A 56,839-nucleotide genomic window follows, 5' to 3' on the forward strand; every position below is an offset into this window, starting at 1 on the left:
GGCGATTGCCGCGCCGCGATGGACGATCTGGCGCAGGAGAACAACTTCGCCCTGCTTGATCTGGAAGGCCCCTACGATTTGCATCTGGCCATGCGCGAAGGGCGTGTCGTGTTTGCCGTTTCGGCAAGCGGGGCCATGCGGGAGTTTCATCTTTCGCTTGGCCCGTTCCGGCAGGTCGTGAAGGATTACTTCCAGATCTGCGACAGCCTGATCGAAGCCAAGAACCGCCTGCCTGCCGACCGCATAGAAGCCATCGACATGGCGCGGCGCGGCATCCACAACGAAGGCGCCCGCATCGTGCAGGAGCGTCTGGCAGGCAAGGCGCAGGTGGATCTGGAAACGGCCCGCCGGCTTTTTACCCTGATTTGCGCGATGCAGAGGTAGCATGGACAAGATGCCCGCCTCCATCCTCTTCTGCTGCGATCACAATGCCGTCCGTTCGCCCATGGCAGAAGGATTGATGAAGCAGCTTTACGGCACGCGCAGCTATGTCCAGTCTGCCGGCGTACGGAACGATCTGGAAATCGACGGCTTTTCCGTTGCCGTCTGCCGCGAGCTTGGGATCGAACTGGAACGCCACCGCACCCGATCCTTCGAGGATATGCGCGACCGGGGAGAGGAGCTTTCCGGCTTCGAACTGATCATCGCCCTGTCTGCCGCCAGCCGCGACATGGCCGAAAAGCTGACCCGCCGCCATCACTTGGCGGTGGAACATTGGCCGATCATCGATCCGGTCGGCACCGGAGAGAATCGTGAGGCGAAGCTTGAAGCCTATCGCCGGACGCGCGACCAGATCCGCGAACGGATGATCGCGCGGTTCGGCCCGCCAGAACGTTAGATCCTTTCAAAGCGCAGAACGCCGATCCGCCCGTTGCTGGACCCGTCGCTGGGATGGTTGACCCCGTCCGAAACCGGCACCTCGGCGAAATCGAACGGGCTTACACCCTGCAGGCAAGCGACGTTCACGCCGTATTCCTCGGGGTTCGAACGGCGCTGGTGGTGGGTATAGATACCGCAGCGCGAACAGAAATAATGCCGCGCCTGACCGGTGTTGAACTGGTAAAGCGTCAGCAGGTCCTGCCCCTGATGGATCGCGATCCCGTCCAGCCGCGCCGAAACCGCCACGGCCCCGCGCATCCGGCAGAACGAACAGTCGCAACGGCGGGCGGTGCTCAGCCCATCGCTCAGCGTCACGCTGAACTTTACGCTGCCGCAGTGACAGGCGCCCTCGTACGTGTCGGTCATTTCATTCCTCCGTCTGCCCGAATCGCTTTTGCACTTGAAAAAAATGATTCTGGGGCGCATCTAACCGCGCAAGCCCCGCTGCATGCGGGGCATTATCCATTCTGGAGACAACATGGCCAAGGAAGACATTCTCGAATTCCCCGGTGTCGTGAAGGAACTCCTGCCCAACGCCACATTCAGGGTCGAACTCGATAATGGCCATGAATTGATCGCGACAATGGCAGGCAAGATGCGCAAAAACCGCATCCGCGTTCTGGCAGGCGACAAGGTGCAGGTGGAAATGACACCCTACGACCTTACCAAGGGTCGCATCAACTACCGCTTCAAGTAAGGCCCATGCGCCTTATCCTTGGCTCGGCCAGTCCCCGGCGGAAAGAACTGCTGGGGCAGCTTGGCATCCAGCCGGATGCCATCACCCCGCCCGATATCGATGAAACGCCGCTGAAGGACGAGCTTCCGCGCCCTTATTGCGCACGCATCGCCCGCGCAAAGGCCGAAGCTGTCGCAAGTGGCCCTGACGATGTGGTGCTGTGCGCCGACACGACCGTTGCCCTTGGGCGGCGGATCATGGGCAAGCCTGCCGACAAGGCGCAAGCTGCGCAATTCCTGATCGCGCTTGGCGGACGCCGCCACCAGATCATCACTGCCGTCGTTGTGCGGCGGGGGGAACGTGTGTTCACGCGCGAAGTCGTCAGTCACGCCAAGATGAAGCGGCTGTCGGACATCGAACTGAACGCTTATCTTGATTCGGGCGATTGGCAGGGCAAAGCCGGCGGCTACGGCATTCAGGGCGCAGCGGGCGCGTTCATTCCCTGGATCTCGGGTTCGTTCACCGGCATTGTCGGCCTGCCTTTGGCCGAAACGGCACAACTTCTGGCCGCCGCTGGCTGGCCCGTCTGGAGGACGGCATGAAAGGTCGCGTGATCCATCTGGACCACCTGAACGGCCGTGAGGCTGCTGCACTGGTCGTCGACGGGCAACTGCATGATCTGCTGATCGCCCCGCAGAATGACCTGCCCCTTCCGGGCGCGATCTTCCGCGGGATAGTCGACCGTCCCGTCAAGGGACAGGGCGGCGTGTTCGTTCGCCTGCCCCACGGATCGGGGTTCCTGCGGCAGGTGTCCGGCCTTGCACCGGGGCAACGCGTTCTGGTGCAGGTGACCGGTACGGCGGAAGCTGGCACAGCCACGCCCGTCAGCCTGCGCCTGTTGTTCAAAAGCCGCTTTTGCATCATCACGCCGGGGGCGCCGGGGCTCAATGTGTCGCGCCGCATCCGCGATGAGGATCTGCGCGAAGAGCTGACTGCGCTTGCAGCGGGCGTAATGCAGGGGTCGGAGCATGGTGTGATCCTGCGTTCGGCCTGCGCGGACGCCCCCGACGACGAGATTGCCGAGGATATCGCCGCCACCCGCGCGCTTGCCGAGGCTGTCTTGTCCGACATGGATGGCGATCCGGAACTGCTGGTGGACGGCCCTGCCCCGCATGAGGCTGCGTGGCGTGACTGGACCGACGTTCCAGCCGACGAGGTAACAGAAGGATCGTTCGAATCCGGCGGTGTGCTGGAGATGATCGATGCGGCGCTGGACAGCGTCGTGCCACTGGCTGCCGGCGCTTCCATGATCATCGAAACGACGCGCGCGCTGGTGGCCATCGACGTGAATACCGGGCCCGATACCTCACCGGCGGCAGGCATGAAGGCCAACGTCGCTGCGGCCCGCGATTTGCCGCGCCAGCTTCGCCTGCGTGGCTTGGGCGGCCAGGTCGTGGTTGATTTCGCGCCGATGTCCAAGAAAGATCGTGCAACCCTGGATCAGGTTCTTCGCGCGGCCTTCAAGGCCGAGGCGGCGGAAACCAGCCTTGTTGGCTGGACGGCGATGGGTCTTTACGAGCTGGTTCGCAAACGTGACCGCATTCCGCTTACGGAGGCGCTGGCATGAGCTGCCCGATCTGCGGCAAGGAGGCGGATGCGAAATACCGCCCCTTCTGCTCCCGCCGCTGCGCGGATGTGGATCTGGCCCGCTGGCTGAACGGCAGTTACGCCCTGCCCGCCACCGAGGATGAGCCGCCCGAAGAAGAAACATTCCCAACTCAGCATTAAGATGACGTTTTTCTGAGAAACCCTCTGGACACCCCCCACGCGCTGCCGTATCAGTGCGCCACCGAAGCGAGGGACCTCGCTGAAAGTGCCCGGATAGCTCAGTTGGTAGAGCAGCGGATTGAAAATCCGCGTGTCGGCGGTTCAAATCCGTCTCCGGGCACCACTTTCAATCAACATCATCACGCTGATAATCATCTGTTCATTCGATGATGGTATCGGCCATTTCCCTCCCCTCGCGCTCCGGTTACGGTGCCTGAAAAACACGAAGGGGCAGGACCGTGCGAAAGTTGATTCAGGCATGCGCCGTTATGCTGCTGGTGGCATCATGCGCAAGCAATGCCACACCACCGCGGAATGCGACAAATGCATGCGCCATTCTGGCTGAAAGGCCTGATTTCGCCCGTGCCATGCGCGCGTCGGAACGCAAGTGGGGCGTTCCGGTACATGTGCAGATGGCGACCATCTATCAGGAATCGAGTTTCAGGGGCGATGCACGTCCCCCGCGCCGCTGGCTGCTTGGTTTCATTCCAAGGGGTCGCGCCAGTTCGTCATATGGCTATGCCCAAGCGCTGGACAGCACGTGGCGAGAGTATCAGGAGAAAGAGGGTGGACGCTGGGCCCGGCGGGACCGCATTCATGACGCAGCGGACTTCATAGGATGGACGATGTCGCAGACCGAACGGTCCATGGGAATCTCGCGCCATGACGCAGCAAACCAGTATCTGGTTTTCCACGAGGGCCGCACAGGCTACAGGCGCGGCACATACCGCAACAAGCCATGGCTGATGAATGTGGCAAGGCGAGTCGAAACCCGCGCCGCAAATTACAAACGACAGCTTGCAAGCTGCAGATAGCCGCTGGCCACGGCTGAATAACGGCATGCGCCAGACAGACGTGCAGAGCCGGCAAGCAAGCGTTCAAAGATCCCGACGAGACGGCAGATAGGCGGGAACCGAACTGCTGCGAGCGTGTTTGCTGGCAGACGGGTGTGGTGCTTGTGTCACGATTTTTCGCTGCACAGTGGTTCAGCGCGTTTTTTTGTAACCCACCCGTCAAATTCAGCCTGCATGATAAGCTGCCCGCGATGCCTATGCGTGTGGGGCGAACTGCAGGCTAAGGCAACAGCAGCCATTATCCGAAGCCAGTTCGCTGGATTTCTGGGAACTTGGGGCTTCTACGGCACTTCACTGCGCATCTTCAGATATGTCCCGGTATGCCATGAAAAGTGCTGGTCGGGGCGATAGATTCGAACCTACGACCTTCGGTGCCCGAATCCATGACAACATCATGTTCTGATTGCTGATTCCTGCAAAACCGCCCCTGAACCGCTGACGTGATAACAATGGGTTACACGACATCCGTAAAAGACTTCGGGCGCTCCGAGTCGGGCCAGACGGCGCGTGACACATCCGAGGTGAACGGCATCAGGCAAGGCGTCGCAAAGTGGGCAACACACGATCTACCACCGGGGGTCGGGCTCTGCTAACACCGCTGCAGGCAGGCCGAGGAGACGCAGCCTCGGTTACGAACATGATCAGTGGGACTTTTGGATGAGCACTAAGAAACCGTCCGGCGTGAACGAAGACGCACTTTTCGACGCAGACTGGTATACGTCTCGCTATCCTGATGTGGCCCTGACCGGCTTGGATCCGCGCGATCATTACAATCGCTATGGTGTGATGTTCCAGCGGCAGCCGTCCCCATCGTTCTCGGCAAGGATCTACGCACACCACCACCAGTTGGCGAAAGATGCCAATCCGATCGAGCATTTCCAAGCATATTTCGCCGATCGTCCCCTCAGGACCGCAAAACCGAGATTTCCCGTCGCGGATCTGCAAACCAAGCTCTGGAGCGGCTTTGCCGGACAGACGGAGAAACTGCTGGTCGCGGCGGTTGCCGACGATGCACGCAGCGATAAAGAGAGAGCCGCCGCCTGCTTCACGCTGGCGCGCTGGAACAGCCTGCGCGGCGACTACGAGCAGAGCCTGAGGTTCCTCAAGATGATCCGGAAGTTCGACGTCAAGCTTTTCCGGTCCCGGCGCGTAAAGCTGATGATCATCGACACGCTCATTGAGAAAGGGGATTTCCCCGCTGCGGAAGAAAAGATCGACTTCGTCCTGCGAAAGGGGCCGGACGGCGATTTCCTTTGCGCCAAGAGCAACCTTCTGCTGGCACGCGATGGCGTTGCCAGCACGGACGCCCGCCTCGAGAGCCTGAACCAGATCTACACCTCGGCGGACCTAGACCCGATTTCCCTCATCGATCCCGAACTGGGCCTGACGTTTGGCAACATTGCCTATGCAAACCGTCCGCCGCATGATCCCGACGCGCCGCTCGTGAGCGTGCTCGTTCCTGTCTATAACGCAGGAACCTTCCTCGAAGTGGCCATCCGGTCCCTGCTGGGTCAAAGCTGGCCCAACCTCGAGATCATTTGCGTCGAGGACCGGAGCACCGACGACAGCTGGGCCCAGCTTCAGCAGCTGGCCGCCGAGGACGACCGTCTGAAGATCTATCAGAACGACGTCAACATGGGTGCCTACCCCACCCGCAACCGCGCCCTGTCGTTGGCGCGGGGACAGTACATCACCGTGCATGACAGCGATGACTGGTCGCACCACCAGATGATCGAGATGCAGATGAAGGCGCTGCTGGAGGCGCCCGAGGCCAAAGCCTCCTGCTCTTTCATGACGCGAGCGATGCCCAGCCTCCGGTTCAACCTGAGGCCGCAGCGCGAAAGGCTCGAATACGTTCACCGGAGCTATCCGTCCCTGCTGATCTCGCGCGCCTCGCTGGAGGAGCTGGGCGAATGGGATGGCGTATTCGCCAATGCCGACGACGAGCTGATCCAGCGGATGTACAGCCTGTGGGGCAAGGACTGCATCATCGATGCCTATCCCAGCATCCCCTTCTCGTTCTTCCTAGTGCACGAAAACTCGCTGACCCAGCAGAAGGGCACCAGCCTCAACAGCCTTACCTTCGGCATCCGGCGCGAGTATGCGCGGCAGGCCGCCTACTGGCGGGCGAAGCGGCTGGAGGAAGGCAACGTCTCTGACATGGCGCTTCAGCGCACGTCGATGAAGTCGCCCTTTCCCATCCCGCAAGGCCTTGCGCCCCGCCACTGGGAGAAGAACTGGAGATACGACGTCATCCTGATCTCGGATCTGAGTCTTCTGGGCGGCACGCGGCGATGCAATGAAGCCTACATCAAGGCCGCCATTGCCGACGGAAAGCGTGTCGGCTTGTTCCACTGGCCACGATACGACCTCAAGATCGTGGACATCGCGAAAGAGTATCTGGAGCTGACGTATCACGACAACGTCGACATCATCGTTCCCGAAGACACCGTCGAGGCGAGCCTGGTCCTGATTCACCACCCGCCGATCCTGAACTACCGCATTGATCGCGTGCCGACCATCAACGCGAAACATGTCGCCGTTTTGGCGAACCAGTCGCCGATGCAGCGGTGGAGCGAGGTCCCGTTCTACTATGACGCATTGGATGTGGAGCAGACCTGCATCGAGCTGTTCGGCCAGCGGCCGGCCTGGATTCCGATCTCGCAGCGCGTGAAGAACATGATGTCCATGATGCCGGGCTTCCACAACGTGCATGGCGAGATCTGGAGCCCCCCTTATGAAGGCGATGTTCCGCTGCAGGCAGAGCTTCCGGTCGACTTCGGCGGGGACCGTCGCGTTCAACTTGGACGACACTCGCGGGATCACTGGACGAAGTGGCCGGCTGCGGCGGAGGATATCCGTCTGGCCTACTGCGCCGACGTGAAGAACGTGGACGTGTCGTTCCTAGGCGGTATCCGCTCGATGCGCGACCGCTTGTCCGGCGTGCCAGACAACTGGACGATCCATGAATTCGATACGAAGCCGGTGAACAGTTACCTCAAGTCCCTCGACTTCTTCGTCCATTATACACACGAAGATTACATTGAGGAGTTTGGACGGAACGTCATGGAGGCGATGGCCGCGTCCCGGGTGGTGATTCTGCCGCCGTCGTTCAAGGACATCTTCGGACGCGCGGCAATCTACGTGCCAGCCTATGACGTGACCCGCATCATCTGGCGCCTGTGGGCCGATCCGGCAGAGTATCTGAAGCAGGCGCAGAGGGGGTTGGACTTCGTGCGCAGCAACTGCAGCGAAGATGTGGTTGCGGCGCGGCTTACCGACTTGATGGAGTACAGCAGCTGATCACTTGCTGTATCCGCAGTGAGACAGAAGATGTTCTTCTGTCTCACTGCGGATAGACCAGCAGGCTTACTTTGATCTGTAGGCGCCGCGAGCGACATCAATGGTTCGACGCACCGGACGGGTGACTTTCCAGAAAAAGCTGTTCATCAGACCGTTGTAGCGTTCTTCCGCCTCGGCCAGTTCCTGTTTCAGCCGATCCCTCTCCGCAGAAAGCTCATTAGCTTCCGACGTCAACTTCAGATTCGCGGCCTTTAAGCGTGCCAGCTCCGACCGGATCTTCGGTTCGTCCGCTAAAAGCTGCTCGTGAGCGGAAGTCAGCATCGCCAGCTCCTCAAAGCGCTCACTCACATCGGCAACCAGCCTCAGCTTTTCATGTTCGGCCGAGACCAGCTTCCCAAGATCTCGAGCAGGCTCGTCGTGATCAGCTATCATTAGATGTTTTCCCGTCTGCATCAACTAATGGAAATCGTAGGTAAATAAGCTTTTGGAACAAACCGATCACAGCTTCAGAGCCGGTCGCTCCCGGAGCTGTCATCTAGCTTAGCAACCGCGTGTCACATCAGGTCAAAACCTCGACAGTATCTTTGCAACCTCGGCTTCATCAACGATTGCGAAGGATGACGCGTGGCGGGTCTGAACCGCCGACTTTCCTTGTAGAACTGAAAGATTGGCCCCGTTGTTTATGACGTAAACAGCTCCCGGGAAGGGAACAGCTTGGATCGGCCTTCCGATCTCCTGAAACGCTTCAGGAATTTTGCCGTGAACGCGCAGAGCCTCGAAACAAGCGGAACGCACATCATCCGATGGGAAATCTTCCGGTGAAAACCAGACAGCAGCGCAACTACCGCAGGATTTATAGAACGGGCGTTTGTTCTCCGGCGACATGAGAGCAAGGTGTCCTTCAGCCTCATTGAGAACATAGCCGCTGGTAAGAAAGTAACCATTCCTGTTATCATCACGACGGATGTATTCGACCATATCCTGATCAATCAGATCATCCGCATCAAGAATGAAGAAATAGAACCCCTCCGGATATTTCTCGGCAGCCCGCCGCACAGCAGCTTTCCGTTTCAGCGTCTTGTCCAGACTGCCGGCATCAGGGCTTTCAGGTTTTGGGAAAGAGACAGACTCCCAGATGATCCGGTCATCAGATTCAAAAGTCGGTTCATCGTGACCGGCGATGATCACGCAGAAGTCCTGATCCTCCTGTCGAAGCAAAGACTGTAGCGTTTTCGAAAGGTTTTTGTTAATGCGGACCCACTCGATGTCGTCGCCCTTTGCCTTGAGGGGTATCCCGAAGACGACAGGAGCGTTTAGCGACTTTCTCGGTTCTAACTCAGAAGCTATCATCATACTACTTCCGTCCTCCTGCTAAACTACCCCGTAGTCCGAGAGCTAATTTCGTGAGGCTACTATGAGCATCGCAATTGCTGAAATCCAAGCTCATCCAGATGATGTGGGTCTCGCTACCTCAAGTATCCATAATCTTTTCTGCCGGACCATGCCCGGACGCACGCCCTCTACCATGGCGCGTGAAGCTGAGGAAGCGCTACTTTGGAACGCGGATCTAATCCGGTATGGCTATGAAACGTCAAGACGCGTCTAGGCATATCTCTGACGTTCGTCGCCGTAGCTGAAACTTGAGGCGACCCTGACAGACCGAAGCAGTATTGGTAATCCTCCCTGTTTCAACGGGGTTTGGCCGTAGAACTCAGGCAGCCATTTTCAGTTTCTGTGCGGGTGTTATGCCGCCGATGCCCATGTTGGGTCGCTCGTTGTTGCAAGTCCATAGCCAGTCGGTTGCGATGCTTTGTGCCTCTGCAATGGTTTCAGGGATGTAGAGGTCCAGCCATTCGTGCCGGACGGTGCGGTTATAGCGTTCCACATAAGCGTTCTGCTGCGGCTTGCCTGGCTGGATGTGGTTCAGCGCAATACCCTGCTTCGCGGCCCAGATCGCCAACAACGTCGAGCTGACGTATCCCGGGCCGTTGTCGACCCTGATCGCGGTGGGTTTGCCGAGCCATTCGATGATCTGGTTGAGCGCCCGCACGACCCGCTCGGCGGGCAGCGATAGGTGGATCTCGATGCCCAGGCCTTCGCGGTTGAAGTTATCCAGGACGTTCAGCAGCCGGAACTGGCGACCATCGGCGGGACGATCGGCCATGAAGTCCATGGACCAGACAAGGTTCGGCGCTTCCGGAACGGTAAGCAGGTCCGGCTTGTCCCGTTTGATCCGCCGCCTTGGCTTGATCCGAAGGTTCAATTCCAGCTCGCAGTAGATCCGACGCACCCGCTTGTGGTTCCAGACATGCCCGCGGACATTACGCAGATACAGGAAGCACAGGCCGAAACCCCAGGTTCGGTGCGCCTTGGTCAGGCCCTCGAGAAGATCCGCGATGATCTCGTTCTCGGCACAGCGCCTCGGGCTGTAGCGAAAGCAGGTCTCGCTGACACCGAACGTTCGGCAGGCCAGCGCAATGCTGACCCCCTTCTTCGCCACCGCCCTCGCGGCCAACTCGCGGCGTTGAGCTGGCCGCGTCACGTTTTTCCAAGAGCTTTCTTGAGCAGATCCGCCTGCATGCTGAGGTCCGCAAACATGCGCTTGAGCCGCCGGTTCTCGTCTTCCAATGCCTTCATCTGGCTCATCATGGAGGCATCCATGCCGCCATACTTCGCGCGCCATTTGTAAAAGCTCGCGCTGCTGATCCCATCCTCGCGACACAGCTCCGGCACAGCGACGACGCCCTCGGCCTGGCGCAGCACCGCCATGATCTGCGGCTCGGTAAATCGGGTCTTCCTCATTCGAATCTCCTCAGCTCACGCTACGAGAAAATTCTACTGCCGCATCTCCTTAACCATTGGGAGGATTACCTATTGACCCAGCTGAATCTGCTCAGGGTACGCTGCTGCTTTGAATGCCTCGGCTGGTGTCTGCATGGCAAGGGCCTGATGCGGGCGGCGCGTGTAGTAGAACTGGACCCAGCCGGCGATGGCGCGGGCGGCGTGCTGAATGCTCACGAAGCGGTGGCGGTGAACGCACTGCTCTTTCAGCGTCCGAAGCGCTCGACTATGCCGTTATCCGGCATGATACGGATGATGCTCTTAGCCCCGGATCATGCATAGTCCTCCCGCTCCACGAGTGCCGCCAGCTTCTTCCGCGCGCGCAGCTCCAGCATGGCTTCGCCATAGGCCTCCTGCAGGACGCGGAGCTGCTTCTCGTATTCCTGCCGGACATCGAGCGGGTTCGCCCGCAGCGCATTTTCCATGCCTCGACGGGCATCATCGACCCAACCCTCGATCTCGCATGGAGAAAGGTCGTAGCTGCGGCTGGCTTCCACCACCGTCGCCTTGCCCTGAATGATCTCGATGATCAGCGCTGATTTGCGCTTGGCCGTCCACCGTTTGACGACGTCTTCCAATGGCCCACTTATCGCTACGTTTTACTTCTTATAGCGTGAGCAGATTTTCACCAGGTCAATACAAAGCAGATGAACTGCCACCTTGAAGTCTCGCGGGAGCTCTGTATCCTGTCCCATCGCGCCCAGTCGCCGAGAGATATTCGAAGTTCATGTAAAATTTTCAGGTACGGGCTAGGATGACATTCTCACTTGCAACAGTAGTTTACAAAGCCGATTTGAAACTTTGGCTACTACAGGCAAAATCTATAGATAAATATGTGCCGGAGGATATTCTAGGCGAGATCCTCGTGATCATCAATGAAAGTTGTGATGAAGCGGCTGCGCATGTTCAATCTTTCATCTCTGACAACCTCGGAAAATTAGGCACTCACGCAAATAAGACCCGCGTAATAGATGGCCGTTCCCTGCTGCTCGATACATGCGACATAGAAGGATGGAGAACCCAGCAGATCCTCAAGTTGCGTAGTTACAAAGCGTTGGCAGGCAAAAACATCGTCATTACTGATTCAAAGAACCATTTTATCCGCCCTATAATGGCAGGAGATTTCTTCTCAATCGAAGACGACAAGCCTAGGACATACACCCGTATCAGACGCGACGGGCAGACGCAGCACAAGTGGTTGCGGGACAGTTTGAGCTGCGTGAATGTCTCTAGAGAATATCTTAAAATGCCTGCGACTCCAACAACCACTCCCTTCCCGATAACTAGAGATGTACTCGAAGATCTTGAAGCTCTGATCTCTACAAAGTTCGGGTCATTTGAACATCTTTTCTCCGACAAAAGCTGCTATGCAACAGAGTTCCTGATGATAAGTAGCTTCGTATACAAAAAGTTCGGAAGTTTGGATACTTACTTCTGTGAGGATTTGGTGCCCCCGATAACGTTGTTCAATAAGGTGCCTGACACTGCGCGGGCTCTTGAACTAATCCAAGATGCCAAAGTCGGGAAGAGTCATACCTTTTCAATACATTCCAAAAGGATAGCCAAAATAAATCCTGAGGAAAGGGATGCGATTATCGACCTTTGGCAAGAGTTAGAACTCGTCTCTGACACAGAGATAGAGATGATCTTTTCAAATTAGGCTCCAGCCATTCACTTCAGAGCCAAACAGAACGGTTGCCAGAGAATCTGGCGGCGGCGGGCACGCACCTAGTTGTTTGATCCCATGGTTTGATGGTGCGATCCTTTCTTTGGAATGGAAGGATGCTCTATGGGACAAATTCGTCACGGCAGCGCCACGACCACGCACGCTGTCCGAGCTGCAATACAACGATCGCAAGCTTCGCTCGCGACGCTGAGCCGGGAGCTCGGCATCAACCCCAAGACGGTCGCGAAGTGGCGCAGGCGAGCTACGGTCGAGGATCTCAAGACGGGGCCGAAGGAGCCACGTTCGACGATCCTGACGGAGGCTGAGGAGGCGGCGATTGTCGCGTTTCGACGGCACACGCTGCTACCGCTTGACGACTGCCTCTACACCCTGCAGCCATCGATCCCACATCTGACACGCTCAGGGCTGCATCGGTGCCTTCAGCGCCATGGCATCTCTCGCTTGCCTGACGTGGAAGGCGACAAGCCGAAGCGGTCGAAATTCAAACGCTACCCCATCGGCTTCTTTCACATCGATATTGCCGAAGTTCAGACCGCTGAGGGCAAGCTATTTCTGTTCGTCGGCATCGACCGCACGAGCAAGTTCGCCGTGACGCACCTCGTCGACAAGGCGGACAGGAAGACAGCTTGGGAGTTCTTGCAGCACATGCTCGAAGCCGTGCCGTATCAGGTCCACACTGTCCTCACAGACAACGGCATCCAGTTCGCAGAGCAACCCCGAAACCGGAACACCATCTACTCCAGGCCCATGCGTTTCGACATGATCTGCGAGGCCAACGGGATTGAACATCGTCTGACAAAGCCCAACCACCCTTGGACGAATGGGCAGGTTGAGCGGATGAATAGAACAATCAAGGACGCGACCGTCAAACGCTTCCATTACGACAGCCATGACCAGCTCCGCGCCCACCTCGCCGACTTCATGGCGGCCTACAACTTCGCGCGCAGGCTCAAGACCCTCAGCGGCCTCACCGATTAGGTCTCCTTGCGGAGCCTAAATTATGCAAAGCGCTCAAAAACAATGGGTCTGGAGCCTAAAGATACGCCGGCATGACGGACAGCCTCGCAGAGAAGCTGGAAGAGGCCGAACGGCGAACAAAGGCTGTAAAAGGAAGTGTAAAACGCCCCCCCAAGGGTGCTAAGCGCTGGTCGGGGCGATAGGATTCGAACCTACGACCTACGGTACCCAAAACCGTCGCGCTACCAGGCTGCGCTACGCCCCGAACCGCCGTGTTCCTAACCCAGCGATGGCGGGAAGGAAAGCAGTTATTCTGCGCAGGGCCAGCTTGCAGTATCTTGGTCCTGCGACGGGTGGCGCATGACGCTGCCTTCGGTGATCCCCAGGCGCGCGGCAAGGCCGCCATTGATCTCCAACACCGTCAGGATATCCTCGCCGCCGGGAATTAATGTATCATCCAATGGCTGTGCATTGGCATGAACGGAACGGACTTCGCCCTGCGCATTCATGAAGATCATGTCCAGCGGAATCAGGGTATTGCGCATCCAGAAGCTTACAGCCTGCGGATAGTCATAGATGAACAGCATTCCGGCCGACCGTGGAAGCGTTTCACGATGCATCAGCCCTTGTGCACGTTCAGCCGCGTCATCTGCAATCTCCACGGCAAAGCGGATGGTCCCTTGCTCGGTGCGAAGCTCGACCTGATCGGCGCGGCAGGCCGCATGTCCCGCGATGGGCAGCGGTCCAAGAACAAGAAGAAGGGCAACAATGCCGGCTTTCATCACGCCCCCCGCACAGCCTCGTCCCAAGCCATAAGCTGGACGGCCATCCGCCCGCGCTTGCCATCCGCAATGCGCAGCACCACCGCCTCTCCCGGCGCGATATCGGCAAGGCCGGCCGCGCGCAGCACCTCCACGTGAACGAAAACGTCGTCCGGCTTGCCGAAGACATTGGCAAAGCCGAAGCCTTTCGCACGATCGAACCACTTGATGCGTGCCGGCTCCATCGGTAGGGCCTCCACTGTCTCGGCATCAAGCGTCAGTTCACCTTCGCCCCGAATGATCGAGGGCAGTTCGGGCTTGGCGATTCCGACAACCTCCACCGCCTGAACGCCGCGATCGGTCTTCTGGACGCGAACGGAGATGCCCGTCCCGTCGGCAACCGTGCTTTGGCCGAAGTTACGCAACACATTGGCATGCAGAAGGATATCCTGCGAAACGACATCGCTTACCACGAAACCAAAACCTCGCAGAGGGTCGAACCACTTCACCCGCCCCTCCACGACGGTCTGTCCCTCCTCCAACTCGCTCAACGTCAGCACAACATACCGCCCCGATGTTTCCGTTATCCGGGGCCTTGTCCGCCCTTCCAAAGGCGGTTGCAAGGGCGGATGACACCCATAGTGTTAATTTCAACCCTGGATTTAGCAAACTAACCGTAGTTCAGGGATTGAGCCGCCTCACGCTCCATTTTTCATCGTCCCGCGTCCAGCAAAAGCGGTCATGCAGTCGGAAGGCACCATCGGCCCAGAACTCGATCTGGGTCGGAATGATCCGGATCCCGCCCCAGAATGGCGGGCGCGGCGGATTGCCTATGAAACGCGCTGTCACCTTCGCAACCTCGGTCATCAGGGCGGCCCGGCTTTCCAGCGGCTGGCTTTGCCTTGATGCCCACGCACCCAGCCGGCTCTGCAACGACCGGGATGCATAATACGCATCCGCCTGCTCCCCCTCCACGCGGCTGGCATGTCCGCGTACGCGGATCTGGCGGCGCAGCGATTTCCAGTGCATCACGAAGGCAACCTTGCCAGTCTGGGCGATCTGCTGCCCTTTGGCACTGTCATAATTGGTATAGAAGACGAACGCGTCGGCCTCGATCTCTTTCAGCAGCACCATCCGCACATCGGGCATCCCGCCGGCATCGACCGAGGCGAGCGCTATGGCATTGGGATCATTCGGCTCCCGCGGCTCCGCCTCAGCCAGCCATGCCCTTGCTATGGCAAACGGGTCCTGCCCCGCGAAGATGCCCGTACGTTCGTCCATGGATATCCCCGACCGTTGCATATCCGTCGAACCGTAGGGGAAGAAGAACAAAACGCAAGGGCAGCGACTTGAAGCGCGACAAAACATCGCCTACACCCGCCAGATAAAGAATAACGTGGCGAGGGAAGCCGGATGAACGGATTGCTGGCTGGAAAACGCGGCCTGATCATGGGCCTTGCAAACGACAAGTCCATCGCTTGGGGCATCGCCAAGGCCTGTGCCGATCAGGGTGCCGAGCTGGCATTCTCCTATCAAGGCGAAGCGCTCAAGAAGCGGGTCGAACCCCTTCTGGCGACCATCGGCAGCGATATCATGGTCGAATGTGACGTGGCCAGCGAAGAGTCGATGGACAACCTTTTCGCCACACTGAAGGAAAAGTGGGGCAAGCTGGACTTCGTCGTCCATGCCATCGGCTTCTCCGACAAGAGCGAACTGCGCGGCCGCTATGTCGACACGTCGCCCGCGAACTTCGCCATGACGATGAACATCTCGGTCTACAGCTTCACGGCCATCTCGCGCCGTGCGGCGGCGATGATGCCCGATGGCGGCAGCCTGCTGACGCTGACGTATTACGGGGCGGAAAAGGTGATGCCGCATTACAACGTGATGGGCATCGCGAAATCGGCGCTGGAAACGTCCGTCAAGTACATCGCCGAAGATCTTGGCAAGGACGCGATCCGCGTCAACGCCATCTCGGCCGGGCCGATCAAGACGCTGGCGGCTTCGGGCATCGGCGATTTCCGCTATATCATGAAGTGGAACGAGCTGAATTCTCCCCTTCGCCGCAACATCACCCAGGAAGAGGTTGGCAAATCCGCCCTTTACCTGCTGTCCGACCTTGCTTCGGGCGTAACGGGCGAATGCCTTCATGTGGATGCCGGATACCACGTTGTCGGCATGAAGGCGGTCGATGCGCCCGATATCGACGCGCCTCATAAGTAAAGGGGCCTATCGCCCCGCATTTGCTATCATCCCCCGCACCTTCGACATCGGAGGTGCGGATTTCATTTCGAGGAAGGCCAAATGTCACCCGAACGTCTGCCGCACGAAAAAGGCTTTCACATCAGTTGGGACCAGATCCACCGCGACTCGCGCGCGCTTGCGTGGCGGCTTGACGGGCGCGGTCCGGATGGGGGCGCATGGCGCGCCGTGGTCGGCATCACGCGCGGCGGCCTTGTTCCCGCGATGATCGTCAGCCGCGAACTGGATGTGCGCGTTGTCGACACGATCAGCGTCAAAAGCTATTCCCACCAGTCGCAGGGTGACGCCGTGATCACCAAGGCACCGCAGGCCGACCTGATGGGCGACGGCGAAGGCATCCTGATCGTCGACGATCTGGTGGACAGCGGCAAGACGCTGGAACTCGTGCGCCGCATGTACCCAAAGGCACATTTCGCCACCGTCTATGCCAAGCCTTCGGGCCGCCCGCAGGTGGATACCTTCATCACCGAGGTCAGCCAGGACACCTGGATCTTCTTCCCCTGGGACATGGCGCTGCAATACGTCCAGCCTTATCGCGGAACCGACTGACGCGCCCCCATGGTCGGCCTTGCCCCGTTGCCCGCAAGCCCTTAGGAAGGGCCGGACCATTTCTGAAGGGGACCGGCATGGCTGAAGGCAAGAAACGCGTCAACAAGGTGATGTCGGTCGCCGTGTGGATGCTGGTGGCGATGCTTATTCTTGGCCTTGGCGGCTTCGGCGTCACCAATTTCAGTACCACCGGCCAGTCCATCGCGACCGTGGGTGACGAGGATGTGGACGCCAACACCTATGCAAATGCCCTGCAGCAGCAGCTTCAGGGCATTTCGCAGCAAACGGGTCAGGCCTTCACGCTGGCGCAGGCCCGCCAGTTCGGTCTGGACGCACAGGTGCGCCAGCAGCTCATTTCCTCGGCCGCCCTTTCCAACGAGGCCAGGCGGATCGGCCTTTCCGTCGGTGACAGCGCCGTTGCGGAAGAACTGCGCCAGAACCAGTCGTTCTTCGGCACCTCCGGCCAGTTCGACCGCGACACCTATGATCTTGTGCTGCGCCAGAATGGCCTGAACCCGGCAACGTATGAGGCGGACCTGCGCGACGGCCTTGCCCGCTCCCTTCTGGTGGGGGCCGTTTCGGGCGGCTTCACGGCTCCGCAGGCCGTAACGGATGCGCTTTACGGCTATATCGCCGAACGGCGCGGCTTCTCGCTTCTGCAAGTAACCGAAGCCGATCTGGAACAACCCCTCCCCGCCCCCAGCGATGAGGATCTGCGCGCATATTACGATGCGCATTCGGCCGATTTCGCCGCGCCCGAAACGCGCCAGATCACCTACGCCGCGCTGCTGCCTGAAACCGTTGCCCCCGCCCTGCCCGTGGATGAAGCGGCGCTGCGCAACCTTTACGACCAGCGCATCGACGAATTCGTGCAGCCCGAACGCCGCTTGGTCGAACGGCTGGTTTTCCCCGATGAAGCCGCTGCCGAGGCTGCGAAGGCACGCATCGATGCAGGTGAAAGCTTCGATGCCATCGTGGCCGAACGTGGCCTGGAACTGGCCGATGCCGATCTGGGCGATGTCGCGATCGAGGATCTGGGCCCTGCCGGCGATGCCGTTTTCGCACTGGAAGAGCCGGGCGTCGTGGGTCCGCTGGACAGCACCCTCGGCCCGGCCCTGTTCCGCATGAACGGCATCCTGTCGGAGCATGAGGTTCCCTTCGAGGAGGTGCGCGACGATCTGGCCACCGAGTTCCAGTTCGACGCCGCACGCCGCGCCATTGCCGATCGCCGTGACACGCTGGACGATGTTCTGGCCGGCGGCGCCACGGTGGAGGATCTGGCAGAGCAGCCCGATGTCACCCTCGGCACGCTTGAATACAGCGAAAACAGCGACGACGTGATCGCCGGATACCCCGCCTTCCGTCAGGCTGCAGAAGATGCGCAGGAAGGCGATTTCCCCGAACTCGTCACGCTGGATGACGGCGGTCTGGTCGCGCTGCGGCTGGACGGCATCAAGCCCGCCGCCCCGGTCCCGTTCGAGGAGGCGCGCGACCGCGTGGCCGAAGCATGGCGCGCCGATGCCCTGAACCGCGCCCTTGCCGAACGCGCCGAACAGATCCGTCAGGCTGTCCAGGATGGCGCCCCGCTGGCCGATTTCGGCAACGTGAACGTGACGGAGCAAATTGCCCGGGACGGCACGATCGCCTCTGCCCCGCCCCAGACCGTGCAAACCGCGTTCAAGATGGAAGAAGGCGCGGCACAGGTCATCGAAACGCCGAACTGGGTGGGCGTGCTGCGTCTGGACAGCATCGAGACCGCAGACCAGGATGGCGAAGGCGCCCAGGCGCTGAAAGCGCAGCTTGCCGCCCAACTGGAAGGCGCGCTGGCCAACGATGCCCGCCAGCTTTACACGCAGGCGATCGCCGACAACGCCGGCGTCAGCATCAACCAGACGGTCATCGACGCCGTCCATGCGCAGATCCCGTAACCATGAAGATCATCCCTTCGTTCCACACGTTTGAGCATGGCTGGGCCGCAGGGCAAAACCAGCTGGTCTATGCCCGCATCGCCGCCGATCTGGACACGCCCGTTTCACTGATGCTGAAACTGGGAGAGGCACGGTCCGACACCTTCATGCTGGAATCCGTCACGGGCGGCGAGGTGCGCGGCCGCTATTCCATCGTTGGCCTCAAGCCGGACCTGATCTGGCGCTGCGAAGGCAGGCAGGTTGCGATCAACCGCGAGGCGCGCTTTGATCGCGACGCCTTCCGCCCGGTCGAAGCCGATCCGCTGGAAAGCCTGCGCGCGCTGATCGCGGAAAGCCGGATCGAGATGCCGGCCGATCTTCCCCCGCTTGCGGCGGGGCTGTTCGGCTATCTCGGCTATGACATGATCCGCCTGGTGGAAGACCTGCCGGACGTAAACCCCGACACCATCGGCGTGCCCGATGCGATCCTGATGCGCCCGTCGGTCGTGGCGGTGCTGGATGGCGTGAAAGGAGAGGTGACGATTGTCGCCCCTGCATGGGCAGGATCAGGCCTGTCGGCGCGCGCCGCCTATGCGCAGGCCGCCGAACGGGTGATGGACGTGCTGCGCGATCTGGACCGGACCCCCGCCGCCGCCCACACCCTGGGCGAGGCGCAGCCCCTGCCCGAGGTGACGTCGAACTTCACGCATGAAGGTTTCAAGGCGGCCGTCGAAAAGGCGAAGGATTACATCCGCGCGGGAGATATCTTCCAGGTCGTCCCCTCGCAGCGGTTCAGCCAGGCTTTCCCGCTTCCCCCGTTCGCGCTGTATCGCAGCCTTCGCCGCACGAACCCGTCGCCGTTCATGTTCTTCTTTAACCATGGCGACTTCCAGATCATCGGGGCCAGCCCCGAAATCCTCGTCCGTCTGCGCGACGGAGAGGTGACGATCCGCCCCGTCGCGGGAACCCGCAAGCGGGGCGCGACCCCGGCCGAGGATCAGGCACTGGCCGAAGATCTTCTGGCCGATCCCAAGGAACTGGCCGAACACCTGATGCTGCTGGATCTGGGCCGCAACGACGTGGGCCGCGTCGCAAAGATCGGCACGGTGAAGCCGACCGAAAAGTTCATCATCGAACGCTACAGCCACGTGATGCACATCGTGTCGAACGTGGTGGGCGAATTGGCGGAAGGCGAGGATGCGCTGTCGGCCCTGCTGGCGGGCCTTCCCGCAGGCACGGTGTCAGGGGCCCCCAAGGTCCGCGCGATGGAGATCATCGACGAGCTGGAGCCGTCGAAACGCGGCGTTTATGGCGGCGGTGTCGGCTATTTCGCCGCGAACGGAGAGATGGATTTCTGCATCGCCCTGCGCACAGCGGTTCTGAAGGACCAGATGCTGCACATCCAGTCGGGGGCCGGCATCGTCTTCGACAGCGACCCTGAAAGCGAGTATCAGGAAACGGTCAACAAGGCGCAGGCGCTGCGCCGCGCGGCCGAGGATGCGGGCCTTTTCTCGGGCAACCGCAACTAGGGCGCTTCAGGCCCGAAAAACGCGCTTGCTGCCGGTTCCGGTGCCGGCAGCGGCGTCATCTGCGACCAGATGGCCAACGCCAGAAGTCCCGCCATCATCCCGGAAAACATGCCCGCTGCCATCATCGCTTTTCCCTGCTGCCCTTGACGCCCGCCCGTTGCAAGGGCCATGTATAGCGCGACCCCTGACATGGTTCACCCCCTAACGACGGCGCCGGCATGCTTCTGCTCATCGATAACTACGACAGTTTCACCTATAACCTTGTCCATTATCTGGGGGAGCTGGGCGCGGAGGTTGTGGTGAAACGCAATGATGCGCTGGATGTGCAGGCCGCGATGGCGCTGAACCCTTCGGCGATCGTGCTGTCGCCGGGCCCGTGCGATCCGGCGCAGGCAGGCATCTGCCTTGCCCTGACCGAAGCCGCTGCCGAAACGCGAACCCCGCTGCTGGGCGTCTGCCTTGGGCATCAGACCATCGGGCAGGCCTTCGGCGGCAGGGTGGTGCGCTGCCACGAGATCGTGCACGGTAAGATGGGCACCATGCACCATTCAGAGAGGGGCATGTTCACAGGCCTGCCGAACCCGTTCCAGGCCACCCGCTATCATTCCCTGGTGGTGGAGCGTGAATCCCTGCCTGACTGCCTTGAAGTGACGGCATGGCTGGAAGACGGCACGATAATGGGCCTGAAGCATCGTGATCTGCCGATCGAAGGGGTGCAGTTCCATCCGGAAAGCATCGCCTCGGAACACGGGCACCGCATGATGCAGACCTTCCTTCAGGGCGCCAAGGTGCCGCTGGCGGCATGAGCGTTCTGAAACCGCTGATCGGCACCGCCGCGACCCGCCCCCTGACCCGTGACGAAGCCGATCAGGCGTTTGCCGCCCTGTTCGAAGGGCAGGCCACGCCCGCGCAGATGGGTGGCTTTCTGATGGCCCTGCGCACGCGCGGTGAAACGGTTGAAGAATATGCCGCCGCAGCCGCCGCGATGCGCGCGAAATGCGTGCCGGTTCGTGCACCCGAAGGGGCCATCGACATTGTCGGCACGGGCGGCGACGGCAAGGGCACGCTGAACATCTCCACCGCGACGGCTTTCGTGGTTGCAGGCGCGGGCGTGCCGGTCGCCAAGCATGGCAACCGTAACCTTTCGTCGAAGTCCGGCGCCTCGGATGCGCTGACATCGCTTGGCCTGAACGTTATGGTCGGCGCCGACGTGGTGGAAGCTTGCCTGCGCGAGATCGGGATCGGCTTCATGATGGCCCCGATGCACCATCCCGCCACGCGCCACGTGATGCCCGTGCGGATTGAACTTGGGACGCGCACGCTGTTCAACATTCTTGGTCCGCTGACCAATCCTGCAGGTGTCACCCGCCAGCTGACCGGCGCCTACACGGCCGAGCTTATCCGCCCGATGGCCGAGGTGCTGAAGCTTCTGGGTTCGCAAAAGGCATGGCTTGTTCATGGCGGCGACGGAACGGACGAACTGGCAATTTCGGCCCCATCCAAGGTTGCCGCGCTGGAAAACGGCACAATCCGCGAATTTGAGGTCGGCGCCGAAGATGCCGGCCTTCCCGCACACCCGTTCGAGGATATCATTGGGGGCGATCCCGACCACAACGCCAAAGCGCTGCGTGCCCTTCTGGACGGCGCGCCGGGCGCGTATCGCGATGCGGTGCTTCTGAACTCTGCCGCGGCACTGGTTGTGGCAGACCGCGCCACGAACCTGCCCGAAGGGGCGGACATGGCGCGCGAAAGCATCGACAGCGGCGCTGCCCGCGCAAAACTGGCGGCCCTGTCCCGCCTGACGAACGAGGTATCGGCATGAGCGTTCTGGACCGCATCAAGGCCTACAAGCTGGATCACATCGCTGCCTGCAAGGCAGCCCGACCCCTGGCCGAGGTAGAGGCAGCCGCAAAGGCCGCACCCGCCCCGCGCGGGTTTTATCGCGCCCTGACGCAGGCCCCCCGCTATGGCCTGATTGCCGAGATCAAGAAGGCCAGCCCTTCCAAAGGCCTGATCCGTCCTGATTTCGATCCGCCCGCATTGGCCCGTGCCTATGAGGCCGGCGGCGCGACCTGCCTTTCCATCCTGACCGATGGGCCCAGTTTTCAAGGCGACGACGCGTTTCTGACGGCGGCGCGGGATGCCGTCGCCTTGCCCTGCCTGCGCAAGGATTTCCTATACGACACCTATCAGGTGGCCGAAGCGCGGGCGTTGAAGGCCGATTGCATCCTGATCATCATGGCCTCGGTGTCGGACGCGCAGGCGGCCGAGCTGGAGGATGCCGCCATGCACTGGGGCATGGATGCGCTGATCGAGGTGCATGACGGTGACGAACTGGATCGTGCCCTGCGGCTGAAATCCCCTATGATCGGGATAAACAACCGCAATCTCAAGACGTTCGAAGTCACTCTTGATACGACGCGTGAACTTGCGCTGCGTGTGCCCGAGGGCCGGATGGTCATCTCGGAAAGCGGCATCTTTACGCCGCATGACATGGCCGAAATGGCAGATGTGGGCGCCCGCGCCTTCCTGATCGGCGAGAGCCTGATGCGGCAGCAGGACGTAACCGCCGCGACCCGCGCCCTGATGGAGGCCTGATGCTGACCCATTTCGACGGCAAGGGCGATGCGCACATGATCGATGTCTCGGACAAGGCTGAAACGGCGCGCGTGGCCACCGCCGAAGGGTTCGTGCGGATGACGGTGCAGACCCTTGCGCTTGTTGAGGCCGGACAGGCGAAGAAGGGCGATGTGCTGGGCGTGGCGCGACTTGCCGGGATCATGGGCGCGAAGAAGACGGCAGACCTGATCCCGCTTTGCCATCCGCTGCCCATCACGAAGGTTGCGATGGATCTGGTGGCCGATCCCGCCCTGCCGGGCGTTCGGATCACCGCCACCGTCCGCACGTCTGGCCGGACCGGCGTGGAGATGGAGGCGCTGACAGCCGTCTCCACCGCCGCCCTTACGATTTACGACATGCTGAAAGCAGCGGAGAAGAGCATGGAGATCGGCGGCATCCGCATTACCCTGAAGGACGGCGGCAAATCGGGACGGTACGAAGCATGATCTCTGTTTCCGAAGCACTGGAACTGGTTCTGGGCCTTGCCTGCCAAATGGACACCGAACGCCTGCCGCTGGCGCAGGCTTCGGGGCGCGTTCTTGCGCGCGAGGTTGCGGCACGGCGGGATCAGCCGCCATTCGATGCTTCGGCGATGGACGGCTATGCCGTGGCGGGGAACCCGCGTGTGGGCGATGTGCTGCGCCTTGTCGGCGAGGCGAAGGCCGGTCACGCCTTTCCGCAGCAGGTGGGGCCGGATCAGGCAGTGCGCATTTCCACCGGCGCGCCGGTGCCCAAGGGCACCGACCGGATCGTCATTCAGGAGAACACCGTTCGTGACGGCGACCGCATTGCCATCACGCAGGCTTCGGATTCGCTCCATATCCGCCGTCGCGGTCAGGATTTCGCCGCAGGTCAGAGTTTCGCACCGCGCCGCCTGCGCCCTGCCGATCTTGGCCTTCTTGCAGCCATGGACGTGCCGGAGGTGGAGGTGTTCCGCCGCCCCGACGTCGCCATCATTTCCACCGGCGACGAACTTGCGATGCCCGGCGCCGCGATGCGGGACGACCAGATCCCCTCCTCCAACGCCTTCGCGCTGAAGGCGCTGATCGAAGAGGAAGGCGGGCGTGGGCGCATTCTTCCCATCGCAAAGGATGACGCGGAAAGCCTGCGCGCAACCTTCGCGCTGGCCGCAGGGGCGAACCTGATCGTTACGATCGGCGGCGCATCGGTCGGTGATCACGATCTGGTCGGTGCCGTCGCAGCAGAACTCGGGATGCAGCAGGCTTTCCACAAGATCGCCATGCGTCCCGGCAAGCCACTGATGGCGGGGCGGCTGGGTGCGGTGCCGATGCTGGGGCTGCCGGGCAATCCCGTTTCTTCCTATGTCTGTGCGCAGCTGTTCCTGCTGCCGATGCTGCGGGCGATGACGGGCCGGGCGGCGCAGGCACCGCGGATGCAGGCGGCGTTGGCCGAACCGGTGCCGGCCAACGGCCCCCGCACGCATTTCATGCGCGGCGTGGTGGAGGGCGGACGCATCACCCCCTTCGCCGAGCAGGATTCGTCGCTTCTGCTGCGGCTGAGCGAGGCGAACGCCCTGCTGATCCGCCCCGAAAACGATGCCGCACGCGCCGAGGGCGACATCGTGAGCTATCTGCCGATCTGACCGTCATACCCGCGTCACCTTCCTGCAATAAGGACCGCGCATGGCCAAGATCGCGCTTTCCGACGTCACCCTCCGCTTCGGCGCAACCGCCGCTGTTGACGGGGTTTCCTTTACCATTCCTTCGGGTGCGTTCTTTGCGCTTCTGGGCCCGTCAGGCTGTGGCAAGACCACGCTGCTGCGCCTGCTTGCGGGGCTGGAAAAACCCGATGCGGGGCGTATTGCCATCGGCGGGCGCACGGTCGTGGATGACACCACTTTTGTTGATCCGGGCGCACGTGGGTTGGGAATGGTCTTCCAGTCCTATGCCCTGTGGCCGCATATGACGGTGGCGGGCAACATCGCGTTCGGGCTGAAGATGCACCGCGTTCCTTCGGCAGATCGTGCCCGCCGCGTGGCCGAGGCGCTGGAGGTTGTCGGCCTGTCGCATCTGGCAAGCCGCAAACCGCACGAGCTTTCGGGCGGGCAACGGCAGCGCGTGGCGCTGGCGCGATCGCTGGCGGTGCGTCCTGCCCTGATCCTGCTGGACGAACCGCTGGCCAACCTTGATGCGCATCTGCGCCAGTCGATGCTGGCCGAATTCCGACGCATCCACGCCGAAACCCGCGCCACCTTTGTTTTTGTGACGCATGACCAGAACGAAGCGATGGCCGTCGCCACGCATGTGGGCGTGATGAATGCTGGTCGGCTGGAACAGATCGACACGCCCGAGGCGCTGTTCGACCGGCCCGCCACACCGATGGTTGCCCGCTTCGTCGGCCATGGCCGAACGCTGCCGGTTCACGTTTCGGATGGCGCTGTTCACCTGCCCCGCGGCACGATCCGCCTGCCGGGGGATGTGTCCGACGGGGCGGCGTGGCTTTGCCTGCGCCCGCGGGATCTTTCGGTTTCGGCCGATGGCCCGCTGACGGGCCGCGTTGTGGACCGCCGGATGGAGAACGGGATGTTCATCCTGTCCGTCCTGCCCGAGGGGTTGGGCGACACGCTTCTGGACGTGCCGCACACAACCTCTGTCCCGTCGGGTACGTTGGTGGGGCTGCAGATACGCTCTGGCTGGCTGCTTCCGCGGGAAGGCGGGGCAGCGGCATCCATGGCCGCGACCGTTTCCGCATGATACCGCTTCTGCAACAGCCCTTCTGGTTTCTGCGCCACGGGCAGACTGCCTCCAACGCTGCAGGGACCATCGGCGGCGCGACGGATCTGCCGCTGACCGACGAAGGTCGTGCCCAGGCCGAAGCGGCGGCAGCGGTGGCGCGCGATCTGCCCATCGCCTCGATCTGGTGCTCTCCGCTGCAACGCGCACAGGAAACCGCAGCCCCCATCGCGCGGCAGGCGGGCTTGCCCGTCAGGCTTCTGCCCGGCCTTCAGGAACGCAACTGGGGCATATGGGAGGGGCAGCCGCGGGATGTTCTGGTGCGCGACGCCACCCCCGAGGGCGGCGAGGGGCCGGAAGCCTTCCGCAACCGTGTCCGCGCGGCATTGACCGCCATCACAGGCCCCTTCCCCGTTCTGATCGTTGGCCATTCCGGCACCGCGCGGGAAATACATGCCCTGCTTTCGGATGGCCCGTTCCGACGCCCCACGAATGGAGAGCTTTCGGTTTGGCAGAAAGATCCGGACGCGCTTTGGAAAAACCGGATGCTGTCACCAAAGGGTTGCAATGCAGCCGTAAAAGCGCCGGAAATGCTTTGAACACAGGAAGATGACGATGCTCCGCACAATCGCCCTCGGGCTCATGGGTGCCACCGCGCTGACTGGCGCTGCCTTTGCACAGGCTTCGGGCACGATCACGGTTTACACCTCGCAGCCGACCGACCAGATGGACGCTGTCGTGCAGGCGTTCAACCAGGACCACCCAGAGATCGAGGTCGAGATCTTCCGCTCCGGCACGACGGAACTGATGTCGAAGCTGCAGGCCGAATTCACGGCAGGATCCACCCCGGCCGATCTGGTGCTGATCGCCGATGCGGTGGCGATGACGCAACTGAAGAACGACGACCGCCTTCTGCCCTACGAAGATGCCGCGACCGATGGCATCCCCGCCGCACTGATCGATCCCGATCATACATTCTTCGGCACCAAGCTTCTGACCACCGGCATCATCTACAACACCGATCTGGTGACGGAAGCGCCGACCAGCTGGCACGATCTGGAAGCGCCGGAAGCTGCCGCACAAACCATCATGCCGTCGCCGCTTTATTCCGGCGCCGCCGTGATCCACGTCGGCACCATCGTTCAGCAGCCCGGCCTTGGCTGGGAGTATTACGAAACGCTGGCCGAGAACGGCGCTGTCGCGGGTCAGGGCAACGGCACGGTGCTGGAAGCCGTGGCGCGGGGCGAAAAGGCCTATGGCATGATCGTGGACTTCATGGCGCTGAACGCCAAGAAGGAAGGCTCCCCCGTCGATTTCGCCTTCCCCGAGGAAGGCGTGTCCACCATCACGCAGCCCATCGCCATCCTGAAGGACAGCGACAATGCCGAAGCCGCGAAGGTGTTCGTGGATTGGCAGCTTGGCCGCGCGGCGCAGGAACAGTCCGTCACGCAGGGATACTTCCCGATCCTCGAAGGCGTGCAGCAGCCCGAAGGCTATCCCGATCCGGCAACGCTGAAGATCATGGAAGCCGATCCGGCCGTCATGCTGAAAGAAGACCAGGCGATGAAGCAGGAGTTTTCCGATCTCTTCGGTGGCTGACAAGGTTGCGGGACGCGCAAGATGGGGTGGCCAGCATCTGCTGGCCGCCCTTGTCATCATTTACGTGGTGGCAATCGGGCTTTGGCCGCTTGCGCGCCTGTTCCTGACGGCATTTGCGCCGGGGGATGAAGGGCAAGTCCTTGGGCTGATGCGCGACACCCTCGACAGCCGCGCCACGGGCCGCGCCGTCCGGAACACGCTGGAAGCCTCGGGGATCTCCGTTCTCATCTCGGTCGTGGCGGGAACGTTGCTGGCGCTGCTGGTCGGATGCCTTGATCTTCGCGGCCGCGTGGCGATGACCTTCCTGATCCTCTCGCCGCTGCTGATCCCTTCCCAGATCATGGCGCTGGCGTGGATCGAGCTGCTTGGAAGCTCCTCCCCCATCCTCGGCCCGCTGGGGCTTGCACCGGAAGGCCGCAACCCGCTTTATTCCGGCGGTGGCATCGCCTTCCTCATGGGGATCGAGCATATGCCACTCGTGTTCATCGCGGTGCGTGCGACGCTTTCAACGCTGTCAGGTGACCTGGTGGAGGCGGCGCGCATCGCGGGCGCCCGCAGCGCGTCCATCATGCTGCGCGTGATCCTGCCACTTTGCCTGCCCGCCATCGCCGCGGGCGGAACGTTGGCTTTCGCCGCTGCCGTGGGCAATTTCGGCGTGCCTGCACTGCTTGGCATTCCGGGGCGGTTTTCCATGCTGACGACGCTGATCTATCAGCGTCTGAACGGCTTTGGCCCGCAGGTCATGGGGCAAGTTGCCGTTCTGGCACTAATTCTTGTTGTGATGGCCGCGGCGGCGCTGGCGCTGCGGGCGGTGGCAATGCGGCTTGCCGTGCCGGTGCCGGGCGGTCGCAGCTTTCAGCGCTTCGACATCGGGCCCGCCCGCGTGGTGATCGAAGCGGCGGTCTGGCTGGTCCTGTTTGTGGCGATGATCCTGCCGATCCTTGCGCTTCTGGGAACCGCGCTTTCACCCGCACTTGGGGTGAAGCTGTCACTCTCAAACATCTCGGTCGCGCACTTTGCCGAAACACTGGGCAACGGGACCATCCGGCGTGCGCTGGTGAATTCGCTTTCGCTGTCCTTCGCGGCGGCGGCACTGTCGGCCATCGTTGCGATCCCGCTGGTCTGGCTGGCCCATGTGGCACGGATGAAAAGCATGCGCGTGCTGGACGTGCTGGCCGATATTCCCTTCATCGTGCCGGGAACGGTGCTGGCGCTGGCGATGATCCTCGTTTTCCTGCCACCGCTGCCCCTGATCGGCATTTCGATCTATGGGACGCCTGCGATCCTTCTGCTTGCCTATCTTGCACGTTTCCTGCCGCTGGTTCTTCGCCCCGTTGCCGCTGTCGCGACCTCGGCCGAACCCGCATTGGACGAGGCGGCACGCATCTTCAACGCACCCCCCTTGGCGCGCATCATCTCTATCTTCGCGCCGATGGTAACGCCTGCCGCAATGGCCGGTGCGGTGCTGATCGTGATGACCGCCATAAACGAGCTGACGCTATCCTCGCTCCTCTGGTCCTCGGGCGCTGAAACGGTGGGCGTGATGATCTTCTCCCTGCAATACGAAGGGAACTCGACCTCTGCGGCCGCCTTGTCGGTTGTTTCGCTGGTGCTGGTCATGGCGCTGGTCATCGTTGCCGATCTGATGGGCCGCCGTGCGCCGGGCGTCCTTCCCTGGCGCTAAGCAAAGCGGGTTTGCGGTCCGCGGGCGGGCGTGGCAAGCTTCCTGCGAACGGGGCACGCCCCAGAACCCCAACAGCAGCGCGCTTCGTGGATGCCTTCGCCGCATCCCGCAAGCTGGCGTGGCACTAGATCGGAAAGCGGCGCAGCAGGTGGAACCGGCCCAGATCATCCTCGCCCATCAGGCAGATCTCGTGGATGCCGAAATCATCCGGCAGAAGCGGGGCAAGGCGCGGCTCCAGCGCCTCAGGGGCCACGTCGCAGGGACCGGTCAGCGTGATGTGAAAGCGGAACTCCTCCATCACGAAGGGATAGCCCCACTGGTCCAGCAACTCGCGCTGCCTCGGGGTCAGGCTTTCGGGCTTGCGGCGGGCGATTTCGGCCTCGGTCAGCGGGGCGCGGAAAGGGTCAAGGAAGGTCACGATCCGCGCTGCAAGATTGTTCAGCGCCGTTTGATCGCCCTGAGGCACCAGTGCAAGAAAACGCCCGATCCGCGAAATGCGCAACGGGCCGGCCCAGACGGGCGACAGGCGGCGGGAAAGATCCTCCACCGCCACCTCAAGATCCGCTTGGGGGCCGATCAGCCGGAATGGTGCCTTCAGCGTTCCGTGCAGGCCATAGCGGCGCGGCTCAGTCACAAGGGCGTCAACGGAAAGCGGGTGCGATACGCGCTTCCCCTCAACAGGGTCCCAGCCAAGCCATTCGGCACCAAAACGCGCCAGGGGCCCCGGCGGCGGCAGGTAATAGATCGCGTATCGGTTCATCTGCATTCCCCCGTCTATCGGCATTCCACGTCATTGGTGCCACAATCCATTGACGAAACAACTAGTTCCACCAAGTTGGACCACATATGACCGAGACAGTTTTCACCAATGCCACGCTGGTGCTTCAGGATGAGGTGCGCCAAGGCGCGCTGGTGATCCGCGACGGTCTGATTGCCGACCTGGGCACAGCCACGCGAAGCGGGATCGACTGCGGCGGCGACCTGATCGCGCCCGGCCTGATTGAACTGCACACCGACAATCTTGAACGTCACATCCAGCCCCGTCCCGGCGTGGACTGGCCCCATGCAGCCGCAATCGCCGCCCATGACGCCGAATTGGCAGGCTGCGGCATCACCACGGTGTTTGATGCGCTGCGTGTCGGATCTATCGCCAGCGGCGAAGGGTACAAGCGATATGCACGTGCCCTTGCAACCGAAATTCTTGCAGTGCGCCCCCACCTGCGCATCAGTCACCGCCTTCACCTGCGGGCCGAGATGTGTTCCGAAACCCTGATCGACGAGCTGGCGGAATTCGGGCCCGAGGATGACATCGGCATCGTCAGCCTGATGGATCACACGCCCGGCCAGCGCCAGTTCCGCGACATGGAAAAGTTCACGGCCTTTGTGAAGGGCAAGCGCGGCATGTCGGATGAAGCGTTCCAGCAGCACATATCCGGCCTTGCGGCCCTGCAAAGCCGGTTCGGCGCCATGCATCAGGCTGCAGCCGTTGCCGCTGCCCATCGCTGGGGCGCCGTGCTGGCCAGCCATGACGACACAACGCGGCAGCAGGTCGAGACCTCGGCCCGCCATGGCGTGCAGCTGGCCGAATTCCCCACAACGCTGGAGGCGGCAAAGGCCAATCGCGCCGCGGGTATTCACAACATCATGGGCGCACCGAACCTGATCCGCGGCGGCTCCCACTCCGGCAATGTCGCCGCGCAAGAGCTTGCGGCGGCGGGGCTGCTGGACATCATCTCGTCCGATTACGTTCCAGCGGCGCTGCTGGCTTCGGCAATGATGCTGGGCGGCGTCTGGGACGATCTGGCGCGCGGCTTCGCCACCGTCACCGCCACGCCGGCCAAGGCGCTTGGCCTGACGGATCGGGGGCGGCTGGCCCCCGGCCTGCGCGCCGACCTGATCCGCGTGGCGCGGCTTAACGGCCAGCCCCTCATGCGCGGGACATGGGTGGCCGGCCTTCGCGTGGCCTAGAATGAACGGCCCATCTGTGCCGCCTTGCGCCGCACCACCGCGATGCGGTCGGCATTGGCGGGGTGCGAGCCAAGGAACCGGTCGCCCGGGTCAGGCAAACGCTGGAAGAAGCCAAGTCCCTTCACGGGATCATAGCCTGCGGTGATGGCAATCTCGGCGCCAAGGCTGTCAGCCTCAAGCTCGTGGCTTTTGGAATAAACACGCCCACCAAGACCCGCGCCCACATCCGTCAGGGTTTCGGGGTCGATCCCCGCGATGGAGGCCGCGATGCCGCCAAGCAGCGCCCCTGCCGTGGCGCTTTGGGCCTGCCGGTCCAGATGGCCAAGAATGTGGTGCGCCGCTTCGTGGCCCATCACAAAGGCCAGTTCGTCCGTGTTGCGCGCATCGTTCACCAGCGCCGTGGTGAAACGGATGATCGGGCGCCCCCGCGAATCGCGCGACTGGTACGCGTTCGCGATATTGCCCTGCGACGTATCGATGGAGATCAGGAAGTCGCAGTTGCTCCCCCGCGTCCGCTCGCGGCACACCCGCTCCGCCACGGGTTCGATCCTTGATTGCGCCGCGTTGAACGCGGATCGCGCCGCCGAGGGGCTGAGCTTCGGCCCCGGATCGGACACCTGCATCGGCGGCCGCTGCGTCACCTCTTGCTGCGGCAACGGTTCGCATCCGGCAAGGGCAAGAGCCGTCAACACCAATCCCAGTTTGCGCATCGCATCCTCCTGTTCCGCGTTGCTGCTGGATATAGGACGCGTGCCGCCACGCCAATATTCCAGTGGCGGCCCGGCCTCATGCGTCCTAAGCTTTTCCCATGTTTACCATCGAGCACGAATTCGACGCGACGACTGTCACCCTCATCGACGAGGGAAGCCCCGATCTGCAGGAGGACGTGACCATCCACGCCTTCGATGACCAGATTACGCTGGAACAGGTTGATCCCGTCACGCATGAACCCCAGCGCATCGTCCTGTCGATGGTGCAGCTTCGCGATCTGGCAGCGGCGCTGAACCTGCCTGAAGGCAGCTATCGCGTGACACGCGGAACGTGAATTGCGCGGGATGTTTCGGCGCTGTAGATTGCGCGCATGATCCGCATCCTCGCCTTTCTGTTCCTGCTGCTTCCCCTTCCCGCTCTGGCGGAAACGCAAACCTGCACCACATCCGTGGGCGGGCAGCGGCTTGGCCTGTTCTTCGACGAAGGCGATGGCGCGGTTTCTTCCAACCGGACGCGGCGCGAGGCGATCCTGGGCGGCTGGGGCAAGATCGACTGCCCGGCCTATGTCACCCTGCGCTATCTGACGCCGGATCTGACCGATGAACAGCGTGGCCTCTTCTGCCTGCAATGGGACCGGCGGGCGAAAACCTATTCCGGCTATTCCGAGGGGGAGCGGGACGCCTATCTGCGGTGCCGTGCCCCGCGCAAGACGTTCTGCGAAAGGGTCAACACCTCGGTTCAGACATCGCTGGCGGTGGCCGGGCTTGCCGATGCCCCCGAAGGCAGCGAAGGTCTGGTGAACGGCGTGCAGGCGGTGACACGCCCGGGCGGTGCGGTGGTTCTGTCCGGCGCGGGCGCGGCCGTGCAGCAAACCGTCGCCTCGGCCTCGGGGGCGGCGGGCGCGGCACTGGCCACGCCCATCGGGCTTGCCGCTGCAGCCGTCAGCGTGGTTGCCGTGGGCGGTGCCGTTTACTTGTGCAGCGAGTGACTTGACGGCAGGCGGCCCCCGCCCCACACCCTTCCCCGATGAAGGAGATGTCCATGCCGCAAGCCCGTCCCGCCGTGACCGAATTCCTGCTGACGCGCCGTTCGCATCCGCCAAAAACGCTGATCGCGCCCTGCCCCAGCACCGAGCAGCTTCTGCCGATACTGGAAGCGGCGGTTCGCGTGCCCGATCACGGGATGCTGGTGCCGTGGCGCTTTGTCGTCATCGCCCCCGAAGCAATGCCCCGCCTTGCCGACCTGGCCGAAAAGCGTGCGACGGATCTTGGGCTGGATGATGAAAAGCGCGCCAAGGGCCGGGCGCAGTTCGATATCGGCAACCTTGCAGTGATGGTGGTCGCCAGCCCCAAGCTTTCGGACAAGATCCCCGAGATGGAGCAGACGCTGTCCGCCGGTGCCGTCTGCGTTTCGCTGCTGAACGCGGCACTGGCGGCGGGCTGGGGCGCAAGCTGGATCACGGGATGGGTGTCCCATGATCGCGGCTTTGCCGAAGGGATGGGGCTGGCTGCGAACGAATGGATCGCCGGTATCGTGCATATCGGCACGAAAGGCACCGCCCCGGCAGAACGTCCGCGGCCCGATGTCGCCAGCATCACGACGTGGCTGGGCGCATGATCCTTGCCGCGTTTTTCCGTGCCGTCGGGCAGGCGCTGGACCCGCGCTTTCGCCGCGTCCTGCTCATGGGCGTCGGGCTTACCATCCTGCTGCTGATCGCGATCACGGCCCTGTTCGTCTGGGGGATCGGGGTGCTGGTGCCCGACACAGTCAGCCTGCCATGGATCGGCCCCATAGGCGGGCTGGACTGGGTGGCCGGTGCCGGCGGCATCGTGGTGATGCTTGCCGCCTCCGTCTTCCTGATGGTTCCGGTGGCATCGGCCTTTACGGGGTTCTTCCTTGAGGACGTGGCCGAAGCGGTCGAGAAGCGGCATTATCCCCACCTGCCCGCCGCAGCGCCCCTGCCCTTTTTGGAGCAACTGCGGGAAAGCGCCAGCGCCTTCCTGCTGCTGATTGCGGTGAACACGGTGGCACTGGCGGCATATGTCTTTGCGGGGCCGCTGGCGCCGGTGCTGTTCATCACGCTGAACGGCTGGCTGCTGGGGCGGGAATACTTCACGCTGGTGGCAATGCGCCGCGTGGGCCGGGCCGAAGCGAAGCGGCTGCGCCAGCGCCACATTGCACGGGTCTGGCTGGCGGGGGCACTGATGGCGGCACCGCTATCAATCCCGATCGTGAACCTGATCATGCCGGTGCTGGGCGTGGCGACGTTCACCCACATCTATCACCGGCTGCAACGGGGGGCCTAGGCCTCCCGCCGCGCAACGCGGCCGCCGCTTTCGCGGCGGCGCCGGTTCATTCCTTCGGAATGACGCGCAGGCCCAGCTCGCGAAGCTGCTCGTTCATAGGCTCCGACGGGGCGTTCATCAGCATGTCTTCGGCGCGCTGGTTCATCGGGAACATGATGACCTCGCGGATATTCGGCTCATCGGCCAGCAGCATCACGATCCGGTCGATGCCCGCCGCGCAGCCGCCGTGGGGCGGCGCGCCATAGCGGAACGCCTTGACCATGCCGCCGAAGCGCTTTTCCACTTCCGAGTTCGGATAGCCCGCAATCTCGAACGCCTTGAACATGATCTCCGGCTTGTGGTTCCGGATCCCGCCCGAGATCAGCTCGTACCCGTTGCAGGCAAGGTCGTACTGGTAGGCGTGAACCTTCAGCGGATCGCCATTCAGCGCCTCCATCCCGCCCTGCGGCATGGAGAAGGGGTTGTGGCTGAAATCGATCTTGCCGTCGTCGGTCTTCTCGTACATCGGGAAATCGACGATCCACGCAAAGCGGAAGCTGTCCTTTTCCGTCAGGCCCAGTTCCTCGCCGATGACGTTGCGGGCGCGGCCTGCGACAGCCTCGAACGCGTCCGGCTTGCCGCCAAGGAAGAAGGCGGCGTCACCCTCGCCCAGGCCAAGCTGCTGGCGGATCGCCTCCGTCCGCTCCGGCCCGATGTTCTTGGCCAACGGACCGGCGGCTTCCAGACCGTCCGCACCCGCGCGCCAGAAGATATAGCCCATGCCCGGCAGGCCCTGGCTTTGCGCGAAGGCGTTCATGCGGTCGCAGAACTTGCGGCTGCCACCGGTGGGCGCGGGAATGGCACGGATCTCGGTCCCCTCCTGCTCCAGCAGCTTGGCGAAGATGGCAAAGCCCGATCCGCGGAAATGATCGGACACGACCTGCATTTTGATCGGGTTGCGCAGGTCCGGCTTGTCCGAGCCGTACCACGCCATTGCGTCACGATAGGCGATGCGCGGCCAATCGGTATCAACGCGCTTGCCGCCGCCAAACTCCTCGAAGATGCCCTGGATGACGGGCTGCACGGACGCGAACACATCCTCCTGCTCCACGAACGACATCTCGATGTCCAGCTGGTAGAAGTCGGTCGGCGAACGGTCGGCGCGCGGATCTTCGTCGCGGAAGCAGGGTGCGATCTGGAAGTAACGGTCGAAGCCCGCCACCATGATCAGCTGCTTGAACTGCTGCGGCGCTTGCGGCAACGCATAGAACTTGCCCGGATGCAGGCGCGACGGCACGAGGAAGTCGCGCGCACCTTCGGGACTGGAGGCGGTGATGATCGGCGTCTGGAATTCGTTGAAGCCTTGGTCCCACATCCGGTTGCGGATCGAACGGATCACGTTCGAACGCAGCATCATGTTGCGGTGCAGCTTTTCGCGGCGCAGATCAAGGAAGCGATAGGTCAGGCGCGTTTCTTCGGGATAGTCGACTTCGCCGAAGACCGGCATCGGCAGTTCGTCCGCCGCGCCCAGAACGTCGACGCCGCGGGCATAAACCTCGATCTCGCCCGTGGGCAGCTTGGGATTCACGAGGCTGGCGTCGCGCGCCTTCACGCTTCCTTCGATCCGGATCACCCATTCGGCGCGGACCTTTTCCAGATCGGCAAAGGCTGCGCTGTCGCTGTCGCAGATCACCTGCGTGATGCCGTAATGATCGCGCAGGTCGATGAACAGCACGCCGCCGTGGTCACGCACGCGGTGCACCCAACCGGACAGGCGCACATCCTGCCCGACATTTGCGGTGTTCAGATCGGCACAGGTATGGCTGCGATAGGCGTGCATCACGCTCCCCTTTCCACGAGGCTTTGGTTCGCGTCGGAGGAACACCGCCTGCCGCGTGAAGTCAAGTCGTCAAGGCCCTGTCACATTCCTATGTTTGAAGGGCGCGACAATCAGGAGTAACGACCATGGACGACACCTCTGCCCGCGACTGGCTGGAAGCGGAACTTGCCGATACGCTGGACGAGGACTACGAGCTGGAGCTGGAAGACGCACAGCTCTCTCAGGAAATCGCGAAGATCTACAAGAAGTCCCACCCCTCGCGGATCGACCGGCTGGATTATTTCCGCAACCTGATCCGCCTGCAATCGGAGTTGATCCGGCTGCAAAGCTGGGTGCAGTATCACAAGGAAAAGGTCGTCGTCATCTTCGAGGGGCGCGATTCTGCCGGCAAGGGCGGCGTCATCAAGCGCATCACCCAGCGCCTCAATCCGCGCGTGGTGCGCACGGTCGCGCTTCCTGCGCCTTCGGACCGTGAAAAGACGCAGTGGTATTTCCAGCGCTATGTCCCCCACCTGCCCGCAGGCGGAGAGATCGTGCTGTTCGATCGCAGCTGGTACAATCGCGCAGGCGTGGAACGCGTGATGGGCTTTGCCGACGAAGATCAGGTAGAGCAGTTCTTTGAGGATGTTCCGGAATTCGAACGGATGCTGGTCCGGTCCGGCATCAAGGTGGTGAAATACTGGTTCTCCATCACCGATGAAGAACAGCAGATGCGCTTCCTTATGCGGGTGCATGATCCGATGAAGCAGTGGAAACTGTCGCCGATGGATCTGCAGTCGCGCGTGCGGTGGGAACAGTACACGAAGGCGAAGGAACAGATGTTCGCACGCACGAACATCCCCGAAGCGCCGTGGTATATCGTTGAAGGTAACGACAAGAAGCGCGCGCGCCTGAACTGCATCGACCACCTGCTGACGCTGTTCCCCTACGAGGATGTGCCACACGAGGATATCAGCCTGCCCGAGCGCGTGTTCAACCCCGACTACGAACGCAAGGTTCTGCCGCCGGAACTTTACGTGCCGTCGAAATACTGATCGATCGGGGCGGCCGCGTCAGAACGGCCGCTCCACGTTGCCGGCATAGAAATAGATGCCAAGGCCGACGGTGAAGATGATCAGCCCGGCGATGGAGTGCATGATCCACGCCATCGGGAAGCTGCGCCGCACCGAATGGGCCCAGGCGAAGACGAGCCCGCCCACAAAGGTCATCACCATGACCACTCCGTTCCAATACATCAGGTGGGCCAGCGAAAAGAGCGCTGCATTCAGCATCATCCCCTGATTGCCCGCTGGCATGATGTCGCGATACCGGCGGAACCACAGGGCACGGAACACGATCTCCTGCGGCAGGGCGGACAGCAGCGGATAAAGCAGCGCGATGATCAGCAGCCTGTGCGGATGGTTCAGCAAGGTTGCAAACATCCGTTCAGGTGCGGCGAGCTGCATCACGATCACGCCAGCCACCAGCGTCACGGCCGACAATGCCGCCACCGCCTTCCAGCTGATTGCCCGCCATCCGCCCAGAAGCTCGTTCCAGTGAAACCCCGGCGTTGCCCAAAGCAGCGCCAAGCCGGCAAGCATGAAGACGAACAGGCATTCGAACAGCCGGTCGGGCGGCATGAACATCGCGACGGCAACCGGCACCACCACATAGAACCCGATGAACTCTGCCCAAAGCAGAAGCCGCGGGGCCCCGATCTCTCGTGCGTCCGACATTGCAGTTCCCTTGCTGGCTGTGCTGAACAAAGCTGGTCATCCGGTCCGCCACATCAAGACATCACACCCCAAGGTGATCGTCCGACCATGCCGCGAAGCCCCCTTCGGCAGCGCGCCGCAAAAGGCACCTGACAACCCCGCGGCGGGGCCCAGGTTCCCACTGATGCACGCACTTGCCGGTTCAGGGTTGCGCGGGGGCGCGACATCACTATAAACCGCGTCAATTTGCATAATCCCTGCCCGACTCCGACCCTGTCCGCATGGACTTCGGGGGGCAGCCACATGGGGCCAAACATGCCGAAAAGAACCGATATCACCTCCATCATGATCATCGGCGCAGGCCCCATTGTTATCGGCCAGGCGTGCGAGTTCGACTACTCCGGCGCACAGGCCTGCAAGGCGCTGCGCGAAGAGGGTTACCGGGTCATCCTGGTGAACTCCAACCCGGCCACGATCATGACCGATCCGCAGTTGGCCGACGCCACCTATATCGAGCCGATCACCCCCGAGGTTGTTGCCAAGATCATCGAGGCCGAGCGCCCCGACGCCCTGCTGCCCACCATGGGCGGGCAGACCGGCCTGAACACCGCCCTGGCCCTGGCCGACATGGGCGTGCTGGAAAAGTTCAACGTCCAGCTGATCGGTGCCAACCGCGAAGCCATCGAAATGGCCGAGGACCGCAAGCTGTTCCGCGAGGCGATGGACCGTCTGGGCATCGAAAACCCCAAGGCCACCATCGTTGCCGCCCCGAAACTGGCAAACGGCAAATACGACATCAATGCCGGCGTTGCCGAGGCGATGGCCGCGATCGAATATGTCGGCCTGCCCGCCATCATTCGCCCCGCCTTCACGCTGGGCGGTACGGGCGGCGGCGTCGCCTATAACCGCGACGATTATGAACGGATCGTGCGGTCGGGCCTCGACGCCTCGCCTGTTGCGCAGGTGCTGGTGGATGAAAGCCTTCTGGGCTGGAAGGAATACGAGATGGAGGTCGTGCGGGATCGCAACGACAACGCCATCATCGTCTGCTCCATCGAGAACGTCGACCCGATGGGCGTGCATACGGGCGATTCCATCACCGTGGCCCCTGCCCTGACGCTGACGGACAAGGAATATCAGGCGATGCGCAACGGCTCCATCGCCGTGCTGCGCGAGATCGGCGTTGAAACCGGCGGCTCCAACGTGCAATGGGCGATCAACCCCGCCGATGGCCGCATGGTCGTGATCGAGATGAACCCGCGCGTGTCGCGCTCCTCGGCGCTGGCATCGAAAGCGACGGGCTTCCCTATTGCCAAGATCGCCGCGAAGCTGGCCGTCGGCTATACGCTGGACGAGCTGGACAACGACATCACCAAGGTCACCCCTGCCAGCTTCGAACCGACCATCGACTATGTCGTCACCAAGATCCCGCGCTTCGCGTTCGAGAAGTTCCCCGGATCGAAGCCCGAATTGACCACCGCCATGAAGTCGGTGGGAGAAGTGATGGCCATCGGCCGGACCTTCCACGAATCCATGCAGAAGGCCTTGGCCAGCCTTGAAACGGGGCTCAGCGGTTTTGACGAGATCGCCATCGAGGGTGCGCCGGAGAAGGTTGCCATCATCAAGGCGATCAGCGCCCAGACCCCCGACCGCATCCGCCTGATCGCACAAGCCATGCGGCACGGCCTTTCGGATGATGAGATCCAGGCCGCGACCAGCTTCGATCCGTGGTTCCTCGCCCGCATCCGCGAGATCATCGAAGAAGAAGCAAAGATCATCGCCGGCGGTCTGCCCGCCGATGCCGAAGGCCTGCGCCGCCTGAAGATGTTCGGGTTCACGGACGCACGTCTTGCCAGCCTGACCGCCCAATCCGAGGAAGCCGTCCGCAAGGCGCGCCGCAGCCTTGGCGTTACCGCCGTGTTCAAGCGCATCGACACCTGCGCGGCCGAGTTCGAAGCCCAGACGCCCTACATGTATTCGACCTATGAAAGCCCGGTTCAGGGCGAGGTCGAGGACGAGGCCCGCCCGTCGAACGCCAAGAAAATCGTCATTCTTGGCGGTGGCCCGAACCGGATCGGCCAGGGGATCGAGTTCGACTATTGCTGCTGCCATGCCTGCTATGCGCTGTCGGATGCGGGCTATGAAACCATCATGGTCAACTGCAACCCCGAGACGGTTTCAACCGATTACGACACGTCGGACCGCCTGTATTTCGAGCCGCTGACGCTGGAACATGTGCTGGAAATCCTGCGCGTGGAGCAGGAGAATGGCACGCTGCATGGCGTCATCGTGCAGTTCGGCGGTCAGACTCCGCTGAAACTGGCCCATGCACTGGAAGAAGAAGGCATCCCGATCCTCGGCACCACGCCCGACGCGATCGACCTGGCCGAGGACCGCGAGCGGTTCCAGCAACTGCTGAATGATCTGAACCTGAAGCAGCCGGTGAACGGCATCGCATCTTCGGACGAACAGGCGCTGGCGATCGCCGACCGTGTGGGCTTCCCGCTGGTCATCCGCCCCTCCTATGTTCTGGGCGGTCGCGCGATGGAAATCGTGCGCGATATGGATCACCTGAAACGCTACATCACCAATGCCGTCACGGTTTCGGGCAAGAACCCCGTCTTGCTGGACAGCTATCTGACCGGCGCGATCGAAGTGGACGTGGATTGCCTTTCCGACGGCCAGAACGTCCACGTCGCCGGCATCATGGAGCATATCGAGGAAGCGGGCGTCCATTCGGGCGACTCTGCCTGCTGCCTGCCGCCCCACTCGCTGGATGCCGAAACGATCGAGGAGCTGAAGCGCCAATCGATTGCCATGGCACGCGCACTGAACGTGGTCGGCCTGATGAACGTGCAGTTCGCCATCAAGGACGGCACGATCTTCGTACTGGAAGTGAACCCCCGCGCATCGCGCACCGTGCCTTTCGTGGCCAAAGCCACCGACAGCGCCATCGCATCCATCGCGGCGCGCCTGATGGCGGGCGAGAAACTGGACACCTTCCCGCTGCGTGAAGCCTATCCGGCAGGTGTCGGCCCCGACACCTCGCTGCCACTGGCGGATGCAATGACGCTGGCAGATCCGATCACGCCGTGGTTCTCGGTCAAGGAATCCGTGCTGCCCTTCGCCCGTTTCCCCGGTGTCGATACGCTGCTTGGGCCGGAAATGCGGTCCACTGGCGAGGTGATGGGCTGGGATCGCACCTTCGCGCTGGCCTTCCTGAAGGCGCAGATGGGTGCGGGCACGCACCTGCCCGAAGAGGGCCGGGTGTTCTTCTCGGTCAAGGATGCCGACAAGACCGAGGCACTGGCCGAAGCCGCGCGCGGCCTGCTGGACCTCGGGTTCGAGATCGTCGCAACGCGCGGCACGGCGAACTGGCTGACGGCGCAGGGCATCAAGGCCACGCTGGTCAACAAGGTGTATGAGGGCCGCCCGAACATCGTGGACCGGCTGAAGAACGGCGACATTGCATTGGTGATGAACACGACCGAAGGCGCGCAGGCCGTGGCAGACAGCCGCGACATCCGTTCGGTCGCGCTTTACGAGAAGATCCCCTACTTCACCACGGCAGCAGGCTCCATGGCTGCGGTGGAGGCGATGAAGGCGCGCGGCGAAGGCATTGGCGTGCGCACGCTGCAGGGCTGATCGGGAACCCCCTCCCTGGCGACGCGTTGGCGCGCAAAGGGAGGGGTTGCCATGGCTTCGCGCGCTGTCTGGAAGGGTCAGATCCGCATTTCGCTTGTGTCCATTCCGGTGGAAGTGCACAGCGCGACGCAAACAGGGGCGCGCGTGTCCTTTCGCCAGATCCACGGCCCGTCGGGCAAGCGGGTGAATTACGAAAAGACGGTCGCCGGCATCGGCAAGATCAAGACCGATGAAATCCTCAAGGGATACGAGCTTGGGGATGATGAATACCTGCTGCTTCAGCCCGAGGAAATCGACGCGATCCGGCTGGAAACCAAGCGTACCTTCGAACTCGTGCAATTCGTGGACGCGTCCGAGATCTCTCCGCTTTATTACGACAAACCCTATTACGTGATCCCGACGGACGAACTGGCCGAGGATGCCTATCGCGTCGTGCGCGATGCGCTGCGCCAGTCCGGCAAGGTGGGGCTGGGGCAGCTGACGATGCGGGGGCGTGAATATCTCTGCTCCATCCGCCCCTGCGGTGACGGGCTGCTGATGGAAACGCTGCATTACGCCGACGAGATCAAGTCGGCCGATCCGCTTTTCGCCTCGATCGAGGATGAACCGGCGGACAAGGAACTGCTGGCCGTGGCCACCCAGTTGATCGAGCGCAAGACCGCCCCCTTCGATGCCCGCGCCTTCACCGATCATTACGATGCCGCCCTGCGCGAACTGATTGAATCCAAGCGCAAGAACCGGAAAACGCCGCGCGTCACCAGCGGCGACAAGGGCACCTCCAAGGGCACCAATGTCGTCGATCTGATGGAAGCGCTGCGCCAAAGCCTGAAAACGGACGAGGCGGCGAAGAAGAAGCCGCGCAGCAGCGGATCGAGATCGCGTAAATCCGCCTGATGGACGCGCTGCGGGCATATCGCCAGAAGCGCGATTTCAGCGTGACGCCCGAACCGTCGGGGGGGCATGGCGGTGGCGCGGCCCTGCGATATTCGGTGCAGATGCACGATGCGACGCGCCTGCACTGGGACCTGCGGCTTGAATGGAACGGGGTGCTGTTGTCATGGGCGGTCACGCGTGGGCCGTCCGCCGATCCCGCCGACAAGCGGTTGGCCGTGAGGACCGAGGATCACCCCTTCGACTATCTGACCTTCGAGGGCGCCATCCCCGCGCGCGAATATGGCGCAGGCACCGTCATGCTGTGGGATCTTGGATGGTGGCAGCCCTTTCATGATGTCGATGACGGGTTGGCCAAGGGCCACCTGCATTTCGCGCTGCACGGGCGGCGTGGCACCGGGGCGTGGTCTTTGGTGCGCATGAAAGGGAAAGAACGCCGCGAGAACTGGCTGATGATCAAGGAGGATGACGCCGCCGCCTCCAGATCCGACGTTCCGCTGGCCGAGGCGTTCGACCGCAGCATCCTGACGAACAGAACCCTAGCGCAGATCGCAGCCGGCACCGGACCGGAACCCTTCGAAGCTGCGCGCAAGGGCGCCACGCCCCGCTTTCGCAAGCCGCAGCTTGCGCAGCTGGTGGATGCGCCGCCCGAGGGCGAGGATTGGCTGCACGAGGTGAAGCTTGACGGCTATCGCGCGCAGATAGCCATCGGCAAGGGGGGCACCGTGATCCGCACACGCAGCGGTCAGGATTGGTCGGACCGCTTTGCAGAACTCCTGCCACCTTTGACGGCACTTCCGTGTGATACCGCGGTCATAGATGGCGAGATCGTCGCCGGGGCGGGCCTTCAAGGCTTTTCCGGCCTGCAGGCTGCGATCAAGGCGGGCGGCCCCTTCCTGTTCTACGCCTTCGACCTTCTGTCGCTGGATGGACATGACCTGTCGGGGCGTCCGCTGGAGGACCGGCGTGACGCGTTGGAAAAGCTGCTGACCAGCGCGCCACCCCTTGGCCCGGTGCGGCTTTCCCCAGCCATTCAAGGGGACGCAACCGAGGCTTTGGGCGTCATCTGCGAAGCGGGCGGCGAAGGCCTCATCTCAAAGCGCCGCGACGCTGCTTACCGGGCTGGACGTTCGTTGATCTGGCAGAAAACCAAATGCATCCGGCGGGCAGAGTTCCTGATCTGCGGGTGGCAACCTTCGGACAAGCGTGGGCGTCGGTTTTCCTCGCTCCTGCTGGCAACAAGGGATGAAGGGCAGCTTGTGTATCGCGGCAAGGTCGGCACCGGCTTTGACGATGCGGCGCAGGATGACCTGATGGCGTTGTTGCAACCATTGGCCCGCACAACCGCGCCATTGGCAAAGCGCCCGGCCGAAACACGCGGTGCCCGCTGGGTGGAGCCTGTGCTTGTTGCCGAGATCGCCTATGCAGAACTGACCGCAGATGGATTGCTTCGGCATGCGCGTTTCGTTGGCCTGCGTGAAGACAAGCCTGCGCCCAAAATCGCGATGGATGTTCCGAAACAGCAACCTTCCGATCGCCCGCAGATCGCAGGCATCGGCATCAGCAACCCGGACCGGATCATCTTTCCCCGCAAGAAGATCACGAAGCTTGATATCGTAAGATACTATGACGTGATGGCAGAGAGAATCCTGCCGACCCTGGCCGGCAGGCCGGCATCCCTGGTGCGCCTGCCCGAAGGGCTGGAGGGGGAACGGTTCTTTCAAAAACACCTCGGAAAGGGCTTTCCGGGCGGCATCCGCAGCATCAAGATCGAAGAATCCAGCGGCAAGATCGCCGACTATCTTCATATTGTTGATGCCAGCGGACTGGTGGGTGCCGCCCAGATGGGCACGGTGGAGTTTCACCCGTGGGGCGCTCGCAGCGACCGGCTGGATCGCCCCGAACGTCTGGTTTTCGACCTTGATCCCGATGAGGGTCTGGGCTTTCCCGCCGTGCGAAGCGCTGCCATGGCCTTGCGTGATCGGCTGGGCGACCTGGGACTTGCCTCATGGCCGCTGCTGTCGGGGGGCAAGGGCATCCACGTTATCGTGCCGCTGCGCCGCACGGCGAGCTGGGATACGGCGAAACTTTTCGCCCAGCTCGTTGCCACCGTCATGACCGAGGATGCACCCGATCACTTCACGGCCACCATGTCAAAGGCTCGGCGCAAGGGGCGCATCTTTATCGACTGGCTGCGCAATGATCGCGGATCGACCGCGATCGCCCCCTTTTCCCTGCGCGCGCGCGAGGGAGCGCCGGTTGCCGTTCCGGTATCGTGGGACGAACTGCGCGGCATCCGCTCCGCCAGCGCATTCTCTCTCCCTGCTGCTATGGAGCGGGATTGGACCGCACTGGAGGTTCCCGAACCGGTGACGCTGAGTGTTCGGTTGCTGGAGCGGCTGACCAAGTCCTGACCAACCGGCAACGCAGCCACGGCGATCCGAGAGGACAATCCGCCCAGCGCCCGCGCAGGCAGTTCGACATCATCAGAACCCCATGAGGCCTTCGGCCTGATGAGGCGGGGGCGCGGCGGCAAGATGGTCAATATCGGCCACCGGCATAGACGGCAGGGGCCGGGAGGTAATCGGCCATGTCGAAGAACGCCTGCCAGCGCGGGTAATAGTGGCCGTGCATGATCACTCGTCTGCGCAAACTCTCAGGTGCGCAGCCGCCAGCTTGGCTTTTCCTTTGCAAAGAAAGCAGCGATGCCTTCCTGAGCCTCGCTGGTCTCCCACCGGTCCGCAAGGGCGTTCACCGACAACTCGGCGGCAGCGATCGGATCGGCGATGCTTGCCAGTCGCCGACAAAGGGACTTGGCCGCCGAGACCGCACCCGGAGCGCAGTCGAGGAACGCGAGAACCTCTGCCTCGCTCGCCTCGTCAAGTCTTTCGGCGGGGACGGCGGTGGCCAAAAGTCCCGCGGGCAACAGGAATGCGGCATCGAAAGGTTTGGCGTTGAAAAACACCTGACGCGCGAACGCCTCTTTCAGACGCCGCACGACGAATGGCCCGATCGTGGCGGGGACAAGCCCAAGGCGGGTTTCGGTCAGTGCGAAACGCGCGGCATCCTCGGCCACAACCATTTCACAAACCGCGATCAGCCCAGACCACCGCCATAGGCGGCGCCCTGAACACACAACCACGGGACGGGGCAGCGCATCCCAAAGGCCCAGCAGCCATCGCCTCATCCAGCTTGCCGGCACGATCCTTTTCCCACTGGGCTTTCATCCAGCCCAGATCTCCGCCCGCGCAGAGGTCTTTCCTTCGGACCGCAGAACCACGACCCGCACGTCGGACATTCCTGCCCCGTCGCTAAGCTCGGCGATCATCGCTGCGTTCATCGCGTTCTGCTTTGCGGGCCGGTTCAGCGTCACATAGGCGACCTGCCGGCTGTCGATCTCAAACCGGATCGTTTCATAGGTCATGGTGCGTCACTTTCATCCGATGGGTCAAAGCGCGGCAACGTGATCCTCTGCCAGCCGAAACGCCGCACGGTCGATCCCGGTGTGAAACCCGGCGGCGTCAAGCACTGAAAACTCGCTAAGCTGGTCCTGGTCAATCCGCAGGTGGCGTGACAAGGAAGCTCGCGCCTACCTCAACGCGCAGTTGGTGCGGGAGCTGGACCAGGTTTTTCAACACAATCTCCCACGGGCCGCCGCCAGCGCTTCTTTACTGCCACACCCGCAGAGTCGCTCACCAGACCTTCAACGTGATCACCTGATCCTACAACGGGATCGTCTGCCGGTTGTCGCGGGCGATCATCCTCTGGATCTGCTGCACGATCTGGTCGGCGTGCAGAGTTGCCATGCGATCCGCCTCGGCCACGTCCTGCGCTTCCAGGATGGCGATAATCTCGTCATGCTCGCGGACATATTGTTCCGGCAGCCGGTTGTCGAACGAGGAGTAATAGACCCGCAGGATTCGCCGCCCCTCGTCCAAAAGGCGCTGGAACAGAGCGGTGTAATAGGGGTTTCGGCCAGCCTCGGCGATGGCGACGTGAAAATCGCGATTGGTCGCGATCATGGCCTTGGCGTCCTGCGTCGTGACGGCCGCGGCAAAGCGCAGCTGATGTTCGCGGATGACCTCCAGGTCCTGATCCGTGCGGTTCTGTGCGCCCAGTCGGGTCGTGACGCGGTACATCAAAGTCAGCGCATCGAAGAAGTTGTGCACGTTAAGGAAATCAATGTTCGCCACGATGGTGGAACGATTGGGCAAGGTCGTGACCAGACCTTCTCCGGCCAGCCGGACCAGCGCCTCGCGTATCGGCGTGCGTGACATGGACAAACGCTCTGCCAGTTGGATTTCGTCGATCGGGCTGCCGGGGGGCAGAACAAGATCAAGGATCTCTTCCCTCAAGATCGCGTGGACCAGCCGGACGCCCTCGCCCCGCTTGCGCTCCGTTCGTTCGATCTGCTCGATCATTCAGGCCCTATCTGTTGTCGACAGCTTGTATAACATCTTCGGCGTCAACTTAAATAGCTTGATTCACAGCTGCAAGTTCTGTCGACACGCAGAATACAGTTTGTATTGTTCTCAGCAGAGCAATGATTCCCGACTGCCTTTTCCTTTGGAGAGCCGCCTATGAAAGCCCAGATCTTTTCCGGATGCATTCCGGCCCTGATGACCCCCTGCACCGCAGACCGCCAACCGGACTTCGGTGCCCTTGTCGCCAAAGGTAAGGAGCTTGTCGCGCACGGCATGTCCGCCGTTGTGTATTGCGGATCGATGGGCGACTGGCCCCTTCTGACGGACGAACAGCGGATGGAGGGAGTGGAGCGTCTGGTTCGAGCCGGCGTTCCAGTCATTGTCGGCACCGGCGCCATTAACAGCGTCAAGGCCGTGGCACATGCAGCGCATGCCCAGAAGGTCGGCGCGCAAGGCCTGATGGTCATCCCCCGGGTTCTGTCACGCGGGCCGTCCGTCGCCGCACAAAGGGCGCATTTCAAGGCCATTCTGGCGGCAGCGCCTGATCTTCCGGCCGTGATCTACAACAGCCCTTACTACGGATTTGCCACCCGTGCCGACCTGTTCTTCGCCCTGCGCGCCGAACACCCGAACCTTGTGGGCTTCAAGGAGTTCGGCGGCCCGGCCGACATGCGCTATGCCGCGGAAAACATCACCAGCCAAGACGAGGATGTCTCGCTGATGGTCGGCGTCGACACAGCCGTCTTCCATGGTTTCGTCAATTGCGGGGCTACGGGCGCGATCACCGGCATCGGCAATGTGCTTCCCAAAGAGGTGCTTCATCTGGTCAAACTGGCTCAGGCGGCAGCGAAGGGCGACGCCACGGCCCGCCAGCTCACCCTGGAGCTGGAGCAGGCGCTGGCCGTCCTTTCGTCCTTCGACGAAGGTCCCGATCTGGTCCTCTATTTCAAGCACATGATGGTGCTGAAGGGTTCGCCGGAATACAGCCTGCACTTTTATGAAACCGACGCGCTGACCGACAGCCAGCGCCGCTATGCCGAAGCGCAGCTTCAGCTGTTTGACGCGTGGTACAAGGGCTGGACGGCGCAACCCGCCGTCCGCCAATACGCGGCCTGACCTCCTAGACCGCGTCGAGGCCGAGTGTGCGGAGCTGCTCCAGTTCCGTCCATTCGGCCTCGGTCAGATGAATACCCTCCGCCTGCGCCTTTGCGCGGGCGGCAAAACGACGTTGGGACGGCAGGCGCGCGCCCTGACCAACGATGGCTTCGAAAAGACCTTCGGCGCGGGCAAAGGGATCGCCCGGCCGCCCGGCCGCGAAGCGTTCGGGGCTGAAGGCCAGCACCAGTTCGCCATGCCGTGGCGCAAGGGTTGTGCCGCCCACCAGATCACGCGCCTCCGGGCTGGTCAGATCGCCGATCATCACCCCCGCCAGAAGTTCCACCATGGTCGAAATGGCCGATCCCTTGTGCGCCCCGAAGGGAAGCATCGCGCCTTCCAGCGCGCTGACCGGATCGGTCGTCGGCCGCCCTTCCCGATCCACGGCCCATCCTTCCGGCAGCGAGGTGCCGGCGCGGCGGTGCAACTCGATCTCGCCGCGCGCGGCGACGCTGGTGGCAAAGTCGAAAACGTAGGGCAGCCGGTTCACGCGGGGCCATCCAAAGGCGATCGGGTTCGTGCCCAGAAGCGCCTCGTTTCCCCCTGCCGGCGCAACGCTGGCATAGCTTGGGCACATTGCAAGCGCCGCCACCCCCAAGGACGTCAGCGTTTCCACCTCCGGCCACAGCGCGGAGAAGTGGACGCAGTCGTTGATGACCAGCGCCGCCACCCCCAGGGTCTTCGCACGTTCCGCCAGAACGGGCGCGGCAAGATCGAACCCGCCGCAGGAAAATCCACCCCCCGCCTCGATCCGCAACACGGCCGAGCCGTCATCCGTCAGCACAGGTTCGGCCTGCGACTTGACCATCCCCGCCTTGATGGTCCGCAGGCATCCCGCCAGACGATAGACCCCATGCGAGGTGCAATCGTCCTGCTCCGCCAGGGCGATAACCCGCGCCGTCGCCGCCGCCTGTCGCTCTGACAAGCCTGCGTTGCGGAAGATCTCCTCGATCATCGCGGTCAATGTTTCGACTGTGACGGGGCTGCGTTCGGCCATACGGGCGACTCCTTCTTTGTGACACTTAATGTATACATAGAGTATTCTCTGTTGCGTCACAAAAATCCCGGCGTCATAACTTTTGAACGAGTAGGTCGAATCAAGACCACCATCAGGGAGTATCTACATGAAGACCGCATTTGTGGCCGGGCTTCTTGCCGCCACGTCTCTGGCGTCCGTAGCCCATGCCGACGCGCTGGACGACATCATCTCCTCTGGCACACTGCGTTGCGCGGTTGTTCTGGATTTCCCGCCCATGGGATCGCGGGATGAAAGCAACACGCCGATCGGCTTCGACGTCGATTATTGCAACGATCTTGCCACCGCTTTGGGAGTTGAGGCCGAGATCGTCGAGACACCCTTCCCCGAACGCATCCCGGCGCTGATGTCCGGCCGCGTCGATGTCGGTGTCGCCTCCACATCCGACACGCTGGAACGTGCCAAGACGGTCGGGATGACGATCCCCTATTTCGCGTTCGAGATGGCGGTCACGGCCAATGAAGCGTCCGGAGTCACCTCGTTCGAGGGGATGAAGGGCAAGACCGTGGGCGCCACTGCCGGCACCTACGAGGCGATCGCGCTGGAGGAGCAGGTGAAGGAATGGGGAACCGGCACGTTCCGGCCCTATCAGACCCAAGCCGACGTGTTCCTTGCCCTCAGCCAAGGGCAGATCGACGCCACCGTGTCCACGTCCACCGTGGCGCAGGCGAACGTCAAGACCGGCAACTTCCCCGGCATTTCGGTGGTGGGCACGGCGCCGTTCGACACGGACTATGTCTCGCTCTTTGCCATGCGCGAGGAGTATGGCCTGTTGAACTTCCTCAACCTCTTCATCAACCATCAGGTCCGCTCCGGCCGCTATGCCGAGCTGTACGAGAAATGGGTCGGAGGCGAAGTGCCTGACCTGACGGCCAACGGCGTCTACCGTTGATCTGAGGCGCCCGCGCCGGCAGGCTTTGCCTTGCCGGCGCCCATTCCGGGACGCAACCCATCATGTTCAACTACAACTTCCGCTGGAACCAGGCGCTGAACGCCCTGCCGCAGATGCTGGACGGCGCGTTGGTCACACTTCAGATCGCGCTTCTGTCCATGCTGATCGGCGTGACCGTCGCCGTGCTGCTGACCATGTTCCGCCTGTCGGGCAACCGCATCCTTGGCGGCTTCGCAACCGCATGGGTGGAACTGGCCCGCAACACGCCGGCCTTGTTCCAGATCTACATGGCGCATTTCGGGCTGGGCGCCTTTGGCATCCATCTCAGCCCCTTCACCTCGCTGCTGGCGGGGATCGCGTTCAACAATGCAGGCTATCTCGCCGAAAATTTCCGTGGCGCCCTGAAGGCCATTCCCGACACGCAGGCCCGCGCGGCACGGTCGCTGGGCATGCCCGCGACGCAAGCGTTTCGGCTGATCGTAATGCCGCAGATGTTCCGCGTGGCCTTCCTTCCCGCCACGAACCAGATGGTTTGGGCGATCCTCATGACCTCGCTCGGCGTCATTGTCGGGATGAACACCGACCTTGCAGGTGTCACGCAGGAGTTGAACGCAAGATCCTTCCGCACCTTTGAATTCTTCGCGATTGCAGCAGTGATCTATTACCTGATTGCCAAGGCCGTGACGCTGGCCGCCCATGCCGTGGCATGGCGCATGTTCCGGTATTGAGAGGCTGACATGTTCGACACCGCCCTCACATGGAACGACCTGATCTTCCTGGCTCATGGCGCGGGGATGACGCTGATGGTCACCGCGGTTTCGGTTGTTGCCGGCACGTTGATGGGGATCGTCTTCGGCGTGCTGCGGTATCAGGCGGGCCCCGTCTGGTCGCTGCCGCTGACCTTCGTGCTGGACATCTTCCGGTCCGTCCCCTTGCTGATCCAGCTGGTGCTGGCCAACGCGTTTCAGGCCATCGCCCGCCTCGGATGGGACCCCTTCACCACCTCATGTGTGGTGCTGTCGCTTTATACCGCCGCCTTCTGCACCGAAATCGTGCGTGGCGGGATTGAGGCTGTTCCTCACACCACGCGCCGCGCGGCCCGTTCGCTTGGCATGACGTGGTGGCATGACATGCGGTATATCGTGGCGCCGCTGGCCACTCGCGTGTCGCTGCCGGCATGGATCGGGCTGACGCTGGGGGTTCTGAAGGATTCCTCGCTCGTCCTCTGGCTCGGCCTGATCGAACTGCTGCGCGCCTCGCAGATCCTTGTGACGCGCCTGCAGGAACCGCTGTTCATCCTGATGATCTGCGGTGCCATCTACTTCCTTCTCAGCTTCCCGGTTGCCCGGCTTGGCGGGTATCTCGAAAGACGATGGTCCCCAAATGATTGAGATCCAGAACGTCCGCAAATCCTTTGGCTCGCTGGAGGTTCTGAAGGGCATCGACCTGACCGTGCAGAAGGGTGAGGTTCTGACCGTCATCGGCGGGTCGGGGTCAGGCAAGTCCACGCTGCTGACCTGCATCAACGGGTTGGAGCCGATCGATTCCGGCCGCATACTTCTGGACGGAACCGAGGTTCACGCGAAGGGCACCGACCTTAACAAGCTGCGCCGCAAGGTCGGGATCGTCTTTCAGCAATGGAATGCCTTCCCCCACCTGACTGTGCTGGAAAACGTCATGCTGGCGCCACGCAAGGTTCTTGGCCTGCCAAAGGCCGAGGCAGAGGCCATCGCGGTGAAACAGCTGACCCATGTGGGTCTGGGTGACAAGCTGAAGGTCTATCCCTCGCGCCTGTCCGGCGGCCAGCAGCAGCGGATGGCGATCGCGCGGGCGCTGGCGATGTCGCCCGACTACATGCTGTTCGACGAGGTGACGTCCGCCCTCGATCCGCAGCTCGTGGGGGAGGTTCTGGACACGCTTCGCCTGCTGGCCCAGGAAGGCATGACCATGATCTGCGTCACGCATGAGATGAAATTTGCGCGCGAAGTTTCTGACCGCGTGGCATTTTTCCACAAAGGTGTCATGGCCGAGATCGCGCCCCCCGCGGAACTGTTCGGCGCGCCGCGCACGCCCGAACTGCAAACCTTCCTGTCAGCCACGCATTGATCATGTCGAACATCATCGTCATCGGGGCCGGCGTTGTCGGCCTGTCCTCGGCTTTGGCGCTTCAGGCGCGTGGCTTCAACGTCACGGTTCTGGACCGTGAGGGTCCGGCGGCGGGCGCCTCGGCCGGGAACGCCGGGGCCTTCGCCTTCACCGACATCCTGCCCCTCGCGTCGCCCGGCCTGTTGAAGAAGGCGCCGAAGTGGATGCTGGATCCGCTGGGCCCCCTGACGGTCCCACCGGCCTATGCGTTGAAGATCGCCCCGTGGATGTACCGCTTCTGGCGCGCCTGCTCCCCCACCCAAGTCGCCGCCTCCACCTCGGCGCAGACGGCGTTGATGGACCTGTCCAAGGCAGAGCTGGAGCCGTTCCTTTCCGCCTCCGGCACCGTGAACATGCTGCGCCGCAACGGCAACCTGCAAGTTTACGAATCCCAGCGAGAATTCGACGATTCCAAACCCGGCTGGGACGCCCGCGAAGCGCATGGCATCGACTTCCGCCACATGACCGCAGATGAGATGGCGGAGCTTCAGCCCGGCCTGTCCCCCCGCTTCACCCACGGCACCTTCACGCCCTGCTGGTATTCCATCGACGATCCGAAGCTGTATGTCCTGGCGCTGGCGGAACGGTTCCGCGCAGGGGGCGGCACGATCGAACGTCTCAACGTGTCCACCCTGCGTCCTCTTGACGGCGGGGTGGAGGTGGAGGGACGGCGGACTGATCATGTGATCATCGCGGCGGGCGCTTTCTCGCACCGGCTGGCCGCGCATGTGGGTGACACCATCCCCTTGGAGACTGAGCGGGGTTACAACACTACCCTTCCGCCCGGGGCGTTCGATCTGCGGATGCAGGTGACGTTCGGGGGCCATGGCTTCGTGGTCACCAACCTGTCCACCGGCATCCGGGTCGGCGGCGCGGTGGAGCTTGGGGGGCTTTCACGCCCGCCGAACTTCCAGCGGTCGAAGGCGATGCTGGACAAGGCCGCAGCGTTCCTGCCGGGGCTGAAGACGGAAGGCGGCACGCAATGGATGGGCTTCCGCCCGTCGCTGCCCGACAGCCTTCCCGCAATCGGCCGTTCCCGCGCGACGCCGCGGGTCATCCACGCCTTCGGTCATGGCCATCTGGGGCTGACCCAATCGGCCGGCACCGCACGTCTGGTGGCCGACCTTGTGACGGGGTCCACCCCCGCCATCGATCTTACACCCTTCTCTCCCCAAAGGTTCTGACATGGCCTCGCACACGTTTTCATGCATCGACGGGCACACCTGCGGCAATCCCGTCCGGCTCGTCTCGGGCGGCGGGCCGCTGCTGACCGGCGCGAACATGCTGGAAAAGCGCGCCCACTTCCTGCGAGAGTTCGACTGGATCCGCACCGGCCTGATGTTCGAGCCGCGGGGCCATGACATGATGTCGGGCTCCATCCTTTATCCGCCGACGCGGCCCGATTGCGATGTCGCCGTGCTGTTCATCGAAACGTCGGGCTGCCTTCCCATGTGCGGGCACGGCACCATCGGCACGATCACCATGGCGATCGAAAACGGCCTGATCACGCCCCGGGTGCCCGGCCAGTTGTCCATCGACGCGCCGGCGGGCAAGGTGGACATCACCTATCGCCAGGAAGGCCGCTTCGTGGAGGAGGTTCGCCTGACGAACGTTCCCGGATTCCTGCACGCCGAAGGGCTGACGGCCGAGGTCGAGGGACTGGGCGAAGTCGTGGTCGACGTGGCCTATGGCGGCAACTTCTATGCCATCGTGGAGCCGCAGAAGGTCTTCCGCGACATGGCCGACCACACGGCGGGCGAGCTGATCGGCTGGTCGCCCAAGCTGCGTGCCGCGCTGAACGCGAAATACGAGTTTATCCACCCCGAGCATCCGGAGATCCGTGGCCTGTCCCATATCCAGTGGACCGGCGCGCCGACCGTTGAAGGTGCCCATGCCCGCAACGCCGTTTTTTATGGCGAAAAGGCCATCGACCGGTCACCCTGCGGCACGGGAACCTCGGCCCGGATGGCGCAGCTTGCGGCCAAGGGCAAGCTGAAGGCGGGCGATGAATTCGTGCATGAATCCATCATCGGCAGCCTGTTCAAGGGCCGTGTGGAAGCGGAAACAACGGTTGCGGGCAAACCGGCCATCATCCCCTCCATCGCCGGATGGGCGCGGATGACAGGCTACAACACTATCTTCATCGATGATCGCGATCCCTTTGCGCACGGCTTCGTGGTCAAATGACTGCCCGGATCGTCGTCGCCGGTCAGGCCGAAGGGCCCGTGGTCCACACGGCCGAGGGACTGAGCTTCTGGGGCGGTGTCGATCCGGCCACGGGCATCGTGATCGATGCGCATCACCCACTGGCGGGGCAATGCCTGACCGGCGCGATCCTGATGATGCCGACCAGCCGCGGCTCCTGCACCGGAAGCGGGGTTCTGCTGGATCTGGCGCTGACGGGGCGTGGACCGGCCGCACTTGTCTTTCGGGGGCCCGAGGACATCCTGACCCTGGGCGCGCTGATTGCCGGCCGAATGTTCGGCCGTGCCCTTCCTGTCTTGCGGCTGGACGAGGCAGAGTTCGACGCCCTGTCCCGCGCCACCCATGCCACCATCACCGACACGCATCTTCAGGCGGGAGGGCGGCGCTTTGCTCTTTCGCCGCTGCCCATTTCCGCAATGCAACTGACGGCGCAGGATCATGCTATGCTGCAAGGCTCACCCGCCCAGAAGCTGGCGATGGAGGTGATCTGCACCATGGCGGCCCAGCAGGGTGCGACCGCGCTGATCGACGTGACGCAGGTCCATATCGACGGCTGCATCTATGCCAGCCCCGCCAACCTGCTGTTCGCCGAAACGATGGCAGAGATGAGGGCGCAGGTTTGCGTGCCGACCACGATGAACGCGATTTCGGTTGATCGGCAGAACTGGCAGGCTCAGGGCGTGCCGCCGCAGTTCGGCGGCCCCGCCAGTCGCTTGGCCGATGCCTATGTCCGGATGGGTGCGCGGCCAAGCTTCACTTGCGCCCCTTATCAGCTTCCAACCGCGCCCGCGCAGGGGGAGGCGGTGGCCTGGGCCGAATCCAACGCCGTCATCTACGCAAACTCGGTCCTTGGGGCGCGAACGGTGAAGCATCCGGACTTTCTGGACCTGATGATCGCCCTGACCGGCCGTGCCCCCTTGTCTGGCGTGTATTTGTCCGAAGAACGGATCGCGCGCCGCATCCTGAAGGTAGACCTGCCGTCGGGCGCAGACGACGCGGTCTGGCCCCTGATCGGCTATGTGGCGGGCTTGCGTGCGCCGGATCGCATTCCGCTGCTGACGGGCATCACGGTCAGGCCCGATGCCGACGCGCTGAAGGCGCTGTGTGCGGCCTTCGGAACCACATCCGCCGCGCCCATGCTGCACATCGAGGGTCTCACGCCCGAGGCGGACCAGATCGATCCGGAGGCCGACACCGCCACCATCACCCGCGCCGATTTGGCCGCCGCGTGGCGCCAATTCAACTCCGGACCCGCTGAGATTGACCTTGTGGCCTTGGGCAGCCCGCACTTTTCGCTGGCCGAATGTCGGGCGCTGTCGGGGGTGGTCGGCGGGCAAAAGATGCGGGTGCCCACCATCATCACCTGCGGCCATGACACTATCGCAGCGGCAAAGGCGGACGGCACCCTTGCGATATTGGAGGCGTTTGGCGCCCAGATCGTGCCGGACCTCTGCTGGTGCTCTATTTCAGAGCCGGTGTTTCCACCTTCGACCCGCACGCTGATGACGAATTCCGGCAAGTACGCCCATTACGCCCCGGGTCTCTCCGGCCGCGCTGTGCGCTTCGGCAGTCTGGCCGATTGCGTGGCCGCGGCAGTGTCCGGGCGGGCACCGGACCATCTTCCCCTCTGGCTTTGATAAGGATCCAAGATGCGCAGCCGCAAGACCATCCACGTTATCTCCTCCCACGCCGAGGGAGAAGTGGGCGATGTCATCGTCGGCGGGGTGGCCCCGCCCCCCGGCGCCACCTTGTGGGAGCAAAGCCGCTGGATCGCCAAGGATCAGACCCTGCGCAACTTCGTGCTGAACGAACCGCGCGGCGGCGTCTTCCGCCACGTCAACCTGCTGGTTCCGCCAAAGAACCCCGCCGCCGACGCCGCCTTCATCATCATGGAGCCGGAGGACACGCCGCCCATGTCCGGCTCCAACTCCATCTGCGTGGCAACGGTGCTTCTGGATAGCGGCATCCTGCCCATGCAGGAACCGGTGACGGAAATCGTGCTGGAAGCCCCCGGCGGGCTGGTCAGGGTGCGCGCCGAGTGCCGGAACGGCAAGGCAGAGCGGATCTTCGTGCAGAACCTGCCCAGTTTCGCCGCAACGCTGGATACGAGGCTGGATGTGGAGGGGCTGGGCACGCTGACCGTCGACACGGCCTATGGCGGCGACAGCTTCGTGATCGTCGATGCGGCGGCATTGGGGATCGAGCTTACGGCCAACAACGCCCACGCCATCGCGACGCTGGGCGTGCGGATTACTAACGCGGCCAACGCGAGCCTGCGCTTTCATCATCCGGAAAACCCCGACTGGCGACACTTCTCCTTCTGCCTGTTTGCTGGGGAAGTGGAGCAAACGGAGCATGGTCTGCGAACCACTGCCGCCGTCGCGATCCAGCCGGGAAAGGTTGACCGCTCGCCCACCGGAACAGCATTGTCAGCGCGGATGGCGGTGCTTCACGCGCGGGGAAAGATGGGCCTGATGGACAGCCTGACGGCCGTCTCGCTGATCGGATCGACCTTCACGGGCCGTATTCTGGGCGAAACTACAGTCGGTGGCCGCCCCGCAATTCTGCCCGAGATTTCGGGACGCGCGTGGATTACGGGAACGCACCAGCACATGCTGGACCCAACGGACCCGTGGCCCGAAGGCTATCGCCTGTCGGACACATGGGGCGCACGGTAGGCTCTCCGACCGCGAGGACGCCGCCGTCGATGGGCAACGTCGCGTCCGTCAGCATCTGCGCCTCATCTGACAGCAGCTTCGGCGGAGCGAACGACGCCTTCCCCGTGCCCTGCCCCCATTTTTAGTCCCGCGTTTATGTCGAGAGGCTGTCGGTTTTTCCGCTGCTCCCCAATCCTAGGCTGCCGGATGCTGGAGTTTTCCGGCTTGGTCATGGCGACGGGCTGGCTGCGTCGCCGGAATACTGCAGGGGGGTCGGAACATTGTATCCGATCGCGCTGTGGGATCGTCCTCGTTGTAGTGTCGACGCCAACCCCAGCTTTTCCCGCGCATCCGCAAGGCTCATGAACCAGTGCGCGTTCACGCATGCAGACCGGAGCTTGCTGTTGAACGCTTCGATGAAGCCGCTGTCTGTCGGCTTGCCGTGACGTGAGAAGTCCGGGGTTACGTTGTTGACGCAAGCCCACAGATCGAGGTCACGCGATGAACTCACTGCCATTGTCCACCCTGATCGTCTTTGGGTGGCCAATCTGGGCGCAGACCTGTTCTGAAGTCCGCACGACATCTTCGCTGCGATACGTGAAGCGGGGGTCCGCGGCCGGACAAAGACGGGAATGCGTGTCGACGATGGTCAGGATCCGCAGCT

The 56,839-nt window shown here is 62.6% G+C and carries 55 protein-coding genes, 2 tRNA genes and 3 pseudogenes (2 of these 60 cut by a window edge); 42 read left to right on the top strand and 18 right to left on the bottom strand.

Going from position 1 to position 56,839, the window contains the following annotated elements; all coding sequences use genetic code 11:
- Together JX25_RS06675 and JX25_RS06680 are read left to right on the top strand one after the other, a co-directional pair.
- Positions 1-384, top strand: the 3' portion of a protein-coding gene (locus JX25_RS06675) for a UPF0262 family protein (RefSeq protein WP_128254272.1). The gene continues 42 nt to the left of window position 1, outside the view; the window shows 384 of its 426 coding nt (coding positions 43-426); its start codon lies beyond the left edge, outside the window; it ends in the stop codon at positions 382-384.
- Position 385: 1 nt separating this feature from the next.
- Positions 386-838, top strand: coding sequence for an arsenate-mycothiol transferase ArsC (locus JX25_RS06680; RefSeq protein ID WP_128254273.1), 453 nt, complete (start codon positions 386-388; stop codon positions 836-838).
- On the opposite strand, the gene JX25_RS06685 is transcribed toward JX25_RS06680, so the two are convergent.
- On the bottom strand, positions 835-1,245 hold the full coding sequence (locus tag JX25_RS06685; RefSeq protein WP_128254274.1) for a GFA family protein: 411 nt from the start codon (positions 1,243-1,245) through the stop codon (positions 835-837). The genes JX25_RS06680 and JX25_RS06685 overlap by 4 nt on opposite strands.
- A 112-nt stretch (positions 1,246-1,357) precedes the next feature.
- On the opposite strand from JX25_RS06685, the gene infA reads away from it, so the two are divergent.
- The 7 genes from infA to JX25_RS06720 all read left to right on the top strand — a co-directional run bounded on the left by infA (position 1,358) and on the right by JX25_RS06720 (position 7,539).
- On the top strand, positions 1,358-1,576 hold the full coding sequence (gene infA, locus JX25_RS06690; RefSeq protein ID WP_128254275.1) for a translation initiation factor IF-1: 219 nt from the start codon (positions 1,358-1,360) through the stop codon (positions 1,574-1,576).
- 5 nt (positions 1,577-1,581) lie between these two features.
- Positions 1,582-2,157, top strand: a complete 576-nt coding sequence (locus JX25_RS06695; RefSeq protein WP_128254276.1) for a Maf family protein — start codon at positions 1,582-1,584, stop codon at positions 2,155-2,157.
- Positions 2,154-3,182, top strand: a complete 1,029-nt coding sequence (locus JX25_RS06700) for a ribonuclease E/G (RefSeq protein ID WP_128254277.1) — start codon at positions 2,154-2,156, stop codon at positions 3,180-3,182. The genes JX25_RS06695 and JX25_RS06700 overlap by 4 nt, the downstream gene beginning before the upstream one ends.
- On the top strand, positions 3,179-3,343 hold the full coding sequence (locus tag JX25_RS06705) for a DNA gyrase inhibitor YacG (RefSeq protein WP_128254278.1): 165 nt from the start codon (positions 3,179-3,181) through the stop codon (positions 3,341-3,343). Before JX25_RS06700 ends, JX25_RS06705 begins: the two co-directional genes overlap by 4 nt.
- 87 nt (positions 3,344-3,430) lie before the next feature.
- A tRNA-Phe gene (locus tag JX25_RS06710) sits at positions 3,431-3,506 on the top strand.
- A gap of 115 nt (positions 3,507-3,621) precedes the next feature.
- Positions 3,622-4,197: a transglycosylase SLT domain-containing protein gene (locus JX25_RS15085; RefSeq protein ID WP_128254279.1), complete on the top strand. Its 576-nt coding sequence runs from the start codon at positions 3,622-3,624 to the stop codon at positions 4,195-4,197.
- A gap of 696 nt (positions 4,198-4,893) precedes the next feature.
- Entirely contained in the window at positions 4,894-7,539 is a 2,646-nt protein-coding gene (locus JX25_RS06720; RefSeq protein WP_128254280.1) for a glycosyltransferase, read from the top strand.
- A gap of 66 nt (positions 7,540-7,605) precedes the next feature.
- On the opposite strand, the gene JX25_RS06725 is transcribed toward JX25_RS06720, so the two are convergent.
- The 5 genes from JX25_RS06725 to JX25_RS06745 all read right to left on the bottom strand — a co-directional run bounded on the left by JX25_RS06725 (position 7,606) and on the right by JX25_RS06745 (position 10,958).
- On the bottom strand, positions 7,606-7,971 hold the full coding sequence (locus JX25_RS06725) for a hypothetical protein (protein ID WP_128254281.1): 366 nt from the start codon (positions 7,969-7,971) through the stop codon (positions 7,606-7,608).
- Positions 7,972-8,103: 132 nt separating this feature from the next.
- Entirely contained in the window at positions 8,104-8,727 is a 624-nt protein-coding gene (locus JX25_RS06730) for a hypothetical protein (protein WP_128254282.1), read from the bottom strand.
- Positions 8,728-9,250: 523 nt separating this feature from the next.
- A protein-coding gene (locus JX25_RS06735; RefSeq protein WP_128254283.1) for an IS3 family transposase occupies positions 9,251-10,341 on the bottom strand; the annotation gives its coding sequence in 2 pieces (ribosomal slippage) (positions 9,251-10,083 and positions 10,083-10,341; 1,092 coding nt in all).
- 69 nt (positions 10,342-10,410) lie between these two features.
- Positions 10,411-10,557 (bottom strand): integrase core domain-containing protein, encoded by a 147-nt coding sequence (locus tag JX25_RS15350; RefSeq protein WP_421780370.1) that lies wholly within the window; start codon positions 10,555-10,557, stop codon positions 10,411-10,413.
- 95 nt (positions 10,558-10,652) lie between these two features.
- On the bottom strand, positions 10,653-10,958 hold the full coding sequence (locus tag JX25_RS06745; RefSeq protein ID WP_241557870.1) for a DUF1153 domain-containing protein: 306 nt from the start codon (positions 10,956-10,958) through the stop codon (positions 10,653-10,655).
- A 176-nt stretch (positions 10,959-11,134) separates the two neighbouring features.
- Between JX25_RS06745 and JX25_RS06750 the strand changes: the two genes are divergently transcribed.
- Together JX25_RS06750 and JX25_RS06755 are read left to right on the top strand one after the other, a co-directional pair.
- A complete protein-coding gene (locus JX25_RS06750; protein ID WP_128254285.1) occupies positions 11,135-12,040 on the top strand; it encodes a DUF6492 family protein in 906 nt (301 codons plus the stop codon).
- A 129-nt stretch (positions 12,041-12,169) separates the two neighbouring features.
- Positions 12,170-13,039, top strand: a pseudogene (locus JX25_RS06755) (IS481 family transposase); the annotation flags it as partial.
- A 173-nt stretch (positions 13,040-13,212) separates the two neighbouring features.
- Here the strand turns inward: JX25_RS06755 and JX25_RS06760 are convergent.
- From JX25_RS06760 to pdxH, 4 genes are all read right to left on the bottom strand, one after another.
- Positions 13,213-13,289 (bottom strand) — tRNA-Pro (locus JX25_RS06760).
- A 43-nt stretch (positions 13,290-13,332) separates the two neighbouring features.
- Positions 13,333-13,806, bottom strand: a complete 474-nt coding sequence (locus JX25_RS06765) for a DUF192 domain-containing protein (protein ID WP_128254287.1) — start codon at positions 13,804-13,806, stop codon at positions 13,333-13,335.
- Positions 13,806-14,336: a cold-shock protein gene (locus tag JX25_RS06770; protein WP_421780795.1), complete on the bottom strand. Its 531-nt coding sequence runs from the start codon at positions 14,334-14,336 to the stop codon at positions 13,806-13,808. Before JX25_RS06770 ends, JX25_RS06765 begins: the two co-directional genes overlap by 1 nt.
- A 130-nt stretch (positions 14,337-14,466) precedes the next feature.
- On the bottom strand, positions 14,467-15,066 hold the full coding sequence (gene pdxH, locus JX25_RS06775) for a pyridoxamine 5'-phosphate oxidase (protein WP_128254288.1): 600 nt from the start codon (positions 15,064-15,066) through the stop codon (positions 14,467-14,469).
- A gap of 132 nt (positions 15,067-15,198) precedes the next feature.
- Between pdxH and fabI the strand changes: the two genes are divergently transcribed.
- The 13 genes from fabI to JX25_RS06840 all read left to right on the top strand — a co-directional run bounded on the left by fabI (position 15,199) and on the right by JX25_RS06840 (position 28,627).
- Positions 15,199-16,008 (top strand): enoyl-ACP reductase FabI, encoded by an 810-nt coding sequence (gene fabI / locus JX25_RS06780; RefSeq protein ID WP_128254289.1) that lies wholly within the window; start codon positions 15,199-15,201, stop codon positions 16,006-16,008.
- Between the two features lie 81 nt (positions 16,009-16,089).
- Positions 16,090-16,596: a xanthine phosphoribosyltransferase gene (gpt, locus tag JX25_RS06785; protein WP_128254290.1), complete on the top strand. Its 507-nt coding sequence runs from the start codon at positions 16,090-16,092 to the stop codon at positions 16,594-16,596.
- Positions 16,597-16,673: 77 nt separating this feature from the next.
- Positions 16,674-18,524, top strand: a complete 1,851-nt coding sequence (locus tag JX25_RS06790; protein WP_128254291.1) for a peptidyl-prolyl cis-trans isomerase — start codon at positions 16,674-16,676, stop codon at positions 18,522-18,524.
- Positions 18,525-18,526: 2 nt separating this feature from the next.
- Positions 18,527-20,032, top strand: coding sequence for an anthranilate synthase component I (gene trpE, locus JX25_RS06795; RefSeq protein WP_128254292.1), 1,506 nt, complete (start codon positions 18,527-18,529; stop codon positions 20,030-20,032).
- Between the two features lie 218 nt (positions 20,033-20,250).
- Positions 20,251-20,838: an anthranilate synthase component II gene (locus JX25_RS06800; RefSeq protein ID WP_128254293.1), complete on the top strand. Its 588-nt coding sequence runs from the start codon at positions 20,251-20,253 to the stop codon at positions 20,836-20,838.
- Positions 20,835-21,854: an anthranilate phosphoribosyltransferase gene (gene trpD, locus JX25_RS06805; RefSeq protein ID WP_128254294.1), complete on the top strand. Its 1,020-nt coding sequence runs from the start codon at positions 20,835-20,837 to the stop codon at positions 21,852-21,854. The genes JX25_RS06800 and trpD overlap by 4 nt, the downstream gene beginning before the upstream one ends.
- On the top strand, positions 21,851-22,630 hold the full coding sequence (trpC, locus tag JX25_RS06810) for an indole-3-glycerol phosphate synthase TrpC (protein WP_128254295.1): 780 nt from the start codon (positions 21,851-21,853) through the stop codon (positions 22,628-22,630). Before trpD ends, trpC begins: the two co-directional genes overlap by 4 nt.
- Complete coding sequence (gene moaC, locus JX25_RS06815; RefSeq protein ID WP_128254296.1) at positions 22,630-23,097, top strand: cyclic pyranopterin monophosphate synthase MoaC; 468 nt, start codon at positions 22,630-22,632, stop codon at positions 23,095-23,097. The genes trpC and moaC overlap by 1 nt, the downstream gene beginning before the upstream one ends.
- Complete coding sequence (locus JX25_RS06820) at positions 23,094-24,254, top strand: molybdopterin molybdotransferase MoeA (protein ID WP_128254297.1); 1,161 nt, start codon at positions 23,094-23,096, stop codon at positions 24,252-24,254. The genes moaC and JX25_RS06820 overlap by 4 nt, the downstream gene beginning before the upstream one ends.
- A 40-nt stretch (positions 24,255-24,294) precedes the next feature.
- Positions 24,295-25,365: an ABC transporter ATP-binding protein gene (locus JX25_RS06825; protein ID WP_128254298.1), complete on the top strand. Its 1,071-nt coding sequence runs from the start codon at positions 24,295-24,297 to the stop codon at positions 25,363-25,365.
- On the top strand, positions 25,362-25,943 hold the full coding sequence (locus JX25_RS06830; RefSeq protein WP_128254299.1) for a histidine phosphatase family protein: 582 nt from the start codon (positions 25,362-25,364) through the stop codon (positions 25,941-25,943). The genes JX25_RS06825 and JX25_RS06830 overlap by 4 nt, the downstream gene beginning before the upstream one ends.
- A 16-nt stretch (positions 25,944-25,959) precedes the next feature.
- Positions 25,960-26,943: an ABC transporter substrate-binding protein gene (locus JX25_RS06835; RefSeq protein WP_128254300.1), complete on the top strand. Its 984-nt coding sequence runs from the start codon at positions 25,960-25,962 to the stop codon at positions 26,941-26,943.
- On the top strand, positions 26,936-28,627 hold the full coding sequence (locus JX25_RS06840; protein ID WP_128254301.1) for an ABC transporter permease: 1,692 nt from the start codon (positions 26,936-26,938) through the stop codon (positions 28,625-28,627). The genes JX25_RS06835 and JX25_RS06840 overlap by 8 nt, the downstream gene beginning before the upstream one ends.
- Positions 28,628-28,751: 124 nt before the next feature.
- Here the strand turns inward: JX25_RS06840 and JX25_RS06845 are convergent, their stop codons facing one another.
- On the bottom strand, positions 28,752-29,387 hold the full coding sequence (locus JX25_RS06845; protein ID WP_338323024.1) for a DUF1045 domain-containing protein: 636 nt from the start codon (positions 29,385-29,387) through the stop codon (positions 28,752-28,754).
- 86 nt (positions 29,388-29,473) lie between these two features.
- Between JX25_RS06845 and JX25_RS06850 the strand changes: the two genes are divergently transcribed.
- Positions 29,474-30,595: an alpha-D-ribose 1-methylphosphonate 5-triphosphate diphosphatase gene (locus JX25_RS06850; protein ID WP_128254303.1), complete on the top strand. Its 1,122-nt coding sequence runs from the start codon at positions 29,474-29,476 to the stop codon at positions 30,593-30,595.
- Here JX25_RS06850 and JX25_RS06855 read toward each other — a convergent pair.
- A complete protein-coding gene (locus JX25_RS06855) occupies positions 30,592-31,305 on the bottom strand; it encodes a M48 family metallopeptidase (protein WP_128254304.1) in 714 nt (237 codons plus the stop codon). The two genes, JX25_RS06850 and JX25_RS06855, sit on opposite strands and share 4 nt — an antisense overlap.
- A 98-nt stretch (positions 31,306-31,403) precedes the next feature.
- Here JX25_RS06855 and JX25_RS06860 point away from each other — a divergent pair, with 98 nt between their 5' ends.
- Genes JX25_RS06860 through JX25_RS06875 form a run of 4 tightly spaced genes read left to right on the top strand, consistent with a single transcriptional unit; the run spans position 31,404 to position 33,612 of the window.
- Positions 31,404-31,640, top strand: a complete 237-nt coding sequence (locus JX25_RS06860; RefSeq protein ID WP_128254305.1) for a hypothetical protein — start codon at positions 31,404-31,406, stop codon at positions 31,638-31,640.
- A gap of 36 nt (positions 31,641-31,676) precedes the next feature.
- Positions 31,677-32,294, top strand: coding sequence for a hypothetical protein (locus JX25_RS06865; RefSeq protein WP_241557871.1), 618 nt, complete (start codon positions 31,677-31,679; stop codon positions 32,292-32,294).
- 53 nt (positions 32,295-32,347) lie between these two features.
- On the top strand, positions 32,348-32,923 hold the full coding sequence (locus tag JX25_RS06870; RefSeq protein WP_128254306.1) for a nitroreductase family protein: 576 nt from the start codon (positions 32,348-32,350) through the stop codon (positions 32,921-32,923).
- On the top strand, positions 32,923-33,612 hold the full coding sequence (locus tag JX25_RS06875) for an EI24 domain-containing protein (protein ID WP_128255204.1): 690 nt from the start codon (positions 32,923-32,925) through the stop codon (positions 33,610-33,612). The genes JX25_RS06870 and JX25_RS06875 overlap by 1 nt, the downstream gene beginning before the upstream one ends.
- A gap of 46 nt (positions 33,613-33,658) precedes the next feature.
- Here the strand turns inward: JX25_RS06875 and aspS are convergent, their stop codons facing one another.
- Positions 33,659-35,431: an aspartate--tRNA ligase gene (aspS, locus tag JX25_RS06880; RefSeq protein WP_128254307.1), complete on the bottom strand. Its 1,773-nt coding sequence runs from the start codon at positions 35,429-35,431 to the stop codon at positions 33,659-33,661.
- Between the two features lie 125 nt (positions 35,432-35,556).
- Between aspS and ppk2 the strand changes: the two genes are divergently transcribed.
- Positions 35,557-36,465 carry a polyphosphate kinase 2 gene (ppk2, locus tag JX25_RS06885; RefSeq protein WP_128254308.1) on the top strand — a complete coding sequence of 303 codons (909 nt, stop codon included), beginning with the start codon at positions 35,557-35,559 and terminating at the stop codon, positions 36,463-36,465.
- An 18-nt stretch (positions 36,466-36,483) separates the two neighbouring features.
- Here ppk2 and JX25_RS06890 read toward each other — a convergent pair whose 3' ends face one another.
- Positions 36,484-37,146, bottom strand: coding sequence for a CPBP family intramembrane glutamic endopeptidase (locus JX25_RS06890; protein WP_128254309.1), 663 nt, complete (start codon positions 37,144-37,146; stop codon positions 36,484-36,486).
- A 294-nt stretch (positions 37,147-37,440) separates the two neighbouring features.
- Between JX25_RS06890 and carB the strand changes: the two genes are divergently transcribed.
- Genes carB through ligD form a run of 3 tightly spaced genes read left to right on the top strand, consistent with a single transcriptional unit; the run spans position 37,441 to position 44,075 of the window.
- Complete coding sequence (carB, locus tag JX25_RS06895; RefSeq protein ID WP_128254310.1) at positions 37,441-40,770, top strand: carbamoyl-phosphate synthase large subunit; 3,330 nt, start codon at positions 37,441-37,443, stop codon at positions 40,768-40,770.
- A gap of 51 nt (positions 40,771-40,821) precedes the next feature.
- Positions 40,822-41,664, top strand: coding sequence for a non-homologous end joining protein Ku (gene ku / locus JX25_RS06900; RefSeq protein ID WP_128254311.1), 843 nt, complete (start codon positions 40,822-40,824; stop codon positions 41,662-41,664).
- The gene (gene ligD, locus JX25_RS06905) at positions 41,664-44,075 is read left to right on the top strand and encodes a DNA ligase D (RefSeq protein ID WP_128254312.1); all 2,412 of its coding nucleotides are present in this window, start codon (positions 41,664-41,666) and stop codon (positions 44,073-44,075) included. The genes ku and ligD overlap by 1 nt, the downstream gene beginning before the upstream one ends.
- Positions 44,076-44,317: 242 nt before the next feature.
- Here ligD and JX25_RS06910 read toward each other — a convergent pair.
- Positions 44,318-45,085, bottom strand: a pseudogene (locus JX25_RS06910) (enoyl-CoA hydratase-related protein).
- A gap of 298 nt (positions 45,086-45,383) precedes the next feature.
- Positions 45,384-46,082 (bottom strand): GntR family transcriptional regulator, encoded by a 699-nt coding sequence (locus JX25_RS06915; protein WP_128254313.1) that lies wholly within the window; start codon positions 46,080-46,082, stop codon positions 45,384-45,386.
- A gap of 159 nt (positions 46,083-46,241) precedes the next feature.
- Here JX25_RS06915 and JX25_RS06920 point away from each other — a divergent pair, with 159 nt between their 5' ends.
- Complete coding sequence (locus JX25_RS06920; RefSeq protein WP_128254314.1) at positions 46,242-47,201, top strand: dihydrodipicolinate synthase family protein; 960 nt, start codon at positions 46,242-46,244, stop codon at positions 47,199-47,201.
- Between the two features lie 4 nt (positions 47,202-47,205).
- Here JX25_RS06920 and JX25_RS06925 read toward each other — a convergent pair whose 3' ends face one another.
- Positions 47,206-48,237, bottom strand: a complete 1,032-nt coding sequence (locus tag JX25_RS06925; RefSeq protein ID WP_128254315.1) for an Ldh family oxidoreductase — start codon at positions 48,235-48,237, stop codon at positions 47,206-47,208.
- 127 nt (positions 48,238-48,364) lie between these two features.
- On the opposite strand from JX25_RS06925, the gene JX25_RS06930 reads away from it, so the two are divergent.
- From JX25_RS06930 to JX25_RS06965, 8 genes are all read left to right on the top strand, one after another.
- Positions 48,365-49,168, top strand: coding sequence for an ABC transporter substrate-binding protein (locus JX25_RS06930; protein ID WP_128254316.1), 804 nt, complete (start codon positions 48,365-48,367; stop codon positions 49,166-49,168).
- A 62-nt stretch (positions 49,169-49,230) separates the two neighbouring features.
- On the top strand, positions 49,231-49,896 hold the full coding sequence (locus tag JX25_RS06935) for an amino acid ABC transporter permease (RefSeq protein WP_128254317.1): 666 nt from the start codon (positions 49,231-49,233) through the stop codon (positions 49,894-49,896).
- 9 nt (positions 49,897-49,905) lie between these two features.
- Positions 49,906-50,559, top strand: a complete 654-nt coding sequence (locus JX25_RS06940; RefSeq protein ID WP_128254318.1) for an amino acid ABC transporter permease — start codon at positions 49,906-49,908, stop codon at positions 50,557-50,559.
- Complete coding sequence (locus JX25_RS06945; RefSeq protein ID WP_128254319.1) at positions 50,552-51,274, top strand: amino acid ABC transporter ATP-binding protein; 723 nt, start codon at positions 50,552-50,554, stop codon at positions 51,272-51,274. Before JX25_RS06940 ends, JX25_RS06945 begins: the two co-directional genes overlap by 8 nt.
- A 2-nt stretch (positions 51,275-51,276) precedes the next feature.
- On the top strand, positions 51,277-52,497 hold the full coding sequence (locus JX25_RS06950) for an NAD(P)/FAD-dependent oxidoreductase (protein ID WP_164876081.1): 1,221 nt from the start codon (positions 51,277-51,279) through the stop codon (positions 52,495-52,497).
- 1 nt (position 52,498) lies between these two features.
- Complete coding sequence (locus tag JX25_RS06955; protein ID WP_128254321.1) at positions 52,499-53,500, top strand: 4-hydroxyproline epimerase; 1,002 nt, start codon at positions 52,499-52,501, stop codon at positions 53,498-53,500.
- Entirely contained in the window at positions 53,497-55,155 is a 1,659-nt protein-coding gene (gene lhpI, locus JX25_RS06960; RefSeq protein ID WP_128254322.1) for a cis-3-hydroxy-L-proline dehydratase, read from the top strand. The genes JX25_RS06955 and lhpI overlap by 4 nt, the downstream gene beginning before the upstream one ends.
- 12 nt (positions 55,156-55,167) lie before the next feature.
- A complete protein-coding gene (locus JX25_RS06965; protein ID WP_128254323.1) occupies positions 55,168-56,196 on the top strand; it encodes a trans-3-hydroxy-L-proline dehydratase in 1,029 nt (342 codons plus the stop codon).
- Positions 56,197-56,404: 208 nt separating this feature from the next.
- Here JX25_RS06965 and JX25_RS06970 read toward each other — a convergent pair.
- Positions 56,405-56,839 (bottom strand): annotated as a pseudogene (locus JX25_RS06970) (IS3 family transposase); it runs 737 nt beyond the window's last position.

The sequence above is a fragment of the Falsirhodobacter deserti genome (assembly GCF_004015795.1).
Lineage (GTDB): Bacteria > Pseudomonadota > Alphaproteobacteria > Rhodobacterales > Rhodobacteraceae > Falsirhodobacter > Falsirhodobacter deserti.

Coding starts and splice junctions, on each gene's coding strand:
- JX25_RS06855 (WP_128254304.1), bottom strand. CDS start 31,305: ATGCGCAAACTGGGATTGGTGTTGACGGCTCTTGCCCTTGCCGGATGC.
- ku (WP_128254311.1), top strand. CDS start 40,822: ATGGCTTCGCGCGCTGTCTGGAAGGGTCAGATCCGCATTTCGCTTGTG.
- JX25_RS06765 (WP_128254287.1), bottom strand. CDS start 13,806: ATGAAAGCCGGCATTGTTGCCCTTCTTCTTGTTCTTGGACCGCTGCCC.
- JX25_RS06935 (WP_128254317.1), top strand. CDS start 49,231: ATGTTCAACTACAACTTCCGCTGGAACCAGGCGCTGAACGCCCTGCCG.
- JX25_RS06850 (WP_128254303.1), top strand. CDS start 29,474: ATGACCGAGACAGTTTTCACCAATGCCACGCTGGTGCTTCAGGATGAG.
- moaC (WP_128254296.1), top strand. CDS start 22,630: ATGCTGACCCATTTCGACGGCAAGGGCGATGCGCACATGATCGATGTC.
- JX25_RS06830 (WP_128254299.1), top strand. CDS start 25,362: ATGATACCGCTTCTGCAACAGCCCTTCTGGTTTCTGCGCCACGGGCAG.
- JX25_RS06965 (WP_128254323.1), top strand. CDS start 55,168: ATGCGCAGCCGCAAGACCATCCACGTTATCTCCTCCCACGCCGAGGGA.
- JX25_RS06705 (WP_128254278.1), top strand. CDS start 3,179: ATGAGCTGCCCGATCTGCGGCAAGGAGGCGGATGCGAAATACCGCCCC.
- JX25_RS06870 (WP_128254306.1), top strand. CDS start 32,348: ATGCCGCAAGCCCGTCCCGCCGTGACCGAATTCCTGCTGACGCGCCGT.
- JX25_RS06825 (WP_128254298.1), top strand. CDS start 24,295: ATGGCCAAGATCGCGCTTTCCGACGTCACCCTCCGCTTCGGCGCAACC.
- JX25_RS06845 (WP_338323024.1), bottom strand. CDS start 29,387: ATGAACCGATACGCGATCTATTACCTGCCGCCGCCGGGGCCCCTGGCG.
- lhpI (WP_128254322.1), top strand. CDS start 53,497: ATGACTGCCCGGATCGTCGTCGCCGGTCAGGCCGAAGGGCCCGTGGTC.
- pdxH (WP_128254288.1), bottom strand. CDS start 15,066: ATGGACGAACGTACGGGCATCTTCGCGGGGCAGGACCCGTTTGCCATA.
- ppk2 (WP_128254308.1), top strand. CDS start 35,557: ATGGACGACACCTCTGCCCGCGACTGGCTGGAAGCGGAACTTGCCGAT.
- JX25_RS06925 (WP_128254315.1), bottom strand. CDS start 48,237: ATGGCCGAACGCAGCCCCGTCACAGTCGAAACATTGACCGCGATGATC.
- trpC (WP_128254295.1), top strand. CDS start 21,851: ATGAGCGTTCTGGACCGCATCAAGGCCTACAAGCTGGATCACATCGCT.
- JX25_RS06820 (WP_128254297.1), top strand. CDS start 23,094: ATGATCTCTGTTTCCGAAGCACTGGAACTGGTTCTGGGCCTTGCCTGC.
- JX25_RS06835 (WP_128254300.1), top strand. CDS start 25,960: ATGCTCCGCACAATCGCCCTCGGGCTCATGGGTGCCACCGCGCTGACT.
- fabI (WP_128254289.1), top strand. CDS start 15,199: ATGAACGGATTGCTGGCTGGAAAACGCGGCCTGATCATGGGCCTTGCA.
- trpD (WP_128254294.1), top strand. CDS start 20,835: ATGAGCGTTCTGAAACCGCTGATCGGCACCGCCGCGACCCGCCCCCTG.
- JX25_RS06955 (WP_128254321.1), top strand. CDS start 52,499: ATGGCCTCGCACACGTTTTCATGCATCGACGGGCACACCTGCGGCAAT.
- JX25_RS06720 (WP_128254280.1), top strand. CDS start 4,894: ATGAGCACTAAGAAACCGTCCGGCGTGAACGAAGACGCACTTTTCGAC.
- JX25_RS06695 (WP_128254276.1), top strand. CDS start 1,582: ATGCGCCTTATCCTTGGCTCGGCCAGTCCCCGGCGGAAAGAACTGCTG.
- JX25_RS06860 (WP_128254305.1), top strand. CDS start 31,404: ATGTTTACCATCGAGCACGAATTCGACGCGACGACTGTCACCCTCATC.
- JX25_RS06790 (WP_128254291.1), top strand. CDS start 16,674: ATGGCTGAAGGCAAGAAACGCGTCAACAAGGTGATGTCGGTCGCCGTG.
- JX25_RS06685 (WP_128254274.1), bottom strand. CDS start 1,245: ATGACCGACACGTACGAGGGCGCCTGTCACTGCGGCAGCGTAAAGTTC.
- JX25_RS06950 (WP_164876081.1), top strand. CDS start 51,277: ATGTCGAACATCATCGTCATCGGGGCCGGCGTTGTCGGCCTGTCCTCG.
- JX25_RS06680 (WP_128254273.1), top strand. CDS start 386: ATGGACAAGATGCCCGCCTCCATCCTCTTCTGCTGCGATCACAATGCC.
- JX25_RS06930 (WP_128254316.1), top strand. CDS start 48,365: ATGAAGACCGCATTTGTGGCCGGGCTTCTTGCCGCCACGTCTCTGGCG.
- JX25_RS06865 (WP_241557871.1), top strand. CDS start 31,677: ATGATCCGCATCCTCGCCTTTCTGTTCCTGCTGCTTCCCCTTCCCGCT.
- JX25_RS06920 (WP_128254314.1), top strand. CDS start 46,242: ATGAAAGCCCAGATCTTTTCCGGATGCATTCCGGCCCTGATGACCCCC.
- JX25_RS06800 (WP_128254293.1), top strand. CDS start 20,251: ATGCTTCTGCTCATCGATAACTACGACAGTTTCACCTATAACCTTGTC.
- infA (WP_128254275.1), top strand. CDS start 1,358: ATGGCCAAGGAAGACATTCTCGAATTCCCCGGTGTCGTGAAGGAACTC.
- JX25_RS06700 (WP_128254277.1), top strand. CDS start 2,154: ATGAAAGGTCGCGTGATCCATCTGGACCACCTGAACGGCCGTGAGGCT.
- JX25_RS06890 (WP_128254309.1), bottom strand. CDS start 37,146: ATGTCGGACGCACGAGAGATCGGGGCCCCGCGGCTTCTGCTTTGGGCA.
- JX25_RS06945 (WP_128254319.1), top strand. CDS start 50,552: ATGATTGAGATCCAGAACGTCCGCAAATCCTTTGGCTCGCTGGAGGTT.
- aspS (WP_128254307.1), bottom strand. CDS start 35,431: ATGCACGCCTATCGCAGCCATACCTGTGCCGATCTGAACACCGCAAAT.
- JX25_RS06940 (WP_128254318.1), top strand. CDS start 49,906: ATGTTCGACACCGCCCTCACATGGAACGACCTGATCTTCCTGGCTCAT.
- JX25_RS06725 (WP_128254281.1), bottom strand. CDS start 7,971: ATGATAGCTGATCACGACGAGCCTGCTCGAGATCTTGGGAAGCTGGTC.
- carB (WP_128254310.1), top strand. CDS start 37,441: ATGCCGAAAAGAACCGATATCACCTCCATCATGATCATCGGCGCAGGC.
- JX25_RS06915 (WP_128254313.1), bottom strand. CDS start 46,082: ATGATCGAGCAGATCGAACGAACGGAGCGCAAGCGGGGCGAGGGCGTC.
- ligD (WP_128254312.1), top strand. CDS start 41,664: ATGGACGCGCTGCGGGCATATCGCCAGAAGCGCGATTTCAGCGTGACG.
- JX25_RS06750 (WP_128254285.1), top strand. CDS start 11,135: ATGACATTCTCACTTGCAACAGTAGTTTACAAAGCCGATTTGAAACTT.
- gpt (WP_128254290.1), top strand. CDS start 16,090: ATGTCACCCGAACGTCTGCCGCACGAAAAAGGCTTTCACATCAGTTGG.
- trpE (WP_128254292.1), top strand. CDS start 18,527: ATGAAGATCATCCCTTCGTTCCACACGTTTGAGCATGGCTGGGCCGCA.